General features: G+C 52.6%; 50 protein-coding genes (1 of these 50 running past the window's edge). 37 read left to right on the top strand and 13 right to left on the bottom strand.

Going from position 1 to position 57671, the window contains the following annotated elements; all coding sequences use genetic code 11:
* Positions 1–3383 carry the 3' portion of a glycosyl hydrolase 53 family protein gene (locus RSX24_RS13530; RefSeq protein ID WP_343260924.1) on the top strand. 991 nt of this gene lie to the left of the window's left edge, so 3383 of the gene's 4374 nt are visible here — the last part of the coding sequence; the start codon falls outside the window, past its left edge; its stop codon occupies positions 3381–3383.
* A gap of 178 nt (positions 3384–3561) precedes the next feature.
* Here the strand turns inward: RSX24_RS13530 and RSX24_RS13525 are convergent, their stop codons facing one another.
* Entirely contained in the window at positions 3562–4377 is an 816-nt protein-coding gene (locus RSX24_RS13525; RefSeq protein WP_236411923.1) for a DUF6492 family protein, read from the bottom strand.
* 195 nt (positions 4378–4572) lie between these two features.
* Between RSX24_RS13525 and RSX24_RS13520 the strand changes: the two genes are divergently transcribed.
* Entirely contained in the window at positions 4573–5337 is a 765-nt protein-coding gene (locus RSX24_RS13520; protein WP_236411924.1) for a YheC/YheD family protein, read from the top strand.
* Between the two features lie 220 nt (positions 5338–5557).
* Here the strand turns inward: RSX24_RS13520 and RSX24_RS13515 are convergent, their stop codons facing one another.
* Positions 5558–6271: a stalk domain-containing protein gene (locus RSX24_RS13515; protein ID WP_236411930.1), complete on the bottom strand. Its 714-nt coding sequence runs from the start codon at positions 6269–6271 to the stop codon at positions 5558–5560.
* 488 nt (positions 6272–6759) lie between these two features.
* Between RSX24_RS13515 and RSX24_RS13510 the strand changes: the two genes are divergently transcribed.
* The 11 genes from RSX24_RS13510 (at position 6760) to RSX24_RS13460 (ending at position 24125) form a co-directional block, all read left to right on the top strand.
* On the top strand, positions 6760–7464 hold the full coding sequence (locus tag RSX24_RS13510) for a hypothetical protein (RefSeq protein WP_343260923.1): 705 nt from the start codon (positions 6760–6762) through the stop codon (positions 7462–7464).
* Positions 7412–7939, top strand: a complete 528-nt coding sequence (locus RSX24_RS13505; RefSeq protein WP_343260922.1) for an accessory gene regulator B family protein — start codon at positions 7412–7414, stop codon at positions 7937–7939. The genes RSX24_RS13510 and RSX24_RS13505 overlap by 53 nt, the downstream gene beginning before the upstream one ends.
* 1 nt (position 7940) lies before the next feature.
* Entirely contained in the window at positions 7941–8063 is a 123-nt protein-coding gene (locus tag RSX24_RS13500) for a hypothetical protein (protein WP_290371397.1), read from the top strand.
* A 245-nt stretch (positions 8064–8308) separates the two neighbouring features.
* Complete coding sequence (locus tag RSX24_RS13495; RefSeq protein WP_236411933.1) at positions 8309–9349, top strand: SPFH domain-containing protein; 1041 nt, start codon at positions 8309–8311, stop codon at positions 9347–9349.
* Positions 9346–10380 carry a diacylglycerol kinase catalytic domain-containing protein gene (locus RSX24_RS13490; protein WP_343260921.1) on the top strand — a complete coding sequence of 345 codons (1035 nt, stop codon included), beginning with the start codon at positions 9346–9348 and terminating at the stop codon, positions 10378–10380. Before RSX24_RS13495 ends, RSX24_RS13490 begins: the two co-directional genes overlap by 4 nt.
* Before the next feature lie 100 nt (positions 10381–10480).
* Positions 10481–11191 carry a response regulator transcription factor gene (locus RSX24_RS13485; protein WP_343260920.1) on the top strand — a complete coding sequence of 237 codons (711 nt, stop codon included), beginning with the start codon at positions 10481–10483 and terminating at the stop codon, positions 11189–11191.
* Positions 11188–12177: a sensor histidine kinase gene (locus tag RSX24_RS13480; RefSeq protein ID WP_343260919.1), complete on the top strand. Its 990-nt coding sequence runs from the start codon at positions 11188–11190 to the stop codon at positions 12175–12177. The genes RSX24_RS13485 and RSX24_RS13480 overlap by 4 nt, the downstream gene beginning before the upstream one ends.
* A gap of 176 nt (positions 12178–12353) precedes the next feature.
* Complete coding sequence (locus RSX24_RS13475) at positions 12354–13124, top strand: ABC transporter ATP-binding protein (protein WP_339273115.1); 771 nt, start codon at positions 12354–12356, stop codon at positions 13122–13124.
* On the top strand, positions 13099–15039 hold the full coding sequence (locus RSX24_RS13470) for an FtsX-like permease family protein (protein WP_343260918.1): 1941 nt from the start codon (positions 13099–13101) through the stop codon (positions 15037–15039). The genes RSX24_RS13475 and RSX24_RS13470 overlap by 26 nt, the downstream gene beginning before the upstream one ends.
* Positions 15040–15334: 295 nt before the next feature.
* Positions 15335–17929 carry a winged helix-turn-helix domain-containing protein gene (locus tag RSX24_RS13465; protein WP_343260917.1) on the top strand — a complete coding sequence of 865 codons (2595 nt, stop codon included), beginning with the start codon at positions 15335–15337 and terminating at the stop codon, positions 17927–17929.
* Positions 17930–18149: 220 nt separating this feature from the next.
* Complete coding sequence (locus RSX24_RS13460) at positions 18150–24125, top strand: invasin domain 3-containing protein (RefSeq protein ID WP_343260916.1); 5976 nt, start codon at positions 18150–18152, stop codon at positions 24123–24125.
* 147 nt (positions 24126–24272) lie between these two features.
* Here the strand turns inward: RSX24_RS13460 and RSX24_RS13455 are convergent, their stop codons facing one another.
* Genes RSX24_RS13455 through RSX24_RS13430 form a run of 6 tightly spaced genes read right to left on the bottom strand, consistent with a single transcriptional unit; the run spans position 24273 to position 27460 of the window.
* Positions 24273–24614 carry a cupin domain-containing protein gene (locus RSX24_RS13455; protein ID WP_343260915.1) on the bottom strand — a complete coding sequence of 114 codons (342 nt, stop codon included), beginning with the start codon at positions 24612–24614 and terminating at the stop codon, positions 24273–24275.
* Positions 24615–24637: 23 nt separating this feature from the next.
* Positions 24638–24937 (bottom strand): metal-sulfur cluster assembly factor, encoded by a 300-nt coding sequence (locus RSX24_RS13450; protein ID WP_343260914.1) that lies wholly within the window; start codon positions 24935–24937, stop codon positions 24638–24640.
* Between the two features lie 20 nt (positions 24938–24957).
* Positions 24958–26190 carry a hypothetical protein gene (locus tag RSX24_RS13445; RefSeq protein WP_343260913.1) on the bottom strand — a complete coding sequence of 411 codons (1233 nt, stop codon included), beginning with the start codon at positions 26188–26190 and terminating at the stop codon, positions 24958–24960.
* 13 nt (positions 26191–26203) lie between these two features.
* On the bottom strand, positions 26204–26854 hold the full coding sequence (locus RSX24_RS13440; protein ID WP_343260912.1) for a DUF2249 domain-containing protein: 651 nt from the start codon (positions 26852–26854) through the stop codon (positions 26204–26206).
* The gene (locus tag RSX24_RS13435; protein ID WP_339273100.1) at positions 26835–27209 is read right to left on the bottom strand and encodes a hypothetical protein; all 375 of its coding nucleotides are present in this window, start codon (positions 27207–27209) and stop codon (positions 26835–26837) included. Before RSX24_RS13435 ends, RSX24_RS13440 begins: the two co-directional genes overlap by 20 nt.
* 17 nt (positions 27210–27226) lie before the next feature.
* Entirely contained in the window at positions 27227–27460 is a 234-nt protein-coding gene (locus tag RSX24_RS13430; RefSeq protein ID WP_343260911.1) for a DUF2249 domain-containing protein, read from the bottom strand.
* A 326-nt stretch (positions 27461–27786) separates the two neighbouring features.
* Between RSX24_RS13430 and moaA the strand changes: the two genes are divergently transcribed.
* From moaA to RSX24_RS13400, 6 genes are read left to right on the top strand one after another with little or no spacing between them, the layout of a single operon-like run.
* Positions 27787–28788 carry a GTP 3',8-cyclase MoaA gene (gene moaA / locus RSX24_RS13425; RefSeq protein ID WP_343261062.1) on the top strand — a complete coding sequence of 334 codons (1002 nt, stop codon included), beginning with the start codon at positions 27787–27789 and terminating at the stop codon, positions 28786–28788.
* Positions 28789–28843: 55 nt separating this feature from the next.
* Entirely contained in the window at positions 28844–32566 is a 3723-nt protein-coding gene (locus RSX24_RS13420) for a nitrate reductase subunit alpha (protein WP_343260910.1), read from the top strand.
* A complete protein-coding gene (narH, locus tag RSX24_RS13415; protein ID WP_236411960.1) occupies positions 32556–34025 on the top strand; it encodes a nitrate reductase subunit beta in 1470 nt (489 codons plus the stop codon). Before RSX24_RS13420 ends, narH begins: the two co-directional genes overlap by 11 nt.
* A 20-nt stretch (positions 34026–34045) precedes the next feature.
* Entirely contained in the window at positions 34046–34681 is a 636-nt protein-coding gene (gene narJ, locus RSX24_RS13410; protein WP_343260909.1) for a nitrate reductase molybdenum cofactor assembly chaperone, read from the top strand.
* The gene (gene narI / locus RSX24_RS13405; RefSeq protein WP_343260908.1) at positions 34678–35403 is read left to right on the top strand and encodes a respiratory nitrate reductase subunit gamma; all 726 of its coding nucleotides are present in this window, start codon (positions 34678–34680) and stop codon (positions 35401–35403) included. The genes narJ and narI overlap by 4 nt, the downstream gene beginning before the upstream one ends.
* Positions 35404–36915 (top strand): nitrate/nitrite transporter, encoded by a 1512-nt coding sequence (locus RSX24_RS13400; RefSeq protein ID WP_339273089.1) that lies wholly within the window; start codon positions 35404–35406, stop codon positions 36913–36915.
* A gap of 162 nt (positions 36916–37077) precedes the next feature.
* On the opposite strand, the gene RSX24_RS13395 is transcribed toward RSX24_RS13400, so the two are convergent.
* Positions 37078–37782, bottom strand: a complete 705-nt coding sequence (locus tag RSX24_RS13395) for a Crp/Fnr family transcriptional regulator (RefSeq protein ID WP_343260907.1) — start codon at positions 37780–37782, stop codon at positions 37078–37080.
* 69 nt (positions 37783–37851) lie between these two features.
* Between RSX24_RS13395 and RSX24_RS13390 the strand changes: the two genes are divergently transcribed.
* Entirely contained in the window at positions 37852–38565 is a 714-nt protein-coding gene (locus tag RSX24_RS13390; RefSeq protein WP_343261061.1) for a YwiC-like family protein, read from the top strand.
* A gap of 175 nt (positions 38566–38740) precedes the next feature.
* On the opposite strand, the gene RSX24_RS13385 is transcribed toward RSX24_RS13390, so the two are convergent.
* Entirely contained in the window at positions 38741–39166 is a 426-nt protein-coding gene (locus RSX24_RS13385; protein ID WP_339273085.1) for a YlbF/YmcA family competence regulator, read from the bottom strand.
* A gap of 95 nt (positions 39167–39261) precedes the next feature.
* A complete protein-coding gene (locus RSX24_RS13380) occupies positions 39262–40251 on the bottom strand; it encodes a multicopper oxidase domain-containing protein (protein WP_343260906.1) in 990 nt (329 codons plus the stop codon).
* A 400-nt stretch (positions 40252–40651) separates the two neighbouring features.
* On the opposite strand from RSX24_RS13380, the gene RSX24_RS13375 reads away from it, so the two are divergent.
* From RSX24_RS13375 to RSX24_RS13320, 12 genes are all read left to right on the top strand, one after another.
* The gene (locus tag RSX24_RS13375; protein ID WP_343260905.1) at positions 40652–41260 is read left to right on the top strand and encodes a hypothetical protein; all 609 of its coding nucleotides are present in this window, start codon (positions 40652–40654) and stop codon (positions 41258–41260) included.
* A gap of 39 nt (positions 41261–41299) precedes the next feature.
* Positions 41300–41956 carry a hypothetical protein gene (locus RSX24_RS13370; protein WP_343260904.1) on the top strand — a complete coding sequence of 219 codons (657 nt, stop codon included), beginning with the start codon at positions 41300–41302 and terminating at the stop codon, positions 41954–41956.
* On the top strand, positions 41953–42510 hold the full coding sequence (locus RSX24_RS13365; protein ID WP_236411984.1) for a hypothetical protein: 558 nt from the start codon (positions 41953–41955) through the stop codon (positions 42508–42510). The genes RSX24_RS13370 and RSX24_RS13365 overlap by 4 nt, the downstream gene beginning before the upstream one ends.
* Before the next feature lie 98 nt (positions 42511–42608).
* Positions 42609–43370, top strand: a complete 762-nt coding sequence (locus tag RSX24_RS13360; RefSeq protein WP_343260903.1) for an SMI1/KNR4 family protein — start codon at positions 42609–42611, stop codon at positions 43368–43370.
* A complete protein-coding gene (locus RSX24_RS13355; RefSeq protein ID WP_343260902.1) occupies positions 43367–44668 on the top strand; it encodes a WD40 repeat domain-containing protein in 1302 nt (433 codons plus the stop codon). Before RSX24_RS13360 ends, RSX24_RS13355 begins: the two co-directional genes overlap by 4 nt.
* Positions 44669–44716: 48 nt before the next feature.
* Positions 44717–45145, top strand: a complete 429-nt coding sequence (locus RSX24_RS13350) for a hypothetical protein (RefSeq protein WP_343260901.1) — start codon at positions 44717–44719, stop codon at positions 45143–45145.
* A gap of 28 nt (positions 45146–45173) precedes the next feature.
* The gene (locus RSX24_RS13345) at positions 45174–45797 is read left to right on the top strand and encodes an SMI1/KNR4 family protein (protein WP_343260900.1); all 624 of its coding nucleotides are present in this window, start codon (positions 45174–45176) and stop codon (positions 45795–45797) included.
* Positions 45798–45854: 57 nt separating this feature from the next.
* Positions 45855–46886 carry a leucine-rich repeat domain-containing protein gene (locus RSX24_RS13340; protein ID WP_343260899.1) on the top strand — a complete coding sequence of 344 codons (1032 nt, stop codon included), beginning with the start codon at positions 45855–45857 and terminating at the stop codon, positions 46884–46886.
* 106 nt (positions 46887–46992) lie between these two features.
* Positions 46993–47439: a carboxymuconolactone decarboxylase family protein gene (locus tag RSX24_RS13335; RefSeq protein WP_236411995.1), complete on the top strand. Its 447-nt coding sequence runs from the start codon at positions 46993–46995 to the stop codon at positions 47437–47439.
* 42 nt (positions 47440–47481) lie between these two features.
* The gene (locus tag RSX24_RS13330; protein ID WP_236411997.1) at positions 47482–48447 is read left to right on the top strand and encodes a sigma-70 family RNA polymerase sigma factor; all 966 of its coding nucleotides are present in this window, start codon (positions 47482–47484) and stop codon (positions 48445–48447) included.
* 640 nt (positions 48448–49087) lie between these two features.
* Positions 49088–49786, top strand: coding sequence for a DUF1361 domain-containing protein (locus tag RSX24_RS13325; RefSeq protein WP_236411998.1), 699 nt, complete (start codon positions 49088–49090; stop codon positions 49784–49786).
* 12 nt (positions 49787–49798) lie between these two features.
* On the top strand, positions 49799–50824 hold the full coding sequence (locus RSX24_RS13320) for a serine hydrolase domain-containing protein (protein WP_290371400.1): 1026 nt from the start codon (positions 49799–49801) through the stop codon (positions 50822–50824).
* 92 nt (positions 50825–50916) lie between these two features.
* Here RSX24_RS13320 and RSX24_RS13315 read toward each other — a convergent pair whose 3' ends face one another.
* Entirely contained in the window at positions 50917–51939 is a 1023-nt protein-coding gene (locus RSX24_RS13315) for a serine hydrolase domain-containing protein (RefSeq protein WP_236412001.1), read from the bottom strand.
* Between the two features lie 347 nt (positions 51940–52286).
* Here RSX24_RS13315 and RSX24_RS13310 point away from each other — a divergent pair, with 347 nt between their 5' ends.
* Together RSX24_RS13310 and RSX24_RS13305 are read left to right on the top strand one after the other, a co-directional pair.
* Positions 52287–53360, top strand: coding sequence for an ankyrin repeat domain-containing protein (locus RSX24_RS13310; protein ID WP_236412002.1), 1074 nt, complete (start codon positions 52287–52289; stop codon positions 53358–53360).
* Between the two features lie 160 nt (positions 53361–53520).
* Complete coding sequence (locus RSX24_RS13305; protein WP_236412003.1) at positions 53521–54108, top strand: cupin domain-containing protein; 588 nt, start codon at positions 53521–53523, stop codon at positions 54106–54108.
* A gap of 89 nt (positions 54109–54197) precedes the next feature.
* Here the strand turns inward: RSX24_RS13305 and RSX24_RS13300 are convergent, their stop codons facing one another.
* On the bottom strand, positions 54198–55085 hold the full coding sequence (locus RSX24_RS13300; protein ID WP_236412004.1) for a LysR family transcriptional regulator: 888 nt from the start codon (positions 55083–55085) through the stop codon (positions 54198–54200).
* A gap of 112 nt (positions 55086–55197) precedes the next feature.
* On the opposite strand from RSX24_RS13300, the gene zwf reads away from it, so the two are divergent.
* The 3 genes from zwf to RSX24_RS13285 form a co-directional block, all read left to right on the top strand.
* Positions 55198–56724 (top strand): glucose-6-phosphate dehydrogenase, encoded by a 1527-nt coding sequence (gene zwf / locus RSX24_RS13295; protein WP_236412005.1) that lies wholly within the window; start codon positions 55198–55200, stop codon positions 56722–56724.
* A gap of 62 nt (positions 56725–56786) precedes the next feature.
* Positions 56787–57452 carry a fructose-6-phosphate aldolase gene (fsa, locus tag RSX24_RS13290; RefSeq protein WP_236412006.1) on the top strand — a complete coding sequence of 222 codons (666 nt, stop codon included), beginning with the start codon at positions 56787–56789 and terminating at the stop codon, positions 57450–57452.
* Positions 57453–57543: 91 nt separating this feature from the next.
* Positions 57544–57671: NAD(P)-binding domain-containing protein (locus tag RSX24_RS13285; protein WP_343261060.1), on the top strand; the 128-nt coding region annotated here is incomplete at its 3' end.

Genomic DNA, 57671 nt, shown 5'->3' with positions numbered 1-57671 from the left:
TCGATTTCCACTACTCGGATGAGTGGGCTCACCCTGGCCAGCAAATTCGCCCCAAAGCATGGGAGAACCTGTCCTTCGAGGAATTGAAGTCAGCGGTTCGGGAATACACGCAGAAAGTGGTAAGCGAGCTTAAAGCGGCTGGTGCAATGCCGGACATGGTTCAGATCGGTAACGAGATCAACAGCGGCGTATTAAACGGTCTGAACAGCAATGTGAATTTTGATGAAAACGCGGCTTTGCTGAACAGCGGCATTGCAGGCGTGCGCGACGTGGAAGGCGGCGACCAGGTGCGGATCATGATCCATCTGGCCGAGGGCGGAAAGTCGGAAATGTTCGATTGGTATTTTGGCGAACTAGAGAAGGGCAACGTGGATTACGACACCGTCGGATTATCCTATTATCCGTTCTGGCACGGCACGTTTGCCGACGTGCAGGCAACGATGAACCTTATCGCCGAGAAATACGGAAAAGATGTCATCATCGCGGAGACGTCCTATCCGTTTTCGTTCAAAAACGGGGATGCCCATGGCAACATTATCGGCACGCCGGAATCGCTGCATGTAGGCGGAGCGACATTTCCCGCCACGGTACAGGGTCAATATGATGCCATCGCCGGCATCATGGACATGATCGCCAAAGTTCCGGGAAACAAAGGCGCAGGATTTTTCTATTGGGAGCCGGCCTGGATCGCGGCGGACGTAGGCTGGATCGCTTCGGAAGGAGATGCGTGGGAGAACCAGGCCATGTTCGATTACGACGAATATCCGGGCAATGGGGGTTACTCCTACGAAGGACGCGCCCTGGATTCGCTGGATGTGTACAAACGCGGCATGGACATCGAGCCTGCCAACCGGCAGCGGCTGTGGGCAGCGATCTCGCGTGCCGAAGCGCTGGTGGAGAGCGATTTTGAGGCGGAGAGCTGGAAGACGCTCGCACCCGCGATCGAGCAGGCGCGCCAAGTCTACGAACAAGCCTATGCGGATACGGGGCTGACCCAAGCGGCGTCCGATGCTGCCGCACAGGCTTTGGAAGAGGTCATGCTGCACATGGAAGTCATTCCGGCCGATCTTACCGCACTTCAGGCGAAGATCGAGGAGGCTCGCACGTATAAGGAGGCAGACTGGTCTGCTGCGACGTGGGCGGTATTGGCAAAGGCGCTGGAGCAGGCTGAACGTGTATGGGCAGATCCGCGTTCCACGCAGACCGAGGTCAATGCGGCGGCAGAGAAGCTGGATAAGGCCATCCAGGGATTATCCGATGTGGACAAAACGGCTCTGACCATCCGAATCGGGGAAGTGCAGCAGCTTGCGGAATCCTCCTACACGAAGCGAAGTTGGCATGCGCTCAGAACAGCGCTGCAGGCTGCCATCGCCGTTCGTGACAAGGCGGATGCGATCCAAGCGGAGGTGAGCCAGTCGCTGGCTGATTTGGAGCGGGCGGCCGAAGGGCTGATTTCGCTGGAAACGCTGACGACAGGCAAGACGGCTACAGCATCCAGCAGTGCAGGTACGGGCGGCGGGCAGGCAAATTCGCCGGGTGGCGCGATCGACGGCAATCCGAACACGTCCTGGGGAACGGATCAGAGCGTCGGCAGCTGGTGGCAAGTCGATCTGGGGCAAACGGCCGTGCTGCGCAAAATTGAAATGTCGATGTGGAGCGGCGGCATCAAATACCGCATCGACGTGTCGGATGACAACGAACATTTCACGACGGTGATCGATACGACGAGCGACGTCGTGGTGTCGACGAGCCCGAGGCATGTTTTGCCGGAAGGTACGAAAGGCCGTTATATCCGGGTTACGGTCACTGCAGGTTCGACCTGGGTCGGATTCCTGGATTTTGAAGCGTATGGCGTGTTCCCGGCAGATTCTTCCGCGCTTGCTTCCACCGTGGATGCGGTGAAGTCGTTGCGTCAGAGCGATTATACGCGAGAGAGCTGGAGCGGCCTGACCCAGGCATTGGATTTGGCACATACGCTGCTGGCAGATGAAGAGACGTCTTCGGCGGAGCTTGCCGCCGCCAACGATGCATTGTCGCGAGCGATCAACGGACTGGTGAAGCAGCCGCAGACCACGGACCCGGGAACAGGCACAGGCACAGGAGGAACAACCCAGCCCTCCCAGCCGGGCACATCCGGCAGCGGAAATCATGGCGATGCAGCCCATGAAGGTACGATACCGAACATTGCAGAGACAGGGAACGATCCGAAGGGTTCTTCGCTGTCGATTCAAGGCACGTTGACCCAAGGCGTAGAGTATGTGGTTCAACCGACGCCTGGACAGGTGGCGCAGCAAGTGAAGGCGTTAGGCAGCGGGCAAAAATCATTGACGTTGATTGCCGATGTGCCGGATTCCGCGGAAGCGGTCACCTTCAAGCTGGATGCCGGACAATTCGCCGGATGGGTACGATCCGAATCGCTGCAGGTGTTGGAGCTATCGTTCAAACAGACGCGTGTACGCGTATATCTCGAAGATCTTGAGTCGCTGAAGGGTAACGTTTCCGGAGCCCTGGAGATTCGAGTAGGGGGAATGTCGTCGGATGCAACCGATGAACAACAAGCGGCCATGAAAAGCGGGAGAGAGATCGTACAGCTCCGGTTGTCGGTCAATGGAGAGCCCGTGGCATGGACGAACCGTGGCATTGAAGTGCTGTTGGAGGGGCTATCCGGGCCAAGCGCGGATCATCGGGTTCTGATTATGCAGACGCTTCGGGATAACGGGAAGCTGAAGCCGATCCTGTTCAGTCATTATGACGCAGCAGGCAAGCGGTTTGCGTTCAAACCGAATGAGCAAGGCACATTTGTGCTGACTGAAATTGCGGTGCCGTTCAATGACATCCAGCAGCATGCGTGGGCTTTGAACGAAGTGGGTGAACTGTACGGCAAAGGCGTCGTGTCGGGGATGACCGGGGACAGCTTCAAACCGCAAGAAGCGCTGACCCGGGCTCAATTCCTGCAGCTGCTTACGGGCGCGTTGGACGACATGAATCACGAAAAGGAGAGCATTTTGCTTCCGGCGGACGTGAACGAAGATGCGTGGTATGCCGAGGCGGTGCGTCGGGGGATGCAGATGGGCATCGTGACCGGCAAAGCAGACGGCACGTTCGGAGCGAATGAGCCGGTGACGAGAGAGCAGATGGCCGTCATGCTGCAGCGGGCGCTGCAAGCTATGCACGGTGGCGAGGCAGCGAATGCTTCAGCAGCGGCGACTTCCCGATTCAGCGATGACGAAAGCATTTCCGCGTATGCGAAACAGGCGGTCGCGGCCATGCAGGATCTGGGGCTGCTCCAAGGCATGGCAGATGGCAGGTTCGAGCCGCAAGGGACGACCAGCCGGGCGCAGGGTGCCGTCGTTGCTGCACGTATGCTGCGGCAGTTATACTAAGTTGGAACGTCAAAAGGATCGGGCCATAAATGGGCCCGATTTTTTTCCGTTTGCGGGAGTCCGATCAGTTAACTGACGGACCTTCGGTTAACCATAGGCCAACAAGCCTTTAGGCATCCGCCTGAATTTCGGATCATCGGGGAATGGAATCGTTTGCGCTCTTTCCACGAGGTCCTCCTTAAGCTCTTGGAGCTTTGCTGTAGATTTTCCGTTTGTGAAAGGACAATGAGCGGTATCGACGTGATAATGTGCGGATTTCCTGATTCGATAAAGAAGAGGCGTCCTTCGAAAGGCTCTTGTTCTTCGAGCTCCTCAGGATCATGCGCTCGGCATGACTTGAGTACATATAGTTGGCATAGGTTTCATATTCGGAAAAGCCGAATTGCTTCTTCTTGTTGATGCTGGACAGGATTGCCTTATACCACGGCAAGCGGTGGATCGTTTCGATTTTCTTTTTTAATGAAGCGAGCTCCGTTTTTTCAAACAGCATGTAGTGGGTGACGAATGAACGGGGCCGAGGGGCTTTGCTGCGCAGCAGCTTGCGGTACGTGTTGAAATATTCGGGTTGGCTCCAATCGCGACAATAAAATGCCGTTTTGTTACCGGTCATGAACGAGTGGGGGCGAATCAGGACGGTATCCGCATCGATGACCAGGAAGTGCTGCGCTTTGACGACGCGGTCTCCGTTCATTTTTAAAAGTTGCTGGTACAACCATCCCGACCGGTTCCACCGGGACGATTGATAATGAATATCGTCTTTGGTGAACGGGAGGACGGTTCGTTCGTTCACGAACGTACAGTTTTTACGGGAGCAGAGCTTTCGGATACCGCTGCTCTCCGGAGATACGATGTAAATTCGACCAATGGGATGCCGGACATGGCGTCGAACGCTATCGATGACATGGGGAAGGGTATTCAAGTCTTTATCGATCGCGGGGATCAGCACGTCGATTCGGGTCGAGTTGTTGGCTTCCGCTTTAGCCTGAACGGCCATTTCTTCAGCTCCTTGCGCGTTGGTTTTCATTTTGTTCATGGTATGTGTGCATGAGGGAGATGGTCAGGGCGCATGAACGCATCCATTTTCGTTAATCGGGGGCGTTTGCGTAGGGTGTCCGATTCCCTTATGCATATAATGCATGGTCTTAATGAGGAGGCAGGAAGTCTTTCATCGAATGAGGGGAGAGGAAGCGTGGTGGTAGTCCGTAAATCGCAGCCATTAAGCAGCAAATGGGTAAAGACGAAGGCGATTCTCAGTAACGATTACATCAGGCCGTTCGTTCCTGATACGCAGAGATATAATGCGGCCAATCTGAAATCGATGATCCACAAATACGGCATGGTTTATGTCAAACCCGAGCGCGGTACGCATGGAAAAGGCGTAATCAAAGCGGAAGTGGCGGGGCGGCGGCATTATGCCTATCAATGGGAGCAGCGGCGTTGGACATTCGAGGACTTCGATTCCTTTCATGCCAGCCTGAATCGACGTGTAGGGAAAAAGGAGTACCTGGTTCAGAGAGGAATCCACCTGCTCAAGCACAACAACAGGCATTTTGATATCCGGGTCATGGTCCAGATCAATCCGAACAAACAGTGGGAAGCTACCGGGGTGATCGGTCGGCTGGGCCACCCCGCGAAAATCGTGACCAATTATCACAGCGGCGGCAAACCGATGGACATTCACCAGCTGTTGGGATCGCATGCTTCCTCAAAACGTAGAGAACAAGTGGTTCGGGATATGAATGAGCTCGGATTGCAAATCGCCCGCCATATGAAGAAAAAATACCCTTATCTGAAGCAGATCGGCGTGGATTTTGGCCTGGATCATATGATGAAGCCGTGGATCATTGAGGTGAACATCAAGCCAGACCCTTATATTTTCAATCAATTAAAGGATAAAGCGATGTACCGCAGGGTCATTCATTGTTATCGCAAACTGCAAACCGAGCCGAAATAATAGGGAGTATCCAAAAACAGCGGCAGACAAAAAACGTCACGTTAAATGGCTTTTTTGCGCGTAAGGGCCGTTTTGTCCAAAATGCCCCCTGCAGGAATAACTCCCTTCAAGTTAAGCGCCTCTAGTATATTAGGAGAAACACACTTCCCTCATAGCGTGCCTTCATTAATGTGCTGTTATGAGGGAAATGATGAAAACGTTGGATGTGATTGAACAAATATTAGTTGAGTTCGGTGAGTTTAACATCCCAAAGTTTGGAAGGCTCCGATGAAGAAGGCGTTCCATGCGTGTTAAACTCTATCGTCAATTTATTCCCGCCTACTACATCAACATTAAAATTTATCGGTTCCATCCCTCTTGAAAGAGTCGGGGATTCATAGATTTTTTGGTCATCAACAGTGATTACTACTGAACGAAGATAACCGTCTTCCAGTTTGTCTGATACTGCGTAATTTCCTGAAATCGTTTTATATTTTCCTTTTAATAAATACACTGCCTGATCCCCATTTGAACGTAAGTTTAACGATGGTTGAATCTTTTCTTGTAGAATTTCAAAGGCTGTTAATTTATCATCCCATTCAAACTTGCCTTCCCAAGGAGTGAGTTGGTGCAAGCCAACAATTTTACCAGTTCCCTGTTGTTTTCCAATGGAGACAGTGGCAGTCGTCCGATCCCAACTAACATCTTTTCCTAGAGCTGAAGATATACCGCGGATTGGCAGATATGTAGTACCGTCTACAATGAAAGGCTCGATCGTATTTCCGTTTGCATCTTTTGGTGTTATTGCTACGCCGTCTACAATTACTTTAATGTTGTTGTACACTGCAGTCAGTTTCTTACTGAAAGGATAGTCAGCTGCATAAGCAATCCCAGAGGTTAGTAGAAGGGTTGCAGAAGCACCTATTATAATTCCTTTGAACGTGTTGTTCTTCAAGTCAATCTCCTCTTTTCTAGTATATGTATTTGCTATATCTCATTATTGTATGATTTCAAATAAATGGACAGTGTCTAGCATGGGTTTAATTACTTAAATTTACATTTCGGTGATGGAAATTATAATGGCTTCACTCAAAAAAAGTTTCAATTATGTATGATGTTTGTGAAGTAATGACGATGATTTAGATTGAAGCGGGATGAGCTTATGAACGAACGTGGGCTGAAATCCTCGCCAAATCAGCAACATGACAGCGATCAGTTGAAACATCGTTTCTGAGAACTCATGATGTATCCTTTTCTAAATAACAATATTATCCTTTACAAAAATGCTATATTTACATTATAATAAGAACAAACGTTCCTTGTATAAAAAAGAAATAATAGCGATTTATGGTATCCATCTGTATTAAATTGGCTATGGAATTGCCATACGTTCCTTTATAATAACTACAATAGTTATTCTAATAGGGATGGTGCCAAGTAACCGTGGTCATTTATATTATCCTTGGATTTTTTGATGCATTAGCGATGTTGTTATTGATGCTGAAACTGTACATGTTACCGTTTAGAGCGTATGGCGTCAAAATTACATATTTCGTTTTCTTTATCTCTACATTTTCGTATATGATTCGCATTACTTTAGAGTCGCCAAAGCTGGATTTACCTTTGCAGTATATTTTCTTCGTGCTTTTTTTACGGTTTGGGATGGAATTGAAAGTGCACTTGTCCGCTTTTATAGCTGGGGCGGGAATATCCGCTTATGCAGCAATACAAATGGCCATTTACCATCTGTTTCATTTTTTTGATGTTATGCACATAAGCGTGATTCAACAGAATGAGGGAAGTATGGTTTATTTGCTTCAGTCCGCTTCCATCCTGATTACCTATGCGATCGGCTTTGTGCTCTCCATCTTCGACTATGGGTTCTCATTTATCATAAGGCCACCGCATGACTTTTTGACAAAAGAGAACTACTTATCCAGCACTAATTTACCTTACTTAATAGGAACCATCATTTCTGCATTTATGATCTGCATGACGTTGATCTTATTATACAGCTCTGATCCAACACGGCTTTTAGTTCTAGCCATTTTAACGTTTGGAGTTTCCTATTTCTTTTCCATAAGGAGGGAACGAGGTGATATTAGAGCGGCTGTCGAGGCGTATCGCGCTAAGCATAAAAGCAGCTGATCCTGAAGGACCTGGAACCGTTGAAATTTTGGAGTATGAGCTGGGCCTTCGTCTTAATTGGTATACAGGTTTGTTATTGACCATCCTTTTAGGGTTGGCATTCGGGACGTTTATGGGAGCTCTGATCGCTCTGTTTTCATTTGTGATGCTGAGAAAGTTTTCAGGCGGAGTGCATCTGCCGATAACGATCTGCTCTGTTGTAACGGGAGTTGTTGCGGCGATCATTCCGTTGATCCATTTGAATGTAGAAGCCATGCTTGTACTGAATGCAATCAGTCTTATTATTGTATTGCTTTATGCGCCAAACGAATTTGAGTATGTCAATCCAACATCGTGGGATCGATGGCTGAAATGGATTTCAGCCGGGCTCGTAGTCGCCAATTTTGCAGTCAAGTCATCAGAAATAACATGGGCATTTTTTATTCAAGCCATTCTCATCCTTCCAGTATGGACCAAACGGGAAGGAGGTGATTAAATTGAATCAAAAAATAGCGCGAGTGTTTGCTGCAGGCCTTACAAAAGGAGCAAAGAAATCTTCCGAGAAACGCAAAAGCATTGTTGGAGCGATGAAAATGCCCGAAGCACTGAAAAAGAAATGATTCTTGATGAATGATCGATGAATAATAGGTGTTTAATAAAGCGATGGCTCCTACGGCCTTCGCTTTTTGTTTTTTCTGAAAATGATACGATGCGCATCGGAGCATGAAAAGCCTTCTCGAGTCCAAGATCGAAAAGGAAGAAACCTGTTTACGTTTAGTGATATTGTCATATTGACATTAACGTTTTTGTTTGTTATCATTTCGATAATATCATAATGACTATATTAAGAAATGGGGAATGAGCGATGTTTGGTTTTCGCTTCGTCAAGTTTCAGCCCAGCGAGTACGTAATGAAGATCAAGAACGGTAAAGTACAGCGTCAGGGCGTAGGTTTGTCGTTCTATTACTATGAGCCGACGACTTCGGTCGTGGTGCTGCCGGTTTCGTCCGTGGATGTGCCTTTTATGTTCGAAGAGATTACCGCCGATTATCAGACGGTTACCGTTCAGGGGCAGTTAAGCTATCGGATCGTGGATTACATGAAAATTACCCAGAGCCTCAATTATGCCTATAATTTGCGCAAACACCAGCATATTTCCGACGATCCCGGCAAGCTGGACCAGCGGGTGATCACGATCGCCAAAGTGCTGACCAAAAAACATCTGGAACAGATGCCCTTGCGCCAAGCCATCCAATCGAGCGAACGGCTGGCGCGCAATATGAAACAAGAGGTGGCCCAGAGCGAAGAATTGGAGAAGCTTGGCGTGGAATTAATGGGGCTGTCCATTCTGGCCATTCTGCCCAATAAGGAGACGATGCGTGCCTTGGAAGCACAGGCGAGGGAAGAGATTTTGCGCCAGGCCGACGAAGCGCTGTATGTACGTCGCAATGCCTCCATCGAGCAGGAACGCAAAGTGAAGGAAAACGAATTGAATACGGAGATCGCGGTGGAAACGAAAAAGCGGCAAATTCGTGAAACCCAGTTGCAGGCAGAGCGTTCGGTAAGGCAGAAGCAGAACGAGATGCAGCAGGAGCAGCTGCAGTTCGACACAGGCATGGAGGAGCGCAAGCGGCAGCTCATCGAGCTGACGGTGGCGAATCAGAACGCCGAAGCGGACGCGAAGGCATATGCGCTCGCGGCCGTCATGAAATCGCTGCAGGACGTGGAACCGGCCGTGCTGCAGGCGATGGCCAACATGGGCATGAATTCGGATAAGCTGATCGCGCTTGCGTTTCAGGAGCTTGCGGAGAATGCCGGCAAAATCGGGCAGCTGAACATCTCGCCGGACCTGTTGCAAGGACTGATGTCCCCGTCTGCGCGCGAGCAGGGAGGCCGGGCAAGATGAGATGGGGACACAGCGGACAGAACGCCGGAGCGCCAGCTGCGGAACAGGGGCGAATGACCGAAAACAAGCTGGTTCTTATCAAACGCAAAACAAGGCTTGAGGAACTGATCGTCAGGTACAATACTGTGCAGCAAGCCCAATTTTATATCGAGCGGATGGGTGCGGACTTCAGCGATTACATGGAAGAAGACCGACGTTATCAGCAGGCGGTGTTGCAAGTCAGGCAGCAGCTGGCGCAGCTTGGGCGAGTGCAGGTCGTCGAGCGGGAGCATGTGCCCAACTTCATTTTTGGCGAGCAGGATATCGTTGTCGTTGTCGGTCAGGACGGCCTGGTGGCAAACACGCTCAAGTATGTCACGGGCCAGCCCTTGATTGGCGTCAATCCGGATCCTTTGCGATGGGAAGGCGTGTTGTTGCCTTTTACGACCGAGGATCTGGGGCTGATCATCCCGGATGTCATGCAAAAGCGCCGTCAGGTAAAGGAAGTGACGCTGGCCAAGGCCGAACTGAACGACGGGCAGGTGCTGTACGGCGTCAACGATTTGTTCATTGGCCGCAAAACCCATGTTTCCGCCAGATATGAAATGCATCTTGGCCCGGCCCATGAGCGGCAATCTTCCAGCGGCATCATCGTGTCGACGGGCATGGGATCGACGGGCTGGTTCAAAAGCGTGCTGGCCGGGGCATCCGGCATCACTCGTTCCGAGGCCTGGATGCAGCTGCAGGACAGGGAGCATGGAAATGAAGACTCGGATAAAACCTATCGCCAAACAGCTTCCATCAGCAGCCCATTCGGCTGGGATGCACCGTATTTGTATTTCACGGTGCGCGAGCCGTTTCCGAGCCGAACGACGTCGGCAGACCTTGTCTTCGGGCAGATCCATTCGCGCCAGCCCCTGCGCATTGTATCGCAGATGCCGGAGGATGGGGTTATTTTCAGCGATGGGGTGGAGCAGGACTTCCTGGAATTCAATTCAGGCATCGAAGCGACGATCAGCCTTGCGGAGAAGCGTGGGCAATTGGTGATCTAAGAGCTAGTTGACCGCCGGCCCTTTATTTCCATATCAATTCCGGCTAGAATGGTAGACTGGATGAAGTAAGTGATGTCAGGGATTGGAAAGAGGGTTGACCATGCAATCGATTTTGTTGGTTGAGGACGATACCAAGCTTGCCGGGCTGCTGGCCGCATATTTGACCCGTAACGGGTTTCAGGTGCATATGGTGCGGGATTTTCGCGATGTTTTGCATGAATTTGCTGAACGGGGACCCGATCTGGTATTGATGGATGTGAACTTGCCGCAATATGACGGCTTTTATTGGTGCAGGCAAATCCGCACGCATTCGATCTGTCCGATCCTGTTCATTTCCGCGCGCGACAGCGGCATGGATCAGGTGATGGCATTGGAGAACGGAGCGGACGACTATATCACGAAGCCGTTTCAATACGAAGTCGTGCTTGCCAAAATCAGGAGCCAGCTGCGCAGAGCCTATGGAACGTATGCCGCCGTTCAGCAAGAACCGAAAATCGCGAATGGCGCGTTGGTGCTGTATCCGGAACGATACGTGCTGGAGCATCAAGCAAACTCGGTCGAATTGACGCAGAAGGAAGCAGCGCTTATGGAGGTGCTTATGAACAAGGCGGGACGGGTCGTCGGCCGGGATAGGTTGCTGGATGTGATGTGGGAGGACCAGCATTTCATCGACGACAACACGCTCAACGTGTATATTACGCGGGTACGCCGGAAATTGAAAGAGCTCGGAGCGGGAGATGCGCTGGAAACGGTGCGGGGTGTGGGATATCGCTTGCTTGACCTTGATGGCGAATGGGGAGGACGCGCATGAGGCTTTTTCTGAAAGACCACCGCCTTCTGCTCGGATGTTATGTTGCTCAAATGCTGCTTGTTCCGTGTGTATACTGGGTTTCCGGCGAAAAGAGGCCGCCAAGCATCATGCTGTACGGCGTACTGCTTGGCACCGCGGTGCTTGCGGTGTATCTGGTCGTGCGCTATATCCAGCTTCGTGAAGTGTACCTTGCGCTTCAGGAGCCGGAACGGCTCGTTCGCGAACCGTATCATTCGCTCGGCGATGCGGAGCTTGCGCTCGCAACCCGGAATCTGGTATCTGAACTGGAACGCCGGCAGCAGAACGAAATCAATGAACTGCGGGCACGGAGCGAACAGCAGACCGTGTTCATGAACCGCTGGGTGCATCAAATGAAAACGCCGTTATCCATCATTCAGCTCACGTTGGAGGATGTGGAAGACGAGACCGCCGGCAGCATTCAGGACGAATTGGACAAATTGCGCAAAGGGCTGGAAATGGTGCTGCACTCGTCCAGGCTGGAACAGTTCGAAGGAGACTTCCGGGTAGAGCGAATTTCGTTGCTGGAGAGCGTCAAAGCCAGCATCGCCGAAAATCGCCGCCTGTTTATCCGTAAGGGAGTGATACCGGTAATCCATATTGAACCGAAATGGCAAATATATAGCGATACCAAATGGCTGCGCTTTATGTTGACTCAGATTTTAACCAATGCCGTCAACTATTCGGAGGGCGGTTCGGACAAAAAGATCACCTTGACCGCTTATTCGCAAAATGATCGCATCATTTTGGACATCCAGGATCAGGGCATTGGTATTTCGGCCGAAGACATTCAGCGGGTGTTCAATCCGTATTTTACGGGGGAGCGCGGCAGGCAGTATCATGAATCGACGGGGATGGGCCTGTATTTGGTACGTGAAATCAGCAAACGCCTCGACAACCGGGTCGAATTGTTTTCTGGGCCGGAGGAAGGCACCCTGGTGCGATTCAGTTGGGATATGGCGAAATGAGTGAGAATTATTCGTAGTTTAGCAAGGTGCTTGCCTGGGGCGAAGCGCCTTTTTGTGATGGGAACACAACCTTAAAGGCCGTGTAAGGAAAGTTTAAGGTAAATCGATGGTACGGCAAGTTGCGGGCGGATATGCTTGTAATGTAACACACCAATCACGAAGGAGAACACGAGAAAATGGATATGCTTCAAGTTACGGCTTTAAACAAAACCTACCCGGGAAAGGTGCAGACCCAGGCCCTTAGCGATATACATCTGAGCATCCGGCAAGGGGAATTCGTCGGCATTATGGGACCTTCGGGGAGTGGAAAAACAACGCTGCTCAACATGGTCTCGACGATTGACGACCCAAGCTCGGGCGAGGTGAAGATCAATGGACAAAACCCGTTTGCGATGAAAAGAAAGGAGCTGGCCAAATTCCGCCGCCGTGAGCTCGGATTTGTGTTTCAGGATTTCAACCTGCTCGACACGTTGACCGTGGCCGAAAACATCGTGCTTCCCTTGACGCTGGACAACGTCAGCCTGAAAGAGATGGAGAACAGGCTGGAAGCGATCACGACCCGGCTGGGGATCGATCAGATTCGGAACAAACGCATCTTCGAAATTTCCGGCGGCCAGCGGCAGCGGACGGCCATCGCCAGGGCGATCATCAACAGACCGTCCCTGGTGCTTGCGGACGAGCCGACGGGAGCGCTCGACTCGGCATCATCCCAGGCCGTCATGGAAGCGCTGGAGCAGATCAACCAGCAGGAAAAAACGACGATCATGCTGGTGACGCATGATCCGCTTGCGGCCAGTTACTGTGACCGCATCGTATTCATCAAAGATGGCCGGCTCGCGGCCGAAGTGCACCGGGGTGACAACCGCCAGACGTTTTTCCAGCGCATCATCGACACGTTATCTTTCTGGGGAGGGAATTCGCATGAGCTTTCCTCAGTTCGCGTTTAACAACATTCGCCGCAACGGGCGGGCGTACATTGCTTTTTTCCTGAGCAGTGTCGTGATGGTCATGATCTTTTTTGCCTATGCGATGTTTATCTATCATCCTTCGGTGAAGGCTATGCCCATGGGAGAGACGACATCAGTGGGGATGGGGATTGCATCAGGCATTGTATACGTGTTTGCCATCTTTTTTGTCATCTATTCGATCGGCGCATTCCTGAAGTCCAGAAATAAGGAGTTCGGCATTTTAACGATTCTTGGTGCCGCGCCGGGCCAGATCCGGCGCTTGATCATGCTGGAAAATATGCTGATCGGAGCCGTGTCGATCGTGGCGGGCATCGCCGGCGGCATGCTTTTATCCAAATTGTTTCTCATGGTGGCCACCCGTTTCATTGGCATGGAGGATCTGCCGTTCTATTTTCCACTGAAGGCGATTGGACTGACGGTAGGGGCGTTTATGCTTTTGTTTGTCGGCGTTTCGCTCTTTACCCTGGCGTTTATTGGAAACAGGCGCGCGCTGGATCTATTGACCGGAACGAGCAGGCCGAAAAAAGAACCGAGGGTGTCATGGCTGTTCTCGCTGATCGGCGCTGGATTGCTGGCGACCGGGTTCATTGCACTGTACGATGACCTGCAAGAGCTGAACATTGTGATCGCTGCGATTAGTGGCATTGCGGGAACGTACTTCTTTTACTCCCAGCTCTCGGTATTGGTCATGCGATTGCTGAAGCGAAGCCGGCGTTGGGGATGGAAGGGGACACGCCTCTTGTGGGTGTCGGAAATGGCGTACAAAATCAAGGATAATGCACGTATGCTGTTCATGGTTACGGTCGTGATCGCCCTGGCTTCGATGAGCGCGGTCGTCATTTTATCGCTGGACCAGGATAATCGGGAGAAGTTTCGGGAAAGCGAGTTCCCGGTTCAGTACCGCATCTATGATGCTAAGGAAGGCGAGGATTTTGGCATCATTGATTCTGTTTTTAAACAGGCAGGCGTAAATTATGAACGAGCTTACGTACATTATGATTGGGGCGTAGCGGAGGGCAGCCATACGGCACTGTTGTCGCTCAGCGATTACAATCGCATCAATGCACTTCGCGGAAAGCAGGCTGAGCAGCTCGCGTCCGGCAAAGGGATATTTATCGACTCGCGCAATTCAGCGGAAATGGACAGCCATACGACATTTCATTCCTATGCAGCCGGTGAGATGATGACGCTCCAGCAGGAATCGGGTTCAACCCAAGTACGGATTGCGAAGTCAATAAAGGACGCTATGTATTGGGATACCATGTTTGCTTCAAGCGTATTGGTTCTGCCGGATGAGGACTTTTCACAAGTGGGAGAAAAGAATTCCGGAGCCAACGTTTTGTTGTACAGCGTTCCGTCATGGGGCAAAGACATACCTGCCAACCATTCGCCTGAGGCGCGGATTAGCAGGGAATTGCAGGCATTGGACGATGACATGCAAATGGATCCCGAGAAATACGATTTTTCCGGGTACATGGCAACCCGATACGCCAACTTTGAAAATACGCGGGAAGCCACCTCGATCATTACGTTTCTGGGTGTGATGATCGGTCTTGTGTTCTCCCTCTCTTCGGCAAGCTTCCTGTACTTCAGGCTGCATACCGATCTGGAGGCGGACGGGAGGATGGTGCATGGCTTGTCGAAAATCGGTTTGAGTTTTCAGGAGATGAAACGTTCGTCCACCGTGCAGATTGCGATCCTGTTTTTCTTCCCGATGCTGACGGCCATCGTCGAAACGCTCGTTGTTGTCAAACCGTTTCTGACCCAATTCGGCGTTACGGATTATACGGTGCCCGTTTTGAGCGTCTTCGGGGCGTTCCTCGGCTTGCAGACCCTTTACTTTTTCATCATTCGTGGTCGCTATATTTCCTCCTTGCGCAAAAAGATGGTATGAGTACATGCTGGAGCATATGGTCGGCTTGACATGATTTTCAACAAACATAAATGGCCCGGAACCCTGATTGCTATCAAGGGTGTCCGGGCCGTTGTCCGTTTACGGGCGGTACATAACGAGGTGCTTCGCAAGGGCTTGAGCGGCTTCTTGCCGGCAAGGGCGTCGAATTAGGTGTGCATTTGCATGCTAAGATTAGCTGAAGGACTTGAATGAAAGCCGAATTTCGTTTTCAATTTAGTTATGACCGTAACAAGCTGCATTCTGGTTCTTTATTATCCCGAACGGAGGCAACACATTGAGAGCGAACCCCGACATCATGAAATACAAATTGGAAGTCCCCGAACCCCGTAAACATTGGATAAACCGAAAGCTGATTCAACCACCTTCAGCAGGAGATTTGCCTCAAGGAATCACCTTGATCACCGCACCTGCCGGAAGTGGGAAAACAACAGCGATGACGCAGATCGCGCACAGCGGCAATCACCAGATCGCATGGTATGCGCTGGATGAACATGATAATGATTTGCGGAGATTTTGGCGTTACCTCGTACATATGCTGCATCCCTACCTGACGGCGGGCGCGAGTGACCGTCTGTTATCGCTGCTTGCGGAGTATGCCGATCGCTCGTTGAAACCGTTTCTGGACCAGTATCTTAACGATGTATACGATATCCAACCATCGATTTGTGTTGTCCTTGATGATTATCATGTAATCTGGAATGAAGAGATTCATGAAACCCTGAATTACTGGCTTCATCATTTGCCGGCGAACATTCACGTCCTGATCGGTTCACGTTCAGAACCGCCCCTTAAGGGATGGCAGACGTGGAACGTCAAGGGCAAACTGCGAAAAGTCAATGCACTCCAATTGGCGTTTACGGCCGAACAGGCGCAGGAAATGTGCAAAACGATCCTGGGTGGAGAACTTCCCAAGGAATGGGTGAATGTGCTGATCAAGCGCACGGAAGGCTGGGCTGCCGGTCTTCAGCTGGCGTTGATTTCCCTTCAGCAGCGGCCAAGCGGGGAGTGGGCCGATTGGGTTCGGCATCTCGATATGGACCAATATATTGAACAATATCTGTTGGAAGAGATATGGAACGGATTGGATGAACAGGTCCAACGTTTTTTGCTGGAAACGTCCGCTTTGGCCAGATTCAATGCCATGTTGTGCGAGGAGGTAACCGGTCTTGCGGAATGCGGAGAAAAATTGGGATTTTTGCAAAGTAATGGCTTGTTTCTGATCCCCCTTGAAGGAGGGTACTTTCGTTATCATCATTTGGTCGGCCATTTTTACGAAACGAGGTTAAGAGAGCGTTCCCCGGAGCGCTGGCTTGAATTAAAGCGGAATACCAGCAAGGCTTATGCACGCATGGGCTGGCATGAAGAAGCGGTGGAATTTGCTTTTGCAGGCAAAGCTTATGATGCAGCCTCCGCAATCCTGGAGGAGCATCTTCATGGATTCGTTCAGCGGGGGGAATTTTCCCTGCTCCATGATTGGCTTGCGCGCTTCCCGGCAAAGTTTCCGGTGTCAGACCGGATCAGGCTGGTCCGTGTTTTCGTAAGCTCGGTGCTGGGCAAGCACGAGGATGCGCGTACGATGATGGAAACGATCGAAAATGAATTGTTCGGAACACCTTTGCAGCCGGAACAGTTGGAGCTCTTGAGCGGACTGTTTTTCGTCAAAGGAAATGCGGCGTTTCATTCTGGCCAATTCCAGGAATGGTTTCGGTTTGCCGAATCTTTTCAGCTTCGGCTTCCGCAGGACCCGGTTTTTTTCGATTTTAATTATAACTTCAACCAGCCCTTCGTCCGCTATACTACCTTTGGCCTCGGGGGCGTCTTGACAGAAACGACGGCAGAGCTGGGGCAAAGGATAACAATGATCCTGGAACAGAATGGATGGGAAGAATCGCTGATGTGCCAATATGTCATGCAGTCATTGGTCGAGGGATACTACGAGTGGAATGATCTGGATCGATGCAGAACGCTGTTGGACCGGATTACGGCAAAGGGGCGCTATTTGAAGGTTCCGGGATTGTTCGTTCCCGTCCGTTTGATGATGGCCCGGTTAAGTGTGGCGTCGGGAGACCGTGCAGGTGCCAGAGTGATCGTCGAACAGACGCTTCAGCGAATGGATCGCGTACCCGACATGCCTTGGCATCGGTCCTTAATAACGTTTCTTGCCGAGATGGACCTCGCAGAAGGGGCCGTGGATCAGGCTGAAATGCGATTCAAGGAGATACACCTTTCCCCGGATCATCGGGTACATCTAGGGTCGATTCAAGAGACCCTTGTTCTTGCAAGGCTGCTGCTTTCCCAGGGCAGGGCGGATGAAGGACAGAGGCTGCTGATGCAGCTTTCCCTGCTGGCAGAGGAATCGGGTATGGCCAACGTGGCCGTCTCGTCGTCAGTCCTGCAAGCTTGGGGGGAGCTGGTTCAAGGCAAAAGAAAACAAGCGGCAGAACGCATCTCTACTGCCCTTCAACGTGTGATGCCATTTCGTTATACCCGTACTTTCGTGGACGAAGGAGGCTGGATGCAACGGTTATTGGAAGAAATGATGGTCCATTCGGCATTCGATAACCAACCTGCGTTGAAATCCTACGCCGCCGAGCTGTTGTCCGTCCTGAAAGCGGAAGGGAATGGCGAAGCAGCGGAGGCGCAGCTTGACATCGACGGTTATGAACTGACCGCCAAAGAAATCGAGATGGTCAAACTGCTTCATCTGGGTTGCATGAATCGCGAGATCGCGGATCAGATGGGGCTTTCGCCAGGCACGGTCAAGGTGTACCTGAACCGAATCTACAACAAGCTTGGCGTGCGCACCCGGACTCAGGCTGTTCTGGTAACCACTCCGGTACCTCTCGCATTTCCGCCTTATCCAGGATAGGTATCAGATTACAAAGTAAAGTTCCGCACAGCCGCAGCACGGGTGGAGATCCTCCGGATTGCGGCTGCTTCCCCTGCTTAAAATCCCGGGAGTTAACTTTAGTTAATTGTAGGCCACGGCAGGCTTTGATAGGATGTCGATAGGAATAAAGACCCGGTTCGCGGGCCGGTCTTTTATTCTTGCGAGAATGGCATCCATCAACACGAAGGGGAAGGTTTATTTGCACTTATTACGTAAAATCGTCTTGGTCCTGATCGTTTTCGCGCTGGCGATGCCGCAGATTGCAATCCGGCCTGCCGAGGCGGCCTCCGGTCTATCGACCTCCATCAAAACCGCCGGGGGAGGATACCTGCATTCGCTGTTTATCGCCGCAGACGGTGCCGTCTGGGCGTTCGGAGATAACAGCGCGGGTGAGTTGGGCGACGGCACGACACAAAATTCGTTTCGTCCGGTCCAAGTCACCAAATTCGACGGAACCCCCCTAACGGGAGCCAAAGAGGTGGCAGGGGGCGGTTATTATTCACTGGCTTTAATGGAAGATGGAACCGTCTGGGCCTGGGGCAAGGGAAGCAGCGGGACTCTTGGAAATGGGGCATTCGATGACCAATACCGGGCAGTGCAGGTGATGCAGTCCAACGGAACCCCGATCCAAGGAGTGCAAAGCATTGCCGCAGGTTACTCGCATGCGCTGGCGCTAAAAGAAGACGGCTCTGTATGGGGATGGGGTTCCAATTCGTCGAATGTATTAACGGATTACAACGATTATCTAATTCCGCGAGCTGTACAGTTGAAACAGTCCAGCGGCTCCTATCTTACGAATGTCAAGGCCGTAGGCATCGGAGATTATCATTCGATGGTCCTGAAAAACGACGGGACGGTGTGGGCATGGGGATTCGGTGGCTTGAGTTCGTTGGGTAACGGTTCCACCAATAGTTCCGTATATCCGGTCCAAGTCATCGATGCCTCCGATCAGCCCTTGGCCGATATCGTCGGCATCACGGGTCATCGTTTGGGCGGACTGGCCTTGAAGTCCGACGGAACGGTATGGGCATGGGGGTATAATGAAAATTATAACCTGGGCATCGGGGATGGCGTGACAAGCAGCACCAAGGCCCTGCAGGTGCTGCAAACCGGTTCTGTCCCGTTAACCGACGTGGCAGAGCTGGCAGGCGGAGGTCGGGTCACCGTGGTTCTCAAGAAAGACGGTTCCGCATGGTGGTGGGGCATGCAGAATCGAAATCTGAAAGTGGCCACACGTTTGATTAACGATGCGTCCGACATCGCGGCTGGAGACACTCATGTGCTCGTCACCAAAAGAGACGGAACCATATGGGGCGGTGGATGGACTTCGAAAGGCGAGCTTGGTATTTCCAATGAAGCGACATATATCTATTATACCAGTCCCATACAGGTATACCCCGCTACCTTGCGAATGACTTCGAACCAGAACCGGCTTACTGCGGATGGCGAAAGCAAAGCTTTAATCACCGTTACTTTGCTCGAAGGCAGTAAACTGCCGATCGGAAAAAGTGAGGGTAGGCTGCAGCTTCAGGCTACCCTCGGCGAGCTTGGACCCGTCACCGATCATGGAGACGGCACCTATTCCGCCGAATTTACGGCATCAACAACGACCGGGAATGCTGTCATCAGCGGTACGCTGAATGGCTATCCCATGACCGCAACGACAACGATCACGCTGGTGCCCCTGCCACCTTCGGCCGAGAAATCGACCGTGTCGTCAAGCCCTTCGTCCATCATGGCGGACGGGAGCAGCGCATCCACGATTACGGTACAACTGAAGGATGCAAACGGCAATTCGTTGACTTCCGGAGGCCATGCCGTGAAGCTCTCCGCGACTTCCGGGACGCTCGGAACGGTGCGGAATAACGCCAACGGCACGTATACCGCGATACTAACCTCGCCGACAACCGTCGGTTCTGCCACGGTTTCCGCATCGGTAGACGGAGTCCCGATCCGGCAAACGGCAACGGTTCAATTTCTGGCCGGTCCGGCTTCGGCAGACAAATCGACCATCAGCGCATCGGCAAATACGATTCCAGTCGGAACGGGCAGTACGTTAGTTACCCTCCGGTTATTTGATGCTTATGGGAACCCTATTGCATCAGGCGGAAACACCGTCAAATTGAAGTCGACTTTGGGAAGTTTCGGTAAGGTGAGCGAGTTGAACAATGGAACGTTCACGGCTACGCTGCAGGCGGGTACGGTTTCGGGCAAAGCAACGATCCGTGCCGAGTTGAATGGGGTCCCTTTAAAAGATGAAGCCGAAGTCACGGTTGAGCCCGGTGCGGCATCCCTCTCGAAATCGACGCTTATCCCTGAGCAACCCATCCTTGTTGCCGACGGGACAAGCCTTACCCAGATCAAGCTGCAAATCCGGGATGATTACGGCAACGATTGGATGGCTTACGCCGGACAAGTGACCATGAATACAACGGCAGGCGTCCTGTCCAAAGTCACCGATCTTGGCAACGGCAGCTACACAGCGACGCTTAAAAGTGAGATCAAAGTCGGCACGGCTGCTGTTTCCGCGAAATTGAACGGTGCTGCGGTGACTCAACAGGCTTTTGTTGAATTTTCTCCGGGTCCGGCTTCTGCCGCGGGCTCTACCTTTATCGCTGACCGTCAGCAGGTAACCGCCGGAACAGGCGAAGCCAAGTTGACCGTCCAGCTGTTCGATGCTTACGGGAATCGCCTTATAAGCGGCGGAGACAAGGTGGCCATTAGCGCGGACAAGGGACAAGTCGGCAACGTGACGGATCAAGGGAACGGTACATATACGGCTGCCTTTACCGCTCCGACGAGCATAGGGAACGCCGAATTATCCGCCACGGTAAACGGTTCACGACTTCCCGAGACGCTAACGATCCGTATTGAACCGGGGAATGTATCCGCTGCGGCCTCCTCCGTTGAAGCGAGTGATTCCTTCTTAACGGCGAACGGCGTTAGCGAGACTACGATTACGGTACATTTGAAGGACGCTTACGGCAATCCCGTTACCCCTGGCGGGGAGCAGGTAGAAATTTCTGCTTCAGCAGGAACCTTGACACAGGTGGAAGATCAGGGGAACGGCATCTATAGTGCGGTCCTGACCTCGAGCACTTTCACAGGTACGTCGACGATCACGGCTTCCGTGAACGGTCAGATTCTGGATCATTCGGTCCATGTCGAGTTCGTGCCTGGCACAGCTTCGGACAAGACCTCCGACCTGATGGCCGAAAGCGCTCAAATCATAGCCAACGGCGTGAGTTCGACATCGATTGTGTTGCAGCTGAAGGACGAATTCGGAAACCTGCTTACAACGGGCGGAGAACAAGTGGATCTTCGGACCACGGCAGGCACCTTGAGTTCGGTATTGGATATGCAGGACGGCACATATACGGCGATATTGACATCAGACACGACGGCCGGAACTGCTGAAGTCACCGGCGTTTTAAATGGTGTCCCTATGGTGAACGCCGCTGCCGTACAATTTCTTCCGGGTCCTCCTGCAGCAGATCAATCTACGTTGACGGTGGACCGCAGCGTCCTCTCGACGGATCCGGGAAGCAGTGCGGAAGTGACGGTGCTGTTGAAGGACGCCTATGGCAACGAATTGATCACCGATGAGGGTGCGGGTCGTCTGCAATTGGCTGCCACGCTAGGCAGTCTTACCGCGCCTGTTTATGCCGGGCAAGGCCGATATACGGCCCAAATCCAATCGAGCCAGGCCGGTAAAGCAACGATCACGGCCATGATCGATGGAGCGATGCTGCCCACGGAAGCAGAAGTGCAGTTCTTGCCTGGTGAAGCTTCGCCCTCAACCTCGTCTATGGTTACTGATACCGAACGTTCGACCGCAAACGGCATCCAGTCCGCAAAGATTACGCTGCAGTTGACGGATGCCTCAGGCAATGCGTTAACGGATGAAGCCGTTCTGCCCGACGTGCAGCTTTACAGCTCGTTAGGCAGCCTTTCGGCGCCGGAATATGCAGGGGGAGGCAAATACACTGCCGAGTTAACGTCGACCCGTGCCGGAATCGCTGCCATTACGGCAACGATCGATGGTATCCTGCTTGATTCCAGGCTCCAAGTAGAATGGCTTCCGGACGTCCCGTCCGCACTCGCGTCTACTCTGACGGTGGACCGGCCGGCTGTGCCGGCCAATGGATCGGAGCATGCGTCGCTCGAACTTAGCGTACGGGATGCATACGGGAATGCTGCCGCCGGCGAAGTCCGGCTCGAATCTACGCTTGGAACCGTCACCGAAGTAACCTATGTCCGTCCTGGGACATACACGGCGGAACTTCGTTCAACGGAAGCGGGGATCGCTGACATTCAGGCCTGGATCGACGGTGAGCCTGTTTCGGGCAAAGCACAGGTTGCTTTTACGGATGGAATTTGGTTCTCGCCTTCGTCCTATCGAATACCGTTGGGGGAATCTGTTCGTACGGTCGTAGAGGTCACCTATGAAGATCAGGCATCGGACCGCACGGACGATGTTGATTTTCAGTATGAGGACGGCATCATACAGGTGTCTCAAGCCGATGATGGGGACTGGTATATCACCGGTCTTCGAACGGGACAAACCGTGCTTCAGGCGGTATACGCAGGCGAATCCGGTCCTCTGACGGCAAGCGTGCCCGTTACGGTGTTTGCAGTGCCGACCCGGTTGGAGTTCGCCGAACCGAGTTATTCGGTAAAGGAAGGCAAGCGTGCCCAGGTTAACATCGTTGCCGAATATTCGGACGGAACGACGAAAGACGTGACTGCGGAAGCGGCATATGCCATGCAAGACGACAGCATTGCCGCCATAGACGCCTCGGGCCGATTGCTCGGGATCAGGGCGGGAACCACGGGATTAAACGCGGAGTTCGAAGGGTTGAGCGCATCCGCCGATGTTAAAGTTTCGGCTGCAACCGTTCCTCCCCAGCCTGGAACGGGAAGTGGAGAGAACGGAGCGGGAAGCGTGACTTTACCGACGTCCCCGCCGTCCGGTTCGATCGAGACCAACCATGATCCGGAACAGATGCTCGAGTTTGAGATCCAATTCGACGAAACCAAGCGTGAGCTTGTTCGGTTGAGTTCGGAGGAGCTTTCGTCCGGACGCATTGTGATCGATACCGAGGAAGGCAGCCGCCAATGGAGCCTCTTGACGTCCCAAGCCGTCCTGAATCAGTTAAGGATGATCAACGACGATTTGATTGTGGAATGGAAGACACCTCTTGGAACCATCGTTCTGCCCTTGGGCCAGATCGGAGATCAAGATTTGTCCGATTCTCAAGAACAGATTCGCATATCCCTGCGAGAAGCGGAGAGTGAGGTCCAATCCAATGTGGAGAACATAGCCGGCAGACTCGGGGCAAATCTCAGGATGAAACCGTTTGTTCTGTCGATGGAAACTCTGGATCGAGAAGGTAATGCGGCGCCGATGGTTTCTACCGATCATTCGATCAAGTTCCGTATCGGCAGGGCCATGGTCCAGGGGGACAAGCAAACAACTGCAGCCACGCTGGATCCGATTACCGGGAAACTCGGCTATGTACCTTCGCAAGCAAGCGACGATGCATTGGAGTTTCACATCAACTCCGGACAGTTATACGCGGTGCTCGAAGTCCGCTCTTCATTTACGGACATGTCCGGGCATTGGGCCGAGGGTGCTGCCGAACGGCTGGCGACCCGATTGATCGTCCAAGGCACAGGCCAAGGAAAGTACGAGCCGGGACGTGCTGTAACGCGAGCCGAGATCGCGAGCATGTTGGTCCGGATGTTTGGATCCAGCAAGCAAGGAACGTCCGAACCGTTTGGCGATGCTTCGGGTCAATGGTATTCCAGCGACGTGCAGGCTGCGTATGCAGAGGGCTGGATTCATGGTTATGCGGACGGGACGTTTCGTCCGGAAGCCGGTGTATCCCGCCAGGAACTGTTCGTTATGTTGGCCAGAACACTTGAGTCTATGGGATATCCCGTAAAAGAGACAGGTGCACATCTGCCTTACTCGGATCAGGCATCCATCTCGGCGTGGGCACAGAGTGCGGTCCGGCAGCTCACCGAAACAAATCTCCTGGCTGGCGATCCGTCGAACAGGCTGCAGCCTTTACGGACGGTCACTCGGGCAGAGGCTGCTGTGCTGCTTGAACGGATGATGGAACTCTCGTCCAATGATCAAGTGCAAGCTCAGGAAACCGGTTCACTTTGATATAACTTGATGAATCGTTGTGTATGAAGAAGGCAGTTGATCGGGTGCGATCAACTGCCTTTGATATGTCCGGAACCGTTTCGAAGTGTTCCAAGCAAACGCCGATGGTGCGGCAGCGAAACTTCAAGTGCGATATGCCGCGCGCAATTAGACGTTCTGTGCATAAGAAGCGCCCGGCACTTTGTTCAGCACAACAAACAGTCGTGCTTCGGTGTTGCCGGTATTATGGAATGCAAACTCCGTGTCGCCGCTGCAGCAGACGACATCTTCCTGCTCCACGGCATGTTCCTCACCGTCCAGAATCAGCGCGCCGGAACCTTCGACGACGAGCAGAATCACGTCCGTACCTGGATGTTTATGCGCGGGAAGCTGTTGTCCCGGCCGAAAATGAAGCGCAAACGTCACACCGTCGCCTTGTTTGAACAAGACACGTTTCGTAAAGCGTTCATCGTCGAATGCTTTGACCTCAAATAAGGATTGAATAAGCATTGAAATTCCTCCCTGTGAACGAATTAGAAGTATCCCAGCATTTCCTTGGCGTTATCCGACATCAGCTGCGGGGTCCATTGCGGTTCCCAAACAAGCTCCACCTCGATTACGTCCTTGCCGGTTTTCTGCTGCAATACCCAACGAACGGCGCCAACGATCGTGTCATGCAAAGGGCATCCGGGCGTCGTCAAGGTCATGCGGACATATACCCGCTCCGCCTCTTCCTTCACCTCGTATACCAAACCCAGGTCAACGATGTTGACCCCGAGCTCGGGGTCGTAGACTTCTTTCAGACTTTCCAGCAGACTCGGTGTCTGTTCCATCTCTCTCACACTCCATTGTTCTATCGTTTGAAAACCAACGCAATGTTGACCATGTACGCGATGGAAATGAGGGACAGCAGGGTGCCGCCAACCATCATGACCTCCGCCAAATCCAGCAGGATGCCGCTTACGAGCAGCATGCTCGCAGCAGCCATTGCCATCATGCCTCGCCATGCCATGTTCTCGCTCAGCATGCCAGCCATCAACGGAACGCCGGGACGGCCTGCCTGTTTGCCATATTTATGTGTCCACCAAAGGAAAGGCACGATTTTGGAGGCATAACCGAGAATCGTCAGCGATACCCAGCCTCCGAGATATATCCACCCTGCCAGCAGCACAACCCTGGAATCCAGCAATAGATCCGGATCTTGGGCAGCGTATATGAGCAGTGCCAGGGCAAAAGCGGCAGCAGCTCTGGTGACATATACCGACCAACGAATACCGGGCCCCGGATTGTTCTTGTTTCGCTTGTCCTGGATTTGTTCCAGATGATAGGCATAACAGACAAGCGCAGCCGCGAGCAGCAGGAGCGCACACCAGAGCATGAGGCCCTGGATGCCGGTCAGAAATGCTGCCGCGCCCAGAATGACAGCGGCGTTCCAGAGATAGAGAACGGCATGCTGCAATCGGGCCGGATAATGGTGGGACAGGTAGAACATCGGCAGCATTTTGTAGCTGAATCCCGTGATCAGCATGCCGAACCAGCCGAGCGTGCCCATCCAGATATGTGCGCCAAACAATCGTTCATGCAGCCCGTTCCACTGGCCGAAGGCAAAGTTCAAACCCATGAGCATGCCCGACAAGCCGGTCAGGACAAGATATAGGCAGGCCAAGGCGGCACTGACGGTGACCGTATTCCAGCGGGAGGCTTTGAACAGGGTGACGCCCATGTTCCATGCGAATATCAGTATGCCGATCAAAGCCAGCGTTGCCGATCCGGCAATCCAACGTACATCGCCCTGGATGAATCCGTACAGCATGCCGGCCAGCCCGATCAGAAACGTAAAGTAGTGGACGTAGCCCAGCTTCAGACTATAGATGTCAGATTGCAAAATGACGTGAATCAACTGGTACACCGCCCCCATAGCGAGCATGGATGCCCATCCAAGCACGAAAAGGTGGGCATGGAACCAGCCTTCAGGACCTCTTAGATCGTCGCCAAGCCAGCCTGTCAGCGATAGCAGGGAAAACAAATGATAAGCGAAAAAACCGAGGATGCCCGTCAGGATAAAGAAAAACGGCAGCCTGGACATGGCGACTCCCTCCTTACCCTTTCACGATGCTCACTTTGGCTGTGCCGTCTTCCTGTTCTTCCACCGTGTAGCTGCAGCCGAGCCGGTTCAATTCCTCGATCAGGAAAACGGGAACGCGGTCGTTGTGGATCAGCACAACTTCCCCGGACTGGCAGCGATCAAGCGCTGCAAGCGTGCGCATCATCGGCTGCGGCGGCTCCAGCCCGCGGTTATCGAGCGTGATGGCCTTGGCTTCCGCCTGGGCAGCGACCGGCTCATCAACGGAATTCCGGTCGGCAGCCGGGGAAGCGTGGACATCTGCGTCCGCGGCCATATCCGGCAGATCCGGTTTCCCGGCACAAGCCGAAAGCTCGTCGTGGGCTTCGGTGCGGGACTCGACCGCCGATACGCCTGACCGCCCTTTGGGCCAAGTCTTGTTTTTTTTGTGTACAAAGGTGGTCACCCAATGATCCGCGCTGATCCGCTCCGCCGTGCTGGAGTATCCCTTCATTTTGAGAATGCCGAGCAGCGGCGTCGGTTTGAAAGGCGCGTGCAGTACGAACACATCTTGGGGATGCAGCCCTTTGACGGTATCCATAATTAACTGGAACGGTTCCAGCTTCTTGCTAAGGTGGGGCCGGACGTCCAGCTCCACGATCGGATGTTCAGCGTGGGACATGGTCATTCACATCCCCTCCTGTTTCACGGCCCGGTTCCGGGCCAGCCAGTTCTTTTGCCGATTCGTACAATGCGGCCATGCCGCCGTAAAGCGCATGGAAGAACGAGTCCGGCGCATCCAGCGAGAAGGACATATATTGTTTGGGATCCATCCCGAGCATGTGTTCGAATAACGACGCGCTGTCGTATGCGTAAAAGCAAAAATGGGTGAAGGCGAAGCCAGGCATTTTTTCATAAATAGTGATGATATCTTCTGCATATTTGGCTTGCTCGCGCCCGGCCAATTGCACCATGGTTACGGCGTCGTCCAGGCCGAGGGTGATGCGCAGCGTTTGGTCGTCGATGATGTCGACTTGCGCCATGACGGATCAGCTCCGATCTATATTTTGCTGATTTTGACCTGGAACGTGGCAGGGCCTTGCTCAATGTACTCCCACTCGAATTGGTCCGGATGAACGGATTGGAACTGAAAGCGAAGCGGCACCGGATCGTGGTCGTTAATGAGCAGCATGGCTTCCTGTGGCTGCAGGTTTTCGAACGTTTCGAAGATGACTTTATGTTTCAGATGCGGTGGATACTCGGTCGCGTTAACAGTTGCTGCATATGGCTTCATGGAACATTCCTCCAAGCGGATATCGTTTTTTTGTGCTGCACGATCATTATAGAAAAGCCGTAAAGGCGTCTGTGTGAGCATGCTCACACCTGAGGCATTGTCATAATCTTGCCTTATTTATGCAAAAATCGGGTCTAAGCAGGATGGACCAAGGAAAAACGGCAGTTGGCGTGTGCGCTAGTTATCAGGAGTGGTGACTTTTTTCACAGTTTGCATGTCAAACCATCCTTATATTTAGCGTCTAGATGACAGGTGATGGGAGGATTCGCATGATCCTTGATCCGAGAACAAGCCGGAACATGCCGACCAGAAGGGGGACGATGCGCATGGAAAGCAGACTGGTGGACCCGTTCGGGCGAGTGCACGACTATTTGCGGATTTCGGTAACGGACCGCTGCAACCTCAGGTGCGTGTACTGCATGCCTGAAGAAGGCATGCAGTTCGAACCCGGCGAACGCATCATGACTTATGAAGAGATCACGTCCGTCGTAAAGGCCCTCGCTCCTCTGGGGATTCGCAAGCTGCGGCTCACGGGCGGGGAACCGCTGGTGCGGAAACATTTGGACCGGCTTATTTCGATGTTAGCGAACATACCGGGAATAGAGGATATTTCCTTGACGACGAATGGCATGTATCTGGCATCTTGTGCGGAGCGTTTGCGGGCCGCGGGATTAACCCGCGTCAATATCAGCCTGGATTCGCTCAAGCCCGACCGTTTTGCCCTGATTACGCGGGGCGGCAAACTGCAGCGCGTTCTCGACGGCCTCAAGGCAAGCCGGGCGGCGGGTTTTCATCCCGTCAAACTCAATGTGGTGCTGATGAAGGGTGTCAATGATGACGAAATCAGCGACTTTCTGCGCATGACGCTGGATCAGCCGATCCAGGTGCGTTTCATCGAGTACATGCCGATCGGCGGGAGCGTTTCGGGCTGGAAAGCCGGTTATTTGCCGCTCGAAAAGGTGCTCGAAACTTGCGGGCAGTCATGGAGTTATGAGCAGGATGCCGCAGTTTACGGGAGCGGGCCCGCCGACAGCTACCGCATCAAAGGGGCGGCGGGCAGTTTTGGGCTGATCCATCCGGTCAGCAGCCATTTCTGCGGCAGCTGCAATCGGCTCAGGTTGACGGCAGACGGCAACATCAAGCCGTGCTTGTACTGGTCGGACGAATTCAACGTCCGTCCGCTCGCGGGGGACGACAAAGCCGTGCAAGAGCTCTTTTTCAAAGCGCTCGGTTCCAAACCCGAAACGCATGCCATGGCGCAGGCATTGAACGACCAGGACATCGGCGGGGTTCCGACGCATCGCCGCATGTCTCAAATCGGAGGTTGAACATGAACAAGGCTTCTTATTCGCAACAAAATGTCACATTTGTGGGAGGACAACGATGAGCAGCAAAAAGATGCCGTGGATGGGCAAACTCAAATATTTTGTCAAACGCGAAAAAAACGAGGAAGGCTGGAGCGAGATGTCCCCGGCCAGCCGGGACTGGGAGGACGTATACCGCCGGCGCTGGCAGCACGACAAGGTGGTTCGTTCCACGCACGGAGTCAACTGTACGGGCTCCTGCAGCTGGCAGATTTACGTTAAGGACGGCATCGTGACCTGGGAGACGCAGGCGACCGACTATCCGTCGACAGGGCCGGATATGCCCGAATTCGAACCGCGCGGCTGTCCACGGGGCGCAAGCTTTTCCTGGTATTTGTACAGCCCATTACGCGTCAAATATCCTTACGTTCGCGGCAAACTTCTGGAACTGTGGCGAGAAGCGCTCAAGGCGCATGGCGATCCGGTCAAAGCATGGTCCAGCATCGCGGATGATCCTGCCAAAGTGAAAGCCTACAAGGCGGTTCGCGGAAAAGGCGGGCTGGTGCGGGCTTCCTGGGAGGAAGCGACGCAAATCATTGCGGCATCGATGATCCATACGATCAAACAGTACGGACCTGACCGGATTATCGGGTTCTCGCCGATCCCGGCGATGTCCATGGTCAGTTATGCCGCAGGTTCGCGTTTTCTGTCCCTGATCGGTTCGCCGCTGCTCAGCTTTTACGATTGGTATGCGGATCTGCCTCCGGCTTCGCCCCAAATCTGGGGAGACCAGACGGACGTGCCGGAGAGCAGCGACTGGTATAACTCGGGATACATTCTCGTATGGGGCTCCAATCTGCCGATGACGCGCACGCCGGATGCCCACTTCCTGGCCGAAGCCAGATATCGCGGGACCAAAGTGGTATCGATCAGCCCCGATTATGCCGAATACGTGAAATTCGCGGACACCTGGATGTCGGTGAAACAGGGCACGGACGGCGCGCTCGCGATGGCGATGGGGCATGTCATCCTGAAGGAGTTTTACGTCGATCGCCCGACGGATTATTTCATGCAGTATGCGAAGCAGTACACGGATTTCCCGAATTTGCTCATGATTGAGGAAAAAGACGGCGCATTCGTTCCGGGCCGCTTCCTGCTGGCCGAAGATTTGGGCATTGAAGGCAACAACATGGCGTGGAAAACGCTGGTATATGACGAGAACAGCGGGACATATGCCATTCCGAAAGGAAGCTTGGGCTTCCGTTGGGGCGAAGAAGGCACATGGAACCTGCAGATGGAGCAGGTGGAAACCGGCGAACCGATCGATCCGCGCCTGTCGATGCTCGGCGTTCACCACGACGTGATGACGCTGCAGCTGCCATACTTCGATGATCAGGGCAGACATGTCATGGAGCGGCAAGTTCCCGTACGCCAGATCTGGGTCGATGACCGGTGGATCATGGTTACGTCGGTGTACGACCTCGTGTTGGCGAAGTACGGCGTCGAGCGCGAAATGACGCGTTCCGCCGATTCGGCGGATGCGGTGCCGGCACGAAAAGCGGCTCATAAGGCCGAGGGACCTCAACCGTTTACCCCTGCATGGCAGGAGAGCATCACGGGCGTGGACCGGGATACGGTTGTGCAGATCGCCCGCGAATTTGCGCAGAATGCGGTAGACACGAAAGGCCGCTCCATGATCATCATGGGCGCGGGCATCAATCACTGGTACAACTCGGACGTCATCTACCGCGCCATCATCAACTTATTGCTCATGACGGGCTGCCAAGGCGTAAACGGCGGCGGCTGGGCGCACTATGTCGGACAGGAGAAGCTGCGTCCGGCCGAAGGCTGGCAGACGATTGCTTTTGCCCGCGACTGGACGGGACCTGCCCGTTTGCAGAACGGGACGTCGTTCTTCTACTTCGCGACAGACCAGTGGCGTTATGAAGAGACCCCGGTCGGCGAATTGACATCTGCGCTGGAAGGCAATCCGAGATTCCAACATGTGGCGGACTACAACGTCATGGCCGCGCGGCTCGGATGGTTGCCGTCGTATCCGCAATTCAACCGCAACTCGATCGACCTGCATCAAGATGCGCTGAAAGCAGGGGCATCGACGAAGGAAGAGATCGGCAAATATGTGGCGTCCGAGCTGCAGAACAAAAACCTGAAGTTTTCCATCGAGGCGCCGGACGATCCGGCAAACTTCCCGCGCGTTTTGTTTGTATGGCGGGCCAATCTGATCTCCAGCTCGGGCAAAGGGCATGAATATTTCCTCAAGCATTTGCTCGGCGCAACGAACGGCCTGCTTAACGATGACGATCACGGTTTGCGTCCCGAACATGTCGAGTGGGCTGATGAAGCGGCCGAAGGCAAGCTGGATCTGATGGTTAACATGGACTTCCGCATGGCAGGTACAGCAATGTATTCCGATATCGTGCTGCCTGCCGCGACCTGGTACGAAAAAAGCGATCTCAGCAGCACCGACATGCACCCGTTCGTGCATCCGTTCAATCCGGCGGTCGCCACGCAGTGGGAATCCCGTTCGGACTGGGACACGTTCAAGGAAATCGCGCGCGTCTTTTCCGGCATGGCGGAACAGCAGTTCGACGGACCTCAGCAGGAGATCGTAGCGACGCCGCTCCTGCACGATTCCCCGGATGAATTGGCCCAGCCTTACGGGCAGATTCGCGACTGGAGCGCCGGCGAATGCGAGGCGATTCCCGGACGTACGATGCCGCACATCCATGTGGTGGAGCGGGACTACGCCGCCGTCTACGACAAAATGATCAGCCTGGGGCCAAACGTAAAAGACAAACCGATCGGCACGAAGGGAATCTCTTGGACGGCAGCCGAGGAGTACGAGAAACTCAAGAGCGTATTGGGCAAACAGCGCAAAGACGGCATCGGCAAAGGCTGTCCGGACCTCAGCACGGACCGGAACGTAGCCGAAGCCATTCTAACGCTCTCTACCACCACGAACGGCAAAATGGCCGTGCGCGCCTGGGAGTCGCTGGAGAAGAAAACGGCGCTGCACCTGAAGGATTTGGCGGAAGAACGCTCCGAGGAATGCTTCACGTTCGACGAAATCACGTCGAAACCGAAGACGGTCATTACGTCGCCGGCCTTCAGCGGTTCGGAAAAAGGCGGTCGCCGTTACTCTCCGTTCACGACGAACGTGGAAAGACTCATTCCATGGCGGACGCTCACGGGCAGACAGCAATTTTACATCGATCATGCGATGCTGCGCGAGTTCGGGGAGACGCTGGCCACGTTTAAGCCGATCCTGAAACATACGCCGTTTCATCCGAACAGCAAACGTCCGGTCGAAGGCGGCAAAGAAATCGTGCTCAACTATATGACGCCGCATAACAAGTGGTCGATCCACAGCATGTACTACGATGCCCAACCGATGTTGACGTTGTTCCGGGGCGGGCCCACGATCTGGATGAACCATGAGGATGCTGCAGAAGCCGGCCTCGCCGATAATGACTGGATCGAATGCTTCAACCGCAACGGGGTCGTTGTGGCGCGTGCCGTCGTCACGCACCGCATCCCGCGCGGGGTAGCCTTCATGTACCATGCCCAGGACCGCCACATCAACGTGCCGGGCACCAAAATATCGCAAACGCGCGGAGGCACGCACAACAGTCCGACCCGCATTCACGTGAAACCGACGCACATGATCGGCGGTTATGCCCAGTTGAGCTATGGATTCAACTACTACGGCCCGACAGGCAATCAGCGTGACCTGAACGTCATCATCAGAAAACTGCAGGAGGTGGATTGGCTTGAAGATTAAAGCACAAGTCAGCATGGTCATGAACCTGGATAAATGCATCGGTTGCCACACATGCAGCGTAACGTGCAAAAACACGTGGACGAACCGGCCGGGCGCCGAGTATATGTACTGGAATAACGTCGAAACGAAACCGGGCATCGGTTATCCGAAGCAATGGGAGGATCAGGAACGTTACAACGGCGGTTGGGAAATGAAAAACGGCAAGCTGGAGCTGAAGTCCGGCGCTCGCGCCAAACGGCTGCTCAACATTTTCCACAATCCCGACCAGCCGACCATCGACGATTATTACGAGCCGTGGAACTACGAATACGAGAAGTTGACGAACAGTCCGGAGAAAAAACACCAGCCCGTCGCGAGACCGAAATCCCAGATTACGGGCAAATACATGGAGCTCGAATGGGGTCCCAACTGGGAAGACGACCTGGCGGGCGCCCACGTTACCGGGCTGGAAGATCCGAATATGAAAGGCATTGAAGATTCGATCAAAATGGACTTCGAGCAGGTATTCATGATGTACCTGCCCCGCATCTGCGAGCACTGCCTGAACCCGGCCTGTGTCTCTTCCTGCCCATCGGGCGCGATGTACAAACGGGAGGAAGACGGCATCGTGCTCGTGGATCAGAATGCCTGCCGGGCATGGCGTTTCTGCGTCTCCAGCTGTCCGTACAAAAAGGTGTACTTCAACTGGCAAACGAACAAAGCCGAGAAATGCACGCTCTGTTTCCCGCGGATCGAAGCCGGATTGCCGACGATCTGTTCGGAAACATGCGTCGGCCGCATCCGTTATATCGGCCTGATGCTGTACGATGCGGATCGTGTGGAAGCGGCGGCTTCAGCCGATAACGAACAGGATCTGTACGAATCGCAGATGGGCATTTTCCTCGATCCGAACGATCCGGAAGTCATTCGGGAAGCACGTAATTCCGGCATTCCGGAGGATTGGATCACTGCAGCCCAGCAGTCGCCGATCTATAAAATGGTCGTCGATTGGGGCATTGCGCTCCCGCTTCACCCGGAATACCGGACACTGCCGATGGTATGGTACATTCCGCCGCTTAGCCCGATCACGAACCGGATCGAAGGCCAGGGCAGTTCGCTGGAGGCGAACGACATTTTCCCGGCGATCGACAATATGCGCATTCCGGTCGAATACCTGGCCAACCTGCTGACCGCCGGAGATACGACCCGCATCCGCGCCGTATTGCGCAAAATGGCCGTCATGCGCATTCACATGCGCAACCAGCAGACCGGAAAACCAAGCGAGCCGTCCCTGCTGAACAGCGTGGGTATGGATGCGCAGGAGGTTGAAGACATGTACCGGCTGCTCGCGATTGCGAAGTACAACGACCGCTTCGTCATCCCGCCGGCCCACCGTGAGGAAGTGGAGGATTTGTTCAGCGAGCAGGGCAGCTGCGGATTGAGCTTTGCCGGCGGTCCGGGTTCCTGCGGCGTATTTTGATGTGAAAGGAGGCAGCAACGATGACAACCGATGTCAATGAGGGAGCTGGCACGACCCTTGTTCATGATTGGGATGCAGCGAGAATGGTGTGTAAGCTCCTCTCGTATTTGCTCCAGTATCCGGATGCCGAATGGCGTGCAGGATTGCAGGGCTTCCGCGAAGCTGCAGGCTCCCTTACAGATGGCGAGGCCCAGAAGGTGTTGACCGCGTTCTCCAGACGAGCGGAAGAGGCGGATCCAATCCGCTGGCAGGACGAATACGTGCGCACATTCGATTTTGACAAAAAGTCGAACTTGTACTTGACCTATGCCGTGTACGGGGATGAACGCGACCGTGGGCCTGCGTTGATCGAACTCAAGCGCAAATACGAGGCTGCAGGTTTCTATATGGAAGGCAGCGAATTGCCGGATTATTTGCCGATGGTGCTTGAATTTGCGGCTGAAGCTTCCGAGGAAGAGGCGCTTGGCGTAATCTCCGTGTACCGCAAAGCGCTGACGGCAATGGCGGAAAGCCTGTCCAGGCTAACGACGCCATACGCGCCGCTGCTTGAATTGCTGCTTCGGGTGCTTCCCGAGGCGGATAACGATGCAGCCGTGGAGGCAAGCGCCGACGTCGGCTCGCAGAACGGATTATGGACAGGTGGGGTGAAACGGTGAGTACATTGGAGCTGTTTTTATGGGGGGCTCTGCCTTACATGGTGGTCATTTTCTGCATTACGGCCACGATCTGGAGATATGTCACTAATCCATTCGGCTGGACGTCCAAATCGAGCGAAATGCTGGAGAAACGCATGCTTCGCTGGGGGAGCCTGCTCTTCCATATCGGAATTTTTGCCGTTATATGCGGTCATATTGCGGGTTTGCTGGTGCCGGTAGAGTTTTACCACTGGATGGGGTTAAGTGACGAGGGCTACCACCTCGTTGCGATTGCAGGCGGCATGCCTGCCGGAATCATTGCTTTTGCCGGGGTGGTTCTGCTGCTGATCCGACGCTATGCGTCGCCCAGGGTTCGCGCAACGAGCAGCGCCGGCGACTGGATTGCGTTGATCGCGCTGATCGTCGTTATCGTCTCCGGCCTATTGGCTACTTCGGCCAATGCGGTGAACCACACGGGGTTTGATTACCGGACCACGATTAACCCGTGGCTGCGCGGCCTGATGATATTCCAACCGGACCCGACGCTTATGCAGACGGTGCCGATGAACTTTAAAATTCATATTTTGCTGACGTTTGTATTGTACTGCGCGTTTCCGTTCACCCGTCTCGTTCACATGCTCAGCATGCCCTTGGGCTACCTGAAACGGAGTTACGTCGTATATCGCAGACGGGACGGGGCGGTATACCCGAATCAAGAACACAAAAAAGAAAGGGCGATGTAAATGCAAAACAAAGGTAAGGTGCAATTGCCCTTGCAAACGGCCAGTTTGATTCTAGGGTTCATGGTATGGGTGATCCTGTCGTCCCTCATGCCTTTCATCAAAGAAGACATTGCGCTGACTTCTTCCCAGCTGGCATGGTCCACGGCCATTCCGGTCTTGATCGGCTCGATCGCACGGGTTCCGATCGGCTATTGGACGAACCGGTACGGTGCGCGCAACATTTTCATGATCAGCTTCATTCTGCTGCTGGCTCCCGTGTGGTGGGTCAGCCGCGCAACGTCGTTTGCGGATCTTGCCATTGGGGGATTTTTTCTCGGCATCGGCGGAGCGGTATTCTCTGTCGGCGTAACGTCGCTCCCGAAATATTACCCCAAAGAGCGTCACGGCTTCGTGAACGGCATTTACGGCATCGGCAACCTGGGAACGGCTCTGTCCGCATTCGGTGCGCCGCTTGTTGCCGACAAGTTCGGCTGGTCGACAACGGTGCTGCTGTACAGCATTTTGCTGGTCGTCATGGCCGCCCTCAACTTTGCGCTCGGCGACAAAAAGGAAACGCGTGTCAATGTGCCGCTCATGCAGCAGCTCAAGGCAGTATCGCGTAACAACAAGCTGTGGCTGCTGTGCCTGTTCTATTTCTTGACATTTGGTTCGTTTGTGGCGTTTACGGTGTATCTGCCGAACTTCCTCGTCAGCCATTTCCAAATGGACAAAGTGGACGCAGGCGTTCGGACCGCGGGATTCATCCTGCTTGCCACCATCATGCGCCCTGTCGGCGGCTGGCTGGGAGACCGGTTCAATCCGTTTAAAATTCTGATGTTTGTGTTCGGCGGATTAACGATTGCAGCCATCGTGCTGTCTTTCGCGCCGTCCATCATGATGTACACCGTAGGCTGCCTGACGGTTGCGCTGTGCGCCGGGACGGGCAACGGCACGATATTCAAATTGGTGCCGCTCTACTTCGTCAAGCAGCCGGGCGTGGCCAATGGTATCATCTCCGCGATGGGTGGTCTGGGCGGCTTCTTCCCGCCGCTGATGCTTACGATGCTTTACGGCATGACCGGACATTATGCCATCGGCTTCATGGCGTTGTCCCAAATCGCGCTGGTGAGCCTGGTGCTCGTAATCTGGATGTTCTACCAGGAGAAGCTGCAGCTGTCGGCCAGCATTCTGGAAAACACGGTGGAGGCGATTCTGATCACGGACACCCATAGCGTCATTCGTTCCGTGAATCCAGCATTCACCGCCGTGACGGGTTACAGTGCGGAAGAAGCCGTCGGGCAGAAGCCGAGCCTGCTGAAATCAGGCAAGCAGGATCGGCAGTTTTACGAAAAATTATGGTCGGAGCTGAAGCAGAAAGGGTACTGGCAAGGGGAGATATGGAACCGGAAGAAAAACGGGGAGGTCTACCTGGAATGGCTTAGCATCACCGCGATCCGCAACGAAGCGGGCGAAGTGAAATATTACGCAGGCATGTTCAGCGACATGGGAAAACGGGATATCCCGGCAACGTAGTTTCATCGCATGCTTCTGCTTCATCGACACACAAAAGACCTTAACGCCACGACTGATGTTAAGGTCTTTTTCATACGATCGAAACGTAGGGCTTCGATCCGGGAACAGAAATAACTTCGTTTTCGGAAGGGCAAACGTGGGTGGCGTAAAGCGGCGGAGGCTTCAGACGGTGTCCCTCTGCTGTTTCAGCGCAGGCAAATCGTAAATGACGATCCGGCTTCGATCCACTTCGAGCAGCTGTTCCTTGGACAATTGGTTCAACAGCCGATTGGCCGTTTCGCGCGTCGTTCCGATTGAATTGGCGAATTCCTGGTGGGTCATCGGCAGGTTGATGACGATCTTGCTGCCGTCGGCCTGTCCATGCTGTTCGGCCAGCATGAGCAGGAAAGAGAGCACGCGATTGCGCACGTCTTGTCCGGACATGACCTGCAGCTTGTCCTGAAGCTCGCGGATTTTGTCTCCGAGCACGCGCATGATTTTGATGGCGATGGCCGGCGTATTCAACATTACGCGTTCGAAATGCCTTACCGGAATGGCGAGCAGTTCGGATGGCGTAATGGCTTCGGCCGTAGCCGGGTATGGATGGGCATTGAAGAAGCCGGTATGCGGAAACATGTCGCCCGTTTTGAGGAAGGAAACGATCTGCTCGTGTCCGTTTTCGTCCGTTTTATAGGCTTTGACGATCCCGGTGCGAATGAAAAACACGGCTTCCTTTTCGCTGCCTTCGGTAAAAATGACCGTTTTTTTGACCATTTTCCTGGAGATGGCGATGTCCTCCACCTGTTTCAATTCTTCGGGAGTCAGATCCTGAAAAATGGGGAATTGCTGCAGAAACTCCGCAGCCGTATCTTTGTTTTCCCTGCGCATATTCGAAATCTTCCTCTCTGTAAGATGATATTATGGAATGAATAGGAGGCTGGTTGCTTCGTGACGAACATGAAAATGGTTATTCCGCATGAGCATGGCGGCTGGGCCATGGTCAGTGTGCCCTTTCTGGTAGGCGTCATTGCCAGCAGCCCGCGATGGCTGCATATTCCGCTATTTTTGGCCTGGCTCGGCTTTTATTTGACGGCATATCCGCTGCTTCAATCGCTGAAGCGCAAAGCAGGCCGGGACAGGTTGTACAAATGGGCTGCCATCTACGGCACGGCTGCGTTGATCTGCCTGATTCCGCCGCTGATCGGGCAGCCGCAGCTGGTTTGGTTTGCCCCTGTATTATGTGGATTGCTGGTCGTAAACATCTGGCATGTGCGACAAAAAAGGGAGCGTTCCCTGGTCAACGACCTTTGTGCGATGATCGTATTTTCGCTTGGCGGCGCTGCCGCCTATCTCATCGGTTCAGGTGGATGGGATTACGGTATGGCGATCGTGATGCTGTTCAGCTTTCTCTATTTTACAGGAAGCACGTTTTTTGTGAAATCGGTCTTTCGGGAAAGAACCAATCGGCGGTGGACCAGGCTAACCCTATTCCTGCACGTCGTGCTGCTGCTCATCCCGGTGGCGATCGGATATCCATGGATGGCCTTGGCCTATGTTTTTCCGGCTGTGCGGGCCTTTGTGTATGCAGGGAAGCCGCTTAGACCGATGAAGACCGGCATCATTGAAATCATTGGTTCTGTCCTGTTCGTGGCATGTGCGCTTCTGTTGTGATGCCCATCATTTTATCATAACGCGTCCGTTTGACAGACCGGGTGATTTTAATCACAACTGACCTCGGCTTGAGACTCTCACCATGTTGACTGCTTCCATAGTCAAGCCAATGAAAAGAGAGTATCTGCTCAGATCGGAATCTGGCGGATACTCTCTTGGATTATGGACGGATCAATTAGTGACCACCGGAACAGCTGCCGCCGCAACCACATGTTTGTTTAGGCAGGTCTTTCTTCTCCGGCAGGCGGTTCAATTCCACCGATTTGGTGAAATAGTGGCTGATTTCTTGATGCAGCTGGCTGAACTCGCGCTGGGCATACAGGAAACGGCGGATTAACGGATGATCGTACAACGCGCGTTCGGCTTGCTCATAATGCTGGATTTCGGATTCCTGCAGCTCGATGTCCAGGCTTTCTTTTTGTTCCATGGCCTGATGCATCTCCATAAACCGTTCGTACTGGTCTGTCGCTTGTTCATCCGCGGCGAATTCGTCGATCATGGCACGCATTTCCCGATATCCTTCATCCTGAAGCAGTATAGTGCACAATTCCTGCATTTTGCTCATCAGGGGTTCCTTATTCAGTTTAACAATCGCATTCATGATATGACCTCCTAACCTTCTTGTCTTAACTGTATAGTGTAAAAGGAAGGGCTACTGTGACGATACTCACACGAAATGTTAATTTTACGTGTCTCCTAATGTTTCATGGGCGGACCGCCATGATCGAGGCCATCCTTGGTCACGCGAAGCACGGCGGAGGCTCCTTTGGAAGCATGGTTGAACTGATGCGTAACGATCGGATAATCGCCTTCTTCCGTGACGGTAAACTCCACTACGGCGCCGCCGCTCGCAGGAAGCATGACGGTCTGCATGCCGTACTGGATATTTTTTGGATTGCCGTCGATGTAGACCCGATCCATGATCGTGCCCACGATATGAAATGAGGATACTTCATTGGGGCCGGCATTGCTAATGTAAATGCGAACGTTGTCCCCTACCTTGGCGAGAAGTGGCGAATTGGTCAAACCGTAATGATTGCCATTAAATACGACGTAATCCGGTTGGTCGTTCAGGAACGATTCATAATCGTGTTCCTTGTACCATTCGCTCTGAACGAGTGTAAATTCACGATCGATCAAGTTCTCGGAAGGATAACCGTTCTTGGGTTCAACGATAATCATGCCGTACATGCCGTTGGCGATGTGGGCCAGCACAGGTTTGGTGCCGCAATGGTACATGAACACGCCAGGGGAAGACGTTGGATATGTAAACGTACCTTGCTCACCGGGCATAACATCGATAAATTTGCTGCTGGGCGAAGCATGCACGGCATGGAAATCCATGGAGTGCGGCATACTTTCATCCAGGTTCTTCAGCGTGAAAATAAGGGTATCGCCTTCCGTTACGCGAAGAACGGGCCCGGGAGCGGTTCCGTTAAACGTCCATGCATTGTAAATCGTGCCTTCGGAAATTTCGAGGTCGGTAACTTGGGCGGTCATTTCGATATATACGTTATTGCCGTCCCTGCGGATGACTGGGTCTACCGGCGGCTGGCTGATGGATACGTAAGCCGAATCGTTCTTAGGCTCCACATCGACAGTTTCGGCGGAACTGCAATGGGAGAGGGCAGCTGTAAACACGGTAAAGATCAAGGAAAGCTTGAACCAATTCAACCAAGTGAGCATAGGAACACAACCTTATTTAAGTGATCGTTTTCACAAATCAAGCAGCGAAAAGGCTGCATCAAGTATAGTCTGGCTTCTTTGAACGTACATGAAAGATGTTTTGTTCTATATAAAATACGATACAATGAGAAATTCGGGTGTGACGTGAGACACACTTCCCCATCGCGCAGAACTTTTGTGGACCTAGGACGTTGGTCGCGGATCGGAAACAAAGACCTTCGTTTCTTGTGCTGAATGATTGGCTTACTTATAATTTGAAGTGGTGGTCCGTATTTTCCCCTTTGAACAAGGGATTCGAAAAAATTGGTGGATAACAGCGATCGTAAGAGGGTACTGCGCTTGGAGTGGCTTATTGTGATTGATTAAGGCGGTTTCTATAGAAAGGGGGACTGAGTCCGACATGAAACGTTTCGAGGATGAAGGAGCCTACAAATACAGCTTCTATTCCGTTCTTCGCCGAGGGGAGCCGGTTGACGTTAGATGCCCAATGTGCAGGGGCCATGCTCAAATCGTGGAGAAGAACGGACAATTCGTATGGAGATGCAACCAATGTTACGCAGGCGCAAATGAAAAGCCGCTGCACGAATATCGCGCCAAGGGCAACTGCGTACAGTGCGAACGATGGTTTAATGTGCAGTTAACGGATGAGAAACGCACTCGTCACAAATCCGCTCACATTGATTGCCCGCATTGCGGGGCGACCAACCAATGCGAGCTGCAGCGCAAACCGGCATGCAGAAGTTATTACCCGGATACCCGGGACGGACGAGATCCGGTGTTCGGCATGGAACTTTATTTTCTGGATAACGTCAGGGGCAAGCTGGTCTGGGCTCTGAACCGTGCCCATCTGAATTATTTGATTTCGTATATCTCCGCCGATCTCCGTGTGAGACGGGCAAACGTTCCGCTCAAGACGGCATCGCATACCATTCCGGCGTACATGAAACAGGCCAAAAACCGTTCAGCCGTCGTTCGCACATTGACCAGACTCCAATACAAGACAGGATAAGAGGGCCATCAGGCACCTTTTTTGGGGGAGGGCAGACATATGAGAAAAGGCGCAAAATGGTTCATTGTATTGGTGGTATTCATTGTTTTGCTTATACCGGCCTATTTCATTGCTCAGACATACGGTATTTTTCAAAAAGAAAAAGTGTTATCAGATTATGCCCTGGCAGTAGACGTTGACGGCGAATCGTATAATGCTCTGCCGTTGGTGAACGGGTTTGCCGCCATGGACAAACAAGGTCCTGACCGGCAGCTGTACTACAGGGTGGATATGAGTCATATTCAATATTTGTTCCAACTGGCTTATGGAGAATATGCCATCGAGACGGGAGGAGACAATCCTTACCTTGCGGGAAGGGTGGATTATGAGATCTCTCAAACGGACTATGTCCGTTCTGAAAATCAATACAAAAATGCCAATGACTATGATACGGTGTTGAATTTTTACGATCGGGACAATAGGCCGATCTATATGTATCGGCAAACGGGAAAAGGAGACGGCGATCTCGTCAAGTCCATCATCCACCAAGGAATGACCCGTACCCATAACGGAGGCAGCGAACCTGCGCGTGATCCCTATCTCAACATCACCGCCCTGTTCCGCGATAAACTGGGGATAAACGTAAATCTGGAAGTCGATGAAGAACAGAAGATCGTAACGATCCACATGAAGCCAATGGAGGAGAATAAACAATGAACAATACAGGCGTACATAAAGGACCTTCCTATTTGGAAGGTTTGGTCACGGCGGTGTCCGATGAAAATCAACATGAGGTGGAGTGGCGCGGCAAACTGCAGACGGCAGACGGTCATGACAAGTTCCATCTTTTTTATTATGGGGACTTGCTGGATGATGAAGTGATCACTTGGGATGGAATGACGCCTTCGATCGTCTATGCAGAGCATACCGTAACCGGAGAACGCTTTCTGTTGATTGATTCGGCCAAGCATGGGTACGATGCGATGGTATGCGAGACATATCCCGAGGAGGATATTGCCAATCGCCCGCTTCGTCCGTATTTGGACATTGAAGGAGAAGATGTGTTTGAAGTGCATTTGTCTGCCTTTTACAACGTCCCATGGGATGAAGAGTTCGGGGAAGAGGTCGATGAGGACGGAAGGTTCGAACTGATCACAGGCGAAAAAGTGGAATTCGAGCAAGTCCAGCGGGACGGGTACGACGCGTTTGCCATTCGGATCGTGAATCGCAAAGGGCTGGCAACCGAAGTGCTGCAGGAAGAACTGGCTTAACCGCCTATATAAGCCGCAAAAAACAAACAGACGCTGCGGTTTCTATAGATGAAATGTCGACATGTTCATGACGTTAATGATGGGAGGAAGCCATAAACATGTATATTGTGACTCGCATGCTCAACCCGGTACCCGCCGAGGAACTGGATTCATTCGAACAACGGCATGCCGTCACGCTGCCTCGTTCATACCGCGGCTGGCTGGGCACATATGGCGAAGGGACATACTCGGGATGGATGAACATACAGGGCCCCGATGCCGAGGTATTGAAACCCTTTGCCGAGTATGACTTTTGGCTGCACGACGAAGAAGCTCCGATCAGCCAGGAGCAGATCGGGGAATGCATAAGCATCGGCAGCTCGGTCGATGGGGATTTTCTGGCGATTCATTCCGGCGTCGCAGGACTGCTGTGGCTTCCGCGCCACGATGAACGCATCCGTTTGTGGCACGACATGGAAGAGGGATTCGGCGAGCAGTTGAATCGAATCTACAGCGACGTGTACTCTGATGCCTCATTGGCCGAACCTCGGTATTTCGAGCCATGGAACGAGCTGCGGCAGCATACGTTTTACCATTATGCTGGAGCGAAGCAGGGAGGCTTGTCGCTGCAAGAGGTTGCGCAAGTATTCAAGGCCCGTTTTGAATGGGATGCTATACTGGAAAATCAGCATACATGCAAACTGTTTTCGGCTTCCATGGGTGGATATCTCCGCTTCAATTATGCGTACGGATCGGAGATCGCCTTATTTTATGAGGCGGGGACGAAAGCAGGCGGGGCGCCTGAGACGGAGATCGATCGTGTATTGCAGGAACATGACTGCAAGGCTATCAATCCTATGGGAGCGGAGGAATCATATTGAATTGGTTGAATGAACGCATTGCTGCGGCATGGCGAGCGGAAGGCAGGCGGTATGCGGACAATGTGAACGCATTTGTGCGTCGCAGCATGGCCGGCGAGCAGCCGGATGAATCCGAAATTGCGGAAGATCAGCGGAAACAGTGGGCCAAAGCGGTGTGGGAAATGGTGAAGAAAGCCAATGAAGCCGGTGAAATCAGTCGGCTTCGCGAGGAACTTCCTGCTGCGACTTGGCCGATGGCTGAAGCGTTTGACAAGCAAATGCAGCCGATCCGCGCGATCGGATACCTGCACGATGGATCTATCGTGTTCAGCAGCGGTTCGATGGCTCACCAGGGACGAGTATATACGGCCAACCGGCAAGGTGAGCTGCGCGGCACAGCATATACATTTGCCGGATGTTCCGCCGATCAGTTAGTATGGGCGCTTGCTTCTGCCGATGGCATTCATGTCGTGAGCAGGCCGGACGGGGCCTTGGAAGGCGAACGGTTAGCCACCTATCGTTGGGGAGACATTCAGGATCTGATCCATGAAATTCTGCCGAATACCGAGTCCTTTGCGGACTGCGAGTTCCCGGAGCGGACCTTGGAGCTGCTCGTCCCTCTGGAAGACGGAAAGGCGCTGCTGCTGCAATCCTATTATGGCATCTATCTGATCGAACCTAATAAAGTAGAACTGCTTCATCCGGATCTGGAAGATATCGAGGAATATGAACTCGAAGACACGCGTTTGGATATGGGGCATGCTGCGGTTTCCAGGGACGGCACATGGATTGCCTATGGAAGCCAAGCGAGTGAGCATATGCTGCTCAATCGCCGCCAAGGCCAAAAGTACATGTTCTATCCCGAATCGAGCTATCCGCACTATGCCGTTTTTTCTGGCGACAACCGGAATGTCTGGTTCAATTCCTGCCATTTCTACAATGGCGTTACGATCCGAATTCCTTTGGAAGAGGCGGAAGGCAACGAAAAAAGAGAGGATTGGCCTATAGTGGATGAGCATGCGCGCATGTATGCCGCCGTTGAAGTCAAAGAAGGCATCGTTGTCGGAGATGCTTACGGTTATCTGCGCTGCATCGATCAGGCGGGACAGGAGCAGTGGCGTTATTATGTCGGCGGCACGATCTTTTCATTGGCGACCTCACCCGATCGGTCCGAGCTATTGGTAGGTACCTACAGCGGCATGCTTCATGTGCTGGATCTCGCATCGCCGGTCATGGATGAATACAGCATCGGTACGGGGACGCTGCGTGAGCGGGAACGGTTCGTATTGCTGCGCGGCGAGAACCCTGTGCGTTGGTAACCGCCTGTTAAACGGGATGAATGTATCACGGAAAGGGGAGGGATGCCAATGACGCGCGATGAAGCGGTGCTGCTCCTGAAATGCCATGCTTTTGCGTTTGATGACGTTCAGCACCCAAAGATGGAGCATGGTTTTCTGGGCAGTCTTCGCCCGTTTCGAGGCACCTTATTTGAAGAAAATTTTCATGAACTGATGGAGATTGTGCGGGTCCTGTCTCCGGATTTGTCGCAGTCGGCCGTTGATCGGGAGATCATGTCCTGCTTGTGGAGCATCGTGCATCTTGGACGGGCTTGGGCGGTAGAACCGGAAGGCATGCTGCGCAGAAACGGATTGATTTCGCAGAAACAAATCGACCAGATGGATCAATGGCTGGGCATGTTATCCTATGCCATCATGATTCTATTGGAAGATGGCGGTGAAAAAGAAGCTTTTTGGGAGTATAGGGAATACGTTCGCGAGAATGCCAAGGAGCAATAACGTACATGAAAAGGAAAGGGGAAAGAGGATGAAGCCGGATGAGACGTCGGGATCGATAAGCCATGTCCATACGCTGATGGATGAATTGGAGTTTTTGTTGGAGGAAAAGGTCCAAGAGGCAGAAATTCGGGAGTTGCTTGACCAGTATCGGGATATTGGCGGGGCTTCAGCGGAAGAGCTAAACGCCTTTGAACAGGAGTTTGGCGTTCGCTTGCCTGCCGATTTCCGTGCGTTTTACGAGCGAAAAAACGGCAGCGGTTATGCCCTTCATGTGTTGTATCCCGGCGATGAAGGGGCGGGGGAATGGACGCCGTTTTATTTGATGTCGCTAGAGGAGATGCGGGATGGGATGCGAATGATCAGCGGGGAGAACCAGAGGCTGGATGAGTTTTATTCGGCAGAGGAAATCGGTAAACTGGACCCGGAAATCCGGCCTTATCTTTTCCATCAATCACGGGTTCCGTTTGCGACCATTGCCGGAGGTTCGCTCTATTTGATGTTGGATTTCGATCCGACGGAGCAGGGAACATATGGCCAGGTTATCGTTTATGTGCATGACCCGGACTTTGTTTATTACGTGGCGCCGACGTTCACGCAGATGCTGGAACAATCGAACAGGAACCTGAGCACGATGGAGGAGATTGATTATTGATCGGTCCTCCTTTTGCTGCAAAGAATGCTTGAATTGGACTCGAATAGGAGGTTGACAATGATACCGTTTCATACAGACCCGAGGAATGAAGCCTATGAACAGCTCATTGATGAGCTGATTAAGCGCACGGATCGCTTTATGCTGGTGGATCGGGGGTACTATGATGATATGCCTTTACGAGTAAGCGAGGTATTGAGCAAACTGGAACCGTATCTGATCGAAAAATGTTCGATGGAAGAATTGATGCTCCGCAGCGGGGCCATGTATACCGAGGGAACGTACTACATTTTTCGCTGCACTCCGGAATCCGGACAGATTCTGAAACAGGAGGCCAGACGTTTCAAAGACTGGTTCTATCCCGATTTGCCGGATGATCTCTGTTTTTTGCAAAAAGACGGGAGTGATTATTTCTTCAGCGTCGCACATGAAGACATGTTCGGCATGCGCATCTCCGAAGAAGAAGCGATTCAGCTCATGGAGCGAATTCCCGGGCTCTTCTTTAGGCTCAAACGGCATGAGGAGCTGGACCGTCTACTTGATGATGCCATTCGAAATCAGACGGATCGTCTGGAGATCAGTTCTATGGGGATCCAAGCTATACCTGACCGTATCAGGGAATTGAAAGCGTTAAAAAGTCTGAAGATTGTCGAGCGGGATCTGTTCACGCTCCCGAAAGCATTGTTTGAACTTGCGTCATTGGAGGAATTAAGCATCATGACCGGAGATCTGGAAAGCCTTCCGGCAAACATTCGCAGACTAAAGAAACTGAAGCATCTGACCATATATTGCGGAACTTCATTCATTCAAGATTCGGATTGGAAGCCCAAACCGAAGCAGGACATCGCATTGGATCGCATTCCTCCGGAAATTGGCGAGCTCAGCCAGTTGGAAAGCCTTCATATTGCGTACACTGCCATTAAAGAACTTCCTCCCGAACTGGAAAAGTTGGCCAAGCTGAAATATTTGAACATCTCCAACAGCCTAATTGAGAGTGTACCTGATGTAATCGAACGCATGCCTTGGCTGAAGAGCATCCATTTGTCATCTGCCGAATGGAGCTGGAAGAACGTATTGGATACATATTTCTGATGGATCTATGTCGCAGAAACATTTTTTTATCCGAAATCCTGAATCTTGTCACAAACCGGTCCCCTCGTTTGTCTTCAGTATGAAACCATAACTGGAGGCGAACCTAATGAAAATGAGAATGAACCACATGAAAGCCAGCCCAAGCACATATAAAGCCATGTCGGCGTTGGAGCAATACGTATCGGGACAGTTCGAAGACAAGGTATTGTATGAGCTGATCAAGATCAGAGTGTCCCAAATCAACGGATGCGCATTTTGCCTCGACATGCATGCGAAGGATCTGATGAAACTGGGCGATTATGCCGATCACATTTTGCTGCTGAGCGTATGGCGGGAGGTTCCGCTGTATACGGATAAAGAGCGTGTGGCGTTGGAGTTGGCCGAGACGGTTACGCTGATTGCGGGGAAAGGCGTGCCTGATGCATTGTTTGAGCGTGTGCGCGAACACTTTAGCGAAGCTGAAGTGATGGACCTTGTGATGGCGATCAACACCATCAACAGCTGGAACCGGATTGCCATTACGACCGGCATGTTCCCGGGATGTTATAAATAAGATCTTTCCCATAACCCAACGGTCCAGAGGAGGCCACAGACCATGAATATCGACACATCTGCCAATGCAACGGAGGGTGCTTCTCTGGACGTTGGTAAATTATATAGGCAATACAAGGCGTATGCCTTTTCGATTGCTTACCGGATGCTCGGCAGCGTCGTCGAAGCGGAGGATGTCGTCCAGGACTGTTTCGCTGCATTGCAGGCACAGGAGCAACAGCAGAGAGAAGTGGATGAACCCATTCGCAATCCCAAGTCCTATATCGCAAAGCTCATTGTAAATCGCAGCTTGAATCTGCTCGCTTCTGCCCGTAATCAGCGGGAAAGCTATGTGGGCGAATGGCTGCCCGAACCGATGACCGACCCCGGCCTGATGCCCGAGGAAACGATGGCGCAAAAGGAAATGATCTCCTATGCCTATTTGGTCATGCTGGAGCGTCTGTCGCCTGTGGAGCGTGCCGTCTTTGTGCTGCGCGAGGCGTTTGGGCACGAATATCGTGATATTGCCGAGTGGCTTGGAAAAAGCGAAAGCAACTGCCGCCAAATTTTCAGCCGCGCGAAACGCAATTTGCCGAGCAGCGTTCCTTCCATGGAATATGGCGAAGCCGAGCTTGCCGCCAAACAGAAATTGCTTTCCCGGTTCACGGCTGCATTCATGAACTATGACGTAGGGGCCATGATGGAATTGCTGGCCGAGCAGCCTGTATTCACCTCCGATGGCGGAGGCAAGGTGCATACGGTCATGAGAACGATGAACGTACGAAAAGGCGTTGTGGCCCTGCTGACCTCGCGGCGGGTTCTGAATGGACTGCGGCAAATGCAGTGGATGGTCGTTCGGATCAACGGAGAACCCCAGGCGGCTTTGTTTGTGGAGGGTAAGCTGAGAGGCGTGCTCTGTTTGCAGGCCGATGCATCGGGAGAGCGGCTTGAGGGATGTTATCTGATCGTAAACCCGGACAAATTGAGATCGATCAAAATAACACAGGAGAACATTGATCTCCAAGAATGAAGACCCTATCCGACATATTGACACACAAAGCGGCAGCACCCGAAGAGAAGGGGCTGCCGCTTTTTTCGCTGCGCATACAACTTTATTCTTCTGTAAAACGTTCATATAGTGATTCGATGATATTCCGAATTTCAGGAGTGAGCTGACCGTTGTTCTCGTCCAGGAGCGGGAGAATCTGTTCGATGGCATCCAGAAGTACGCTTTGGGACCCGGGCTCCCGGTTTTGTACGGCTTTTTCATAAGCCTCCTTGACCACAGAATTGATGCAGCGCTCTTCATCGTCGGCAGTCCAGTCGTAGGCCGGGCGAGTTATCGCTGCCGCTGAACAGATAACCTACGTATAACGAACCTTTAAGGTGGTTGGCCTGCTGCAGAAGTTTCGGACACTCGGCACATTGATTTCTTTTACCAAAGCGATATAGGTTAAATCGGAATTGAAATGACTCAACCCGTCGCCGGCAAACTAATCAGGCACAAAAAGGTTACGAATTTGTCTTTGTCTGTCGGTCCTCACGGCCTTTGATTGTTGAGTTTCGGAATGGTATGATCAGGTATATCAAGTAGAATTTTGGAATTTCGATAGAAATGAAGGACCGCCCAATATCGGAGCCGCAGGCTCGCATGAAATGAGGTTTGATCGTTGAAGAAGCTGAACTACATAAACTTGTTTTTCATCATGTGTGTATTAACTGCGGTCACGGTCGGATTATACTATGCCGCTGCGGATTGGCTGGATCAGCGCTATTTCCGCTTTTTGATCTGGAATCTGTTCCTGGCATGGCTGCCGTTCGTTTTTTCTTCGGCATCCTATGCCCTTGCCCATCTGAAATGGAAAGCGGCTGGGTGGCTGGCTGCTGCAAGCGGGCTGGTATGGCTGTTGTTTTTCCCTAATGCGGCCTATATCGTCACCGACCTGTTGCACCTCACCGTACGTAGCGGCAAATATGTTGCGGGAGACGAAATCCATTTCAGATACTGGTATGATTTGATTGTCGTCATGATGTTTGTGTGGACAGGGCTGCTGCTTGGTTTCCTGTCGATGTACCAGATTCATGAACTGATCTGGAGAAAGTTTGGGCGCATCGTGTCCTGGATTTTCGTGCTTGTCGGCTGCGCGCTTGGAAGTTACGGCATTTTGCTGGGCCGCGTCTATCGCCTGAACAGTTGGGACGTGTTAACCAACCGGGATATGCTGATCGAACTCATGCATGAGAGTCTTAGCCGAACTTCGCTGGCCTTTTGCATGTTTTTCGGAGTATTTCTATTGAGCGTATACGTGGCTGTTTATGCGTTGATTCATCAGGGTCGACGAAGGGAAAATCATGTTTCGAGGGAGTAGGTGGTACGGGTGGTGCAAGGAAGCCAACTGGTAAACAAGGTGTCGGCGATTATGGAACAGCTTGATTTTTCAGGTATAGTGCTTTTCCGGAAAAACGGGGAAACGCTGCTCAACCTGACACGAGGGCATGCCCAGCGAAGCGATGAGTTGCCCATTATGCCGGATACCCGATTCGGGATTGCGTCCGGCTGCAAAATCTTTACCGCCGTAGCGATCGGCCAACTGGTCGAGCAGGGGAAACTGACTTACGAGTCCAGGCTGTCCGAGGTGCTGGATATCGACTTTCCGCTTTGGGATGAATCGATCACCGTGCATCAACTGCTGACGCATACCGCGGGCATCCCGGATTATTTCGACGAGGAGGAAATGCACGATTTTGCGTCCTTGTGGAAGGAACGACCGGTCTATGCGATGCGTGAACCCGGTGATTTCCTTCCGATGTTTCAAAACCTGCCGATGAAGTTTGCGCCGGGCGAACGATTCCATTACAACAATGCAGGTTATATCGTGCTTGGTCTCATTATCGAACAACAATCGGGAACTTCGTTTGCTGAATATGTCGAAGAGCATGTTTTCCGCCGCTGCCAAATGGAGGATAGCGGTTATTTTGAAGCAGACCGGCTTCCTCGCAACACTGCAACGGGGTATGTGGATCATGAAGACGGGACGTGGACATCCAATGTTTTTTCGATTCCCGTCAAAGGCGGAGCGGATGGGGGGGCTTATACCACGGGGCCGGATATGCTTCGCTTTTGGAGTGCGTTGTTGAACCACGAATTGTTGAGCGGGGAAGGAACGAGTCAGCTGCTCAAGCCCTATAGCCGCCAGGAAGACAACGAGTATTATGGAAGAGGCGTATGGATTGATCTGGACGGTAAAGAACCATTCAAAATGCACGTGATGGGTTTTGATCCGGGCGTATCCTTTATGTCTGCCGTATACCCGCAGCAGAATGCACAGCTGGTCATTTGCTCCAATCGGGAATCGGGACCGTATCGGATCAGCCGCGCGATTGAAGAGGAATGGGATAAAGAATGAACGGTCAACCCAAAGAGCGAATTCAAATCGGACGGCTGTCCGGAAATGAATTCGCTCTTTGTTGCTCCCCCTTTTGGAGAGTGCGCGGTCCATTATATGTTGGATGCTCCGTAGAGCATGGGCGCAATCAGGCGCGGAAATACGTCCAACGGCGGCTTGTCCCGTTTGCGCTTATCGTTGGTCAGCACGGTCACAAGCTCCAGCGCAGGCACGACGTAAACGTACTGACCGCCGAAGCCGCGCGCATAGTAGTAATCGAGTGAAGCGGCATCGGCAGCTTCTAAGCCCGTTGAGTGCTTCGTGCCGGATTGCTGTTCGGCAGCCGCCTTTGCTTCTCCGGGATGGGCATCCACCCACCAATGCCAGCCATAACGGCCGCGGTTCGGAGGCGTAACGTCGATGAACGGCTGGGTGGAGCGATGCACCAACTCGGTGGAGATGATTTGCTCGCCATTCCACATGCCCTGCTGCAGGAACAGCTGCCCGAATTTGAGCAGATCGCCCGGCCGCATTTTCAGGCCAAAACCTCCCGTATGTACGCCTTGAGGATCAGATTCCCACTCAACCGTTTCAATGCCCAAGGGACCAAACAGGAAACGTTCCGCGAATCGTGCAACAGGCATATCCGTTGCCTGCATCAATATGGCGGATAACATCTGCGACACGCCCGAATTGTATTCCATATAGGTACCTGGAGCGTGGCTCAGTCGCTGCTCCAAGGCAAAGTCGACCCAGCGCTCCGTACGGGTCATGCGCGGAAAGGAATTTTTTCCGCCGAATTCGTCCCAATCGAACCCGGCAGTCATGGTTAACAGATGCTCAAGCGTTATGCGTGCTTTGCGAGGATCGGGATCATCCAGCAATGTCGGGAAAAAGGCGGAAATTTCCGTTTGCGGCCCGGATAACCATCCGTGATCCATCGCAATGCAAATGAGAGAAGACAGTATGCTTTTGGTGCATGAATTGATCTTGGCAATTTGCCCGGGGATCTCCGGGTTCCGGTAGTGCTCATAGATCGTTTCACCCCGCACGCTTACCAGGCAGCTGCGCAGATCCAGCGGGGGAATCATTTCGTGCAATTTGGACTGTATGTCAAATATTCCGGTAGATTTCATAAGGTCCTTTCCGAATCCGGTCTGCAGACCGACCGGCACTCTGCTGAAAAACGGATAGCCCTAATCTTATCATAAGATGAATGAAGTTCTCAAATTCCGTCATGGGATCGGTTTTCAGCCCCATTCTTGAGCGCTTGGGGCAAGATCGACAAAAAAATATGGGTGAAGTAGAAGAAGCCCGCCCGATGATGCGCTTGTGCGCATCTTTTTTGGCAAAGCCAAGCAGGACGTTCCGGTGTTTTGGGACAATCAGACGATGAAAGAGGCGGCCGCCTTTTGTATGATAAATATTTGAGGGTTGCTAGAACTGCAAAATAGGATCAAGATGCGCAAGGAGGGATGCATTAATGTTCAAAATCGGCCATATGGGGAAATTCGAAACATTGCCCGCGATTGCGGAGGCGATCTGGGAGAACAACCTGCCTGTGGTGGAACAGGCGATAGATGAAGGCTTGGCGCTCGAAGAGCCGCTCGTGCTGAGCAAATACATATCCATGACTCCGCTGGATATCGCATTGACTTTGAATAAACCGGATATGGTGAAGCTGTTGGTCGAACACGGGGCGGAACTGAATGCCAAAGACCGACCAGCGATGCTTCAGGCGGCCCGTTATTGCGGGGAAGACGTGATCCGGTATTTGCATGAAAAGGGAGCAAGGCTCGACGGCCGCAGCAAGGTGAAATCCACCGCGTACGACGAGGCGTATTACGGCAACAAGAACAACATTCCCCTGTTCAACGAACTGGGGCTGGACATCCGGAAATACGCCGGCAAAACGCTGCGCACAGCGGTGTCGGATCACGACATGAAAACAGTCCGTTATTTGCTGGATCACGGCGTCGACATCAATTACAACGAGCCGGACATGGTGTATCCATACAAGGCGACCCCGTTAACCGTCGCTGCCCGCAACAACAATCTGAACATGGTTCGGTTTTTGGTCGAACAGGGGGCGGACGTGACGATTCAGGAGAAGGACGGGGAACGAGCCTATACCATCGCAGTATCGCAGAACAACGGGGAAATGGCGGAATATCTCAAGGCGCATGAGCCCGAGGAATTTCACAGCGTGAGCAACAAGCTGCATGCTCTGAAAGCGTACAAGCTGCCACAGCCGCTGATTGATTTTATGATGGACAATCCGGGCCGGGTGGATTTGCCAACCAACGATTCGGGCGTCGGTTATATTGAATTTTTCCATCTGGTCGATGCGGTGGAAATGAAATTAGGCCGAAAAAAGCTGCTGCGCCTATCTTCCCGAGTCGACCAGTATTCGCACATCGCCATCGTCTGGAATCCGGGCATGAAGCGGATCGGATACGTCGATCTTGAACATCAGGAGCAGGGCGACATCGCGGCATTGAACGATTTCCTAGCCGATCCGGGCCGGGAGTTTGCCCGTTTTATCGACGAAATGTGAGCCATTACAATCATGACAACAAGCCTGTCCGGCGCGTAATGCGTCAGCAGGCTTTTCTTCATTTGCGGGGCACATTCTTAGGGCTTCCGGCATGACTCTGCTCTAGGACGCATACAGTACAACAATGAGCAATTTGCCCAATAAAGGAGGTAACCGTGGCATGATCGATCCGATTTTGCAAGACCCGAATGTGCAGCTGGCGGCCGATTCCACAGCCGTGATTAATTATCAGCGTGATCCGCGCAACGTTGTAACCCAGCTGTTCGGTGAGCAATTGCCTGCAATCAAAAATGGATTTTTCAATATTCATATGACCAAAGGGATCATTGTGCAGCCACACTACCACATCAATTCAACGGAAATGGTCGTTGTCATTTCAGGCGAAGTGACCACGTCCGTGTTTGACCCGTTTACGCGCAAACGTTTGAATTACCGGCTGAAGCCAGGGCAGGTGTCGATCTTTCCGAAGGGCTGGTTTCACTGGTTCGTGGCAGAAACGGATGACGTGCACGTGCTGACGATCTTTGACGTGCCTACGCCGGATATCGTGCTTGGCGCGGACTTTCTGGCCGCGACGCCTCCGGAAGTGGCCCAGCGCGCGTACTGCTTGGATGAAGAGGCTTACGCCAAGGCGATCGCATCCATCAGAAGCGATGCTATTGTGGGTCCGCCCATCGGTTGTATGGACGCTGTGTCCGATCTGGGGACCAAAGGTTCCAACCCTCCCAAGAGGGAGGGCTGGGAATAAAATTTGTTTTCATGAGTTTGTCTCAAAGTTAGTTTGCCTCGAAAAACGAAACAGCCTTTTCATCCTCCGCGGACGAAAAGGCTCTTTTCTTAATTTTTGAAAATAAGTTCCATAAATCGGCCTGCTGCCAAGGAAATAGGCATGTTGCGTTTGGTCATGATGCCCACCTGGGACGGCGGTAGAGTAACATCCAGCTGCACTTCGAACAGGGAACCTTCTTCAAGTTCCTTGGTAATGAATTCGCGCGTCACATAAGAAATACCCAATCCCCGCCGAGCAAACTCGATCAGCAAATCAACGCTGCCGACTTCGATTTCGGGCCTTGGCGTGTAACCGTAACTGTTGAATAACTCCGTAATCGCCATCCGTACCCGGCTGTTCCGTGAAAAAAGGATCAGCTGATGCTCCAGCAGCTGCTCCAACGTAATGATTTTGCCTTTCAATTCGGCAGCGTAACGCTCCCCGGCAACGAATGTATCGTTAAGCTGCAGGCTTTCCTTGACCTCAAGCTGGGGATCGACGATCGGCATGCGCACGACGCCCAGGTCGATTTTGCCTTCTTTCAGGAACGTTATGACTTCCGGCGTCGTCCCATGGCTTAGGTGGAGCTTGATGCCCGGATATTGGGTATGGAACTCTTCCAGAAACGGGAGCATGTAATGCTTGAACAGCGAATCGCTGCCGCCCATGCGCAGCTCTCCGCTGTCCAGGCTTTTGAGCGCGGCCATTTTTTCTTCCGCCATCGAGATCAGGATCTGCGACTGCTCGATGTAGGAATACAGACTGGCGCCTTCCTGGGTCAGTGCAACGCCTTTGGACGTGCGATAGAAGAGCGTAAGCCCGAAGCTGTCCTCGAGCTGTTTGATCGCATGGCTGACGCTGGGTTGCGTAATGTAAAGCGCCTTGGCGGCCTGGGTCAGGCTTCCGGTTTTGGCGGCCCAATAGAAAACTTTATACAACTCGTAATTTGTAGTCATAGATATTATCTATATCTCCTGTGAAATATATTAATTACTTGTATGGCTCTGAAAAGTATTATAGTGGAACTACAGCAAAGAAACCAGAGTTATTCGGAAGGAGTTACGGGAGATGGAACCAACGACGATCATACTGTTTGGTGCGACTGGCGATCTGGCCAAGCGAAAAATATATCCTGCTTTGTATAATTTATACATCGAACAAAAACTGCCGGCTTCCTTCTCGTTGATCGGGCTTGGACGCCGCGAATGGAGCGACGATTTTTTCCAGTCTCAAGTGGAAAAATCCTTGCAGGAATTTTCGAGACGCGCGCCTGATGCGGAAAAAGTAAAATCTTTTGTGCAGGCTTTTCGTTACAGTGTATTGAATATCAGCCATAAGGAAGATTATATAAAGCTGCTTCGCATGGTGGAAGAAGGGGAAGCGCAGCGCGGAGCTGCTTCGAATCGTCTGTTCTACCTGTCGGTAGGACCGGAGTTCTTCGAGCCTATAGCCGAAAATATTCAGGAAAGCGGTCTTGGCGATACGCAAGGCTGGAAACGCCTTGTCATCGAGAAGCCGTTCGGCCATGACCTGCAATCGGCGCGGGATCTCAATCGCAAATTGAGCGAGGCGTTTACGGAGGACGAGATTTACCGGATTGACCACTATTTGGGCAAACCGATGGTACAGCGCCTGGAGACGCTGCACCAGAACAATCCGATCATGAAGGCGCTTTGGAACAATCGGTACATTTCCAATGTGCAAATTACGGCGAACGAGACGGTTGGCGTTGAGGAACGGGCATCTTATTACGATCACGTGGGCGCCGTGCGCGACATGTTCCAGAACCATATGCTGCAATTGCTCATGATGATGGCGATCCAGCTTCCTTACAACAAAAGCGACTCGGACAAAGTCCGCATGAAGAAAAAGCACATCATGGAATCGATTGAGCCGCTGCAAAAGCAAAACGTGGGCGCAAGCGTCATTCGCGGCCAATATGCGGCGGGCAGCATCCAAGGCAAGCCGGTGCAAGGCTACAAGGATGAGCCGGGCGTTGCGGAGAACACGATGAACGATACCTTTATCGCCGCGAAGCTGCAGATTGACGATTTCTTCTGGCGCGGGGTTCCATTCTATATCCGCACAGGCAAACGCATGAAAGAAAAGTCCACGCGCATCGTCATCGAATTCAAGGAGCCATCCGGTCAGACTCATTCCGAGAGCAACAACGGTTCCAAACCGAATCTGCTTGTCATTGAAATGAGTCCGGGCGAGAGCATGACGCTCCAGCTGAACGCAAGCGATCCGGAAAACAAAGGCGAATTCAAGCCGGTGCATATCGACTTGTCCCCGGATCGGGAAAATCTGGCCGAAGCTTACGAGAACCTGATTCGCGATGCGCTGCATGGGGATCCTACGTTCTTTGCGCATTGGGATGAGGTTGAATTGTCGTGGGCATGGGTCCAGCCGATTCTGGACGCATTTGCAGAGAACCTGCTTCCGCTGCACACCTATGCCGCAGGAAGCTATGGCCCGGCAGAGTCCGATGCCTTGCTCGCCGAGGAGGGACATCATTGGTGGTTTGACGAGCCTGAAGAACAGGTGAAACAAGCTGCTTCTGGAGTTCCGTTGGCGGTTAATGGTAATATGTAATATGTAACATGCTGAAGTAGTACCAAATCCAAAAAATAAACTATCCAGTGGAGGGAATCAACATGAAATTTTTCATCGATACAGCAAACGTGGAGCAAATTCAAAAAGCATATAAAATCGGCGTCCTGAACGGCGTAACGACGAATCCTTCTCTCGTAGCCAAAGAAGGCGTGAAATTCGAGGACCGCATCGAAGAAATCCTGAAGCTGGTTCCTGAAGTGGAATCCGTATCGGCAGAAGTAACGCCGGATGCAGAAACAGCAGAAGAAATGATCGCGCAAGCGGAAGAACTGATCAAAATCAACAACAGCGACAAAAACATCACGATCAAATTGCCAATGACGCTGGCAGGTCTGGAAGCATGCCGCTACCTGACGAAAAAAGGCGTGAAAACCAACGTAACACTGATCTTCACGGTGAACCAAGCTTTGCTTGCAGCTCGTGCTGGCGCAACGTACGTATCCCCATTCTTGGGTCGTCTCGACGACATCTCCGAAGATGGCGTGCAGTTGGTGAGCAAAGTAGCCGAACTGTTCCGTGTGCATAATCTGGATACACAAATCATTGCTGCATCCGTAAGACATCCGGATCACGTAACACGTGTAGCGTTGGCAGGAGCACATATTGCGACGGTTCCATTCTCCGTCATTGAGCAAATCTCCAAACACCCGCTGACAGACCAAGGTCTGGAAAAATTTGCGGCAGACTGGAAAAATTCCGTAAAATAATGATGATGACGCGGAGCAGGTGGCCGTTAGATTCGCCACCGCTCCGCCCCATAATAAAGCTTTAGAATATTAAAATGATCAGGAGGATATAATGAGCAAACAACAGATCGGCGTAATCGGACTTGCGGTTATGGGCAAAAACTTGGCCCTTAACATTGAAAGCAGAGGCTTTACGGTGTCGGTATTCAACCGTTCCCCGGAGAAAACGCATGACCTCTT

The sequence above is a fragment of the Paenibacillus hubeiensis genome (assembly GCF_032334105.1).
In the GTDB taxonomy this organism is placed as follows: Bacteria; Bacillota; Bacilli; order Paenibacillales; family Paenibacillaceae; genus Paenibacillus; species Paenibacillus hubeiensis.
The sequence above is the reverse complement of the archived record's forward strand: the minus strand, read 5'-3'. Positions and strand labels throughout refer to the sequence as shown.

Coding starts and splice junctions, on each gene's coding strand:
- RSX24_RS13525 (WP_236411923.1), bottom strand. CDS start 4,377: ATGGCCGTTCAGGCTAAAGCGGAAGCCAACAACTCGACCCGAATCGAC.
- RSX24_RS13495 (WP_236411933.1), top strand. CDS start 8,309: ATGTTTGGTTTTCGCTTCGTCAAGTTTCAGCCCAGCGAGTACGTAATG.
- RSX24_RS13490 (WP_343260921.1), top strand. CDS start 9,346: ATGAGATGGGGACACAGCGGACAGAACGCCGGAGCGCCAGCTGCGGAA.
- RSX24_RS13485 (WP_343260920.1), top strand. CDS start 10,481: ATGCAATCGATTTTGTTGGTTGAGGACGATACCAAGCTTGCCGGGCTG.
- RSX24_RS13480 (WP_343260919.1), top strand. CDS start 11,188: ATGAGGCTTTTTCTGAAAGACCACCGCCTTCTGCTCGGATGTTATGTT.
- RSX24_RS13475 (WP_339273115.1), top strand. CDS start 12,354: ATGGATATGCTTCAAGTTACGGCTTTAAACAAAACCTACCCGGGAAAG.
- RSX24_RS13470 (WP_343260918.1), top strand. CDS start 13,099: ATGAGCTTTCCTCAGTTCGCGTTTAACAACATTCGCCGCAACGGGCGG.
- RSX24_RS13455 (WP_343260915.1), bottom strand. CDS start 24,614: ATGCTTATTCAATCCTTATTTGAGGTCAAAGCATTCGACGATGAACGC.
- RSX24_RS13450 (WP_343260914.1), bottom strand. CDS start 24,937: ATGGAACAGACACCGAGTCTGCTGGAAAGTCTGAAAGAAGTCTACGAC.
- RSX24_RS13445 (WP_343260913.1), bottom strand. CDS start 26,190: ATGTCCAGGCTGCCGTTTTTCTTTATCCTGACGGGCATCCTCGGTTTT.
- RSX24_RS13440 (WP_343260912.1), bottom strand. CDS start 26,854: ATGACCATGTCCCACGCTGAACATCCGATCGTGGAGCTGGACGTCCGG.
- RSX24_RS13435 (WP_339273100.1), bottom strand. CDS start 27,209: ATGGCGCAAGTCGACATCATCGACGACCAAACGCTGCGCATCACCCTC.
- RSX24_RS13430 (WP_343260911.1), bottom strand. CDS start 27,460: ATGAAGCCATATGCAGCAACTGTTAACGCGACCGAGTATCCACCGCAT.
- moaA (WP_343261062.1), top strand. CDS start 27,787: ATGGAAAGCAGACTGGTGGACCCGTTCGGGCGAGTGCACGACTATTTG.
- RSX24_RS13420 (WP_343260910.1), top strand. CDS start 28,844: ATGAGCAGCAAAAAGATGCCGTGGATGGGCAAACTCAAATATTTTGTC.
- narJ (WP_343260909.1), top strand. CDS start 34,046: ATGACAACCGATGTCAATGAGGGAGCTGGCACGACCCTTGTTCATGAT.
- RSX24_RS13400 (WP_339273089.1), top strand. CDS start 35,404: ATGCAAAACAAAGGTAAGGTGCAATTGCCCTTGCAAACGGCCAGTTTG.
- RSX24_RS13395 (WP_343260907.1), bottom strand. CDS start 37,782: ATGCGCAGGGAAAACAAAGATACGGCTGCGGAGTTTCTGCAGCAATTC.
- RSX24_RS13390 (WP_343261061.1), top strand. CDS start 37,852: ATGAAAATGGTTATTCCGCATGAGCATGGCGGCTGGGCCATGGTCAGT.
- RSX24_RS13385 (WP_339273085.1), bottom strand. CDS start 39,166: ATGAATGCGATTGTTAAACTGAATAAGGAACCCCTGATGAGCAAAATG.
- RSX24_RS13380 (WP_343260906.1), bottom strand. CDS start 40,251: ATGCTCACTTGGTTGAATTGGTTCAAGCTTTCCTTGATCTTTACCGTG.
- RSX24_RS13375 (WP_343260905.1), top strand. CDS start 40,652: ATGAAACGTTTCGAGGATGAAGGAGCCTACAAATACAGCTTCTATTCC.
- RSX24_RS13370 (WP_343260904.1), top strand. CDS start 41,300: ATGAGAAAAGGCGCAAAATGGTTCATTGTATTGGTGGTATTCATTGTT.
- RSX24_RS13365 (WP_236411984.1), top strand. CDS start 41,953: ATGAACAATACAGGCGTACATAAAGGACCTTCCTATTTGGAAGGTTTG.
- RSX24_RS13360 (WP_343260903.1), top strand. CDS start 42,609: ATGTATATTGTGACTCGCATGCTCAACCCGGTACCCGCCGAGGAACTG.
- RSX24_RS13350 (WP_343260901.1), top strand. CDS start 44,717: ATGACGCGCGATGAAGCGGTGCTGCTCCTGAAATGCCATGCTTTTGCG.
- RSX24_RS13345 (WP_343260900.1), top strand. CDS start 45,174: ATGAAGCCGGATGAGACGTCGGGATCGATAAGCCATGTCCATACGCTG.
- RSX24_RS13340 (WP_343260899.1), top strand. CDS start 45,855: ATGATACCGTTTCATACAGACCCGAGGAATGAAGCCTATGAACAGCTC.
- RSX24_RS13335 (WP_236411995.1), top strand. CDS start 46,993: ATGAAAATGAGAATGAACCACATGAAAGCCAGCCCAAGCACATATAAA.
- RSX24_RS13330 (WP_236411997.1), top strand. CDS start 47,482: ATGAATATCGACACATCTGCCAATGCAACGGAGGGTGCTTCTCTGGAC.
- RSX24_RS13315 (WP_236412001.1), bottom strand. CDS start 51,939: ATGAAATCTACCGGAATATTTGACATACAGTCCAAATTGCACGAAATG.
- RSX24_RS13310 (WP_236412002.1), top strand. CDS start 52,287: ATGTTCAAAATCGGCCATATGGGGAAATTCGAAACATTGCCCGCGATT.
- RSX24_RS13305 (WP_236412003.1), top strand. CDS start 53,521: ATGATCGATCCGATTTTGCAAGACCCGAATGTGCAGCTGGCGGCCGAT.
- RSX24_RS13300 (WP_236412004.1), bottom strand. CDS start 55,085: ATGACTACAAATTACGAGTTGTATAAAGTTTTCTATTGGGCCGCCAAA.
- zwf (WP_236412005.1), top strand. CDS start 55,198: ATGGAACCAACGACGATCATACTGTTTGGTGCGACTGGCGATCTGGCC.
- fsa (WP_236412006.1), top strand. CDS start 56,787: ATGAAATTTTTCATCGATACAGCAAACGTGGAGCAAATTCAAAAAGCA.